This is a genomic window from Thalassoglobus sp. JC818 (assembly GCF_040717535.1).
Taxonomy (GTDB): domain Bacteria; phylum Planctomycetota; class Planctomycetia; order Planctomycetales; family Planctomycetaceae; genus Thalassoglobus.
This window is the reverse complement of sequence record NZ_JBFEFI010000001.1, coordinates 1-57671: the sequence shown is the minus strand read 5'-3', so window position 1 is coordinate 57671 and position 57671 is coordinate 1. Positions and strand designations below refer to the sequence as shown.

General features: G+C 51.3%; 38 protein-coding genes and 1 pseudogene (1 of these 39 running past the window's edge). 14 read left to right on the top strand and 25 right to left on the bottom strand.

Annotation, left to right across the window (positions count from 1 at the left end):
* The 5 genes from AB1L42_RS00195 to AB1L42_RS00175 all read right to left on the bottom strand — a co-directional run.
* Positions 1-1265, bottom strand: the 5' portion of a protein-coding gene (locus tag AB1L42_RS00195; RefSeq protein ID WP_367049899.1) for a sulfatase. The gene continues 202 nt to the left of window position 1, outside the view; only the first 1265 of its 1467 coding nucleotides appear in the window; the start codon lies at positions 1263-1265; its stop codon lies beyond the left edge, outside the window.
* A gap of 322 nt (positions 1266-1587) precedes the next feature.
* On the bottom strand, positions 1588-3729 hold the full coding sequence (locus AB1L42_RS00190) for an arylsulfatase (RefSeq protein WP_367049897.1): 2142 nt from the start codon (positions 3727-3729) through the stop codon (positions 1588-1590).
* 96 nt (positions 3730-3825) lie between these two features.
* Entirely contained in the window at positions 3826-5349 is a 1524-nt protein-coding gene (locus tag AB1L42_RS00185) for a sulfatase (RefSeq protein ID WP_367049895.1), read from the bottom strand.
* Between the two features lie 59 nt (positions 5350-5408).
* Positions 5409-6845: a sulfatase gene (locus AB1L42_RS00180; protein ID WP_367049893.1), complete on the bottom strand. Its 1437-nt coding sequence runs from the start codon at positions 6843-6845 to the stop codon at positions 5409-5411.
* Between the two features lie 163 nt (positions 6846-7008).
* Positions 7009-7806 (bottom strand): SDR family oxidoreductase, encoded by a 798-nt coding sequence (locus tag AB1L42_RS00175; RefSeq protein ID WP_367049891.1) that lies wholly within the window; start codon positions 7804-7806, stop codon positions 7009-7011.
* An 813-nt stretch (positions 7807-8619) separates the two neighbouring features.
* On the opposite strand from AB1L42_RS00175, the gene AB1L42_RS00170 reads away from it, so the two are divergent.
* The 5 genes from AB1L42_RS00170 to AB1L42_RS00150 all read left to right on the top strand — a co-directional run bounded on the left by AB1L42_RS00170 (position 8620) and on the right by AB1L42_RS00150 (position 16715).
* Positions 8620-10470: a DUF1592 domain-containing protein gene (locus AB1L42_RS00170; RefSeq protein WP_367049889.1), complete on the top strand. Its 1851-nt coding sequence runs from the start codon at positions 8620-8622 to the stop codon at positions 10468-10470.
* A 13-nt stretch (positions 10471-10483) separates the two neighbouring features.
* Positions 10484-12070 (top strand): DUF1552 domain-containing protein, encoded by a 1587-nt coding sequence (locus tag AB1L42_RS00165; RefSeq protein WP_367049887.1) that lies wholly within the window; start codon positions 10484-10486, stop codon positions 12068-12070.
* 449 nt (positions 12071-12519) lie between these two features.
* Positions 12520-12843, top strand: a complete 324-nt coding sequence (locus AB1L42_RS00160; RefSeq protein WP_367049885.1) for a M50 family metallopeptidase — start codon at positions 12520-12522, stop codon at positions 12841-12843.
* A gap of 387 nt (positions 12844-13230) precedes the next feature.
* Entirely contained in the window at positions 13231-15249 is a 2019-nt protein-coding gene (locus AB1L42_RS00155; RefSeq protein WP_367049883.1) for an arylsulfatase, read from the top strand.
* A gap of 80 nt (positions 15250-15329) precedes the next feature.
* Complete coding sequence (locus AB1L42_RS00150; protein ID WP_367049881.1) at positions 15330-16715, top strand: sulfatase-like hydrolase/transferase; 1386 nt, start codon at positions 15330-15332, stop codon at positions 16713-16715.
* Positions 16716-16867: 152 nt separating this feature from the next.
* On the opposite strand, the gene AB1L42_RS00145 is transcribed toward AB1L42_RS00150, so the two are convergent.
* Complete coding sequence (locus AB1L42_RS00145; protein ID WP_367049879.1) at positions 16868-17749, bottom strand: LysR family transcriptional regulator; 882 nt, start codon at positions 17747-17749, stop codon at positions 16868-16870.
* A 309-nt stretch (positions 17750-18058) separates the two neighbouring features.
* Here AB1L42_RS00145 and katG point away from each other — a divergent pair, with 309 nt between their 5' ends.
* Entirely contained in the window at positions 18059-20377 is a 2319-nt protein-coding gene (katG, locus tag AB1L42_RS00140) for a catalase/peroxidase HPI (RefSeq protein ID WP_367049877.1), read from the top strand.
* Positions 20378-20549: 172 nt separating this feature from the next.
* On the opposite strand, the gene AB1L42_RS00135 is transcribed toward katG, so the two are convergent.
* Both AB1L42_RS00135 and AB1L42_RS00130 read right to left on the bottom strand, forming a co-directional pair.
* A complete protein-coding gene (locus tag AB1L42_RS00135; protein ID WP_367049875.1) occupies positions 20550-20984 on the bottom strand; it encodes a hypothetical protein in 435 nt (144 codons plus the stop codon).
* Between the two features lie 24 nt (positions 20985-21008).
* Positions 21009-22487 (bottom strand): PAS domain S-box protein, encoded by a 1479-nt coding sequence (locus AB1L42_RS00130; RefSeq protein WP_367049873.1) that lies wholly within the window; start codon positions 22485-22487, stop codon positions 21009-21011.
* Between the two features lie 200 nt (positions 22488-22687).
* Here AB1L42_RS00130 and AB1L42_RS00125 point away from each other — a divergent pair, with 200 nt between their 5' ends.
* Positions 22688-24046: a sigma-54 dependent transcriptional regulator gene (locus AB1L42_RS00125; protein ID WP_367049871.1), complete on the top strand. Its 1359-nt coding sequence runs from the start codon at positions 22688-22690 to the stop codon at positions 24044-24046.
* Positions 24047-24050: 4 nt separating this feature from the next.
* On the opposite strand, the gene AB1L42_RS00120 is transcribed toward AB1L42_RS00125, so the two are convergent.
* From AB1L42_RS00120 to AB1L42_RS00080, 9 genes are all read right to left on the bottom strand, one after another.
* Positions 24051-24491: a hypothetical protein gene (locus tag AB1L42_RS00120; RefSeq protein WP_367049869.1), complete on the bottom strand. Its 441-nt coding sequence runs from the start codon at positions 24489-24491 to the stop codon at positions 24051-24053.
* A 121-nt stretch (positions 24492-24612) separates the two neighbouring features.
* Positions 24613-25329, bottom strand: a complete 717-nt coding sequence (locus tag AB1L42_RS00115) for a sulfite exporter TauE/SafE family protein (RefSeq protein ID WP_367049867.1) — start codon at positions 25327-25329, stop codon at positions 24613-24615.
* Positions 25326-27368 carry a cation-translocating P-type ATPase gene (locus AB1L42_RS00110; RefSeq protein ID WP_367049865.1) on the bottom strand — a complete coding sequence of 681 codons (2043 nt, stop codon included), beginning with the start codon at positions 27366-27368 and terminating at the stop codon, positions 25326-25328. The genes AB1L42_RS00115 and AB1L42_RS00110 overlap by 4 nt, the downstream gene beginning before the upstream one ends.
* Positions 27369-27571: 203 nt before the next feature.
* Positions 27572-27742 (bottom strand): hypothetical protein, encoded by a 171-nt coding sequence (locus tag AB1L42_RS00105; RefSeq protein WP_367049863.1) that lies wholly within the window; start codon positions 27740-27742, stop codon positions 27572-27574.
* A gap of 44 nt (positions 27743-27786) precedes the next feature.
* Entirely contained in the window at positions 27787-28131 is a 345-nt protein-coding gene (locus AB1L42_RS00100; protein ID WP_367049861.1) for a hypothetical protein, read from the bottom strand.
* Positions 28124-28852, bottom strand: a complete 729-nt coding sequence (locus AB1L42_RS00095) for a cbb3-type cytochrome c oxidase subunit II (RefSeq protein WP_367049859.1) — start codon at positions 28850-28852, stop codon at positions 28124-28126. Before AB1L42_RS00095 ends, AB1L42_RS00100 begins: the two co-directional genes overlap by 8 nt.
* Before the next feature lie 75 nt (positions 28853-28927).
* On the bottom strand, positions 28928-30373 hold the full coding sequence (locus AB1L42_RS00090) for a cbb3-type cytochrome c oxidase subunit I (protein ID WP_367049857.1): 1446 nt from the start codon (positions 30371-30373) through the stop codon (positions 28928-28930).
* Between the two features lie 69 nt (positions 30374-30442).
* On the bottom strand, positions 30443-31087 hold the full coding sequence (locus tag AB1L42_RS00085; RefSeq protein ID WP_367049855.1) for a hypothetical protein: 645 nt from the start codon (positions 31085-31087) through the stop codon (positions 30443-30445).
* 46 nt (positions 31088-31133) lie between these two features.
* Positions 31134-32186: a cytochrome c gene (locus AB1L42_RS00080; RefSeq protein WP_367049853.1), complete on the bottom strand. Its 1053-nt coding sequence runs from the start codon at positions 32184-32186 to the stop codon at positions 31134-31136.
* Between the two features lie 688 nt (positions 32187-32874).
* Here AB1L42_RS00080 and AB1L42_RS00075 point away from each other — a divergent pair.
* Positions 32875-36072 carry a DUF5722 domain-containing protein gene (locus tag AB1L42_RS00075; RefSeq protein WP_367049851.1) on the top strand — a complete coding sequence of 1066 codons (3198 nt, stop codon included), beginning with the start codon at positions 32875-32877 and terminating at the stop codon, positions 36070-36072.
* 376 nt (positions 36073-36448) lie between these two features.
* On the opposite strand, the gene AB1L42_RS00070 is transcribed toward AB1L42_RS00075, so the two are convergent.
* The 7 genes from AB1L42_RS00070 to AB1L42_RS00040 all read right to left on the bottom strand — a co-directional run bounded on the left by AB1L42_RS00070 (position 36449) and on the right by AB1L42_RS00040 (position 47737).
* Positions 36449-37000: a hypothetical protein gene (locus AB1L42_RS00070; protein WP_367049848.1), complete on the bottom strand. Its 552-nt coding sequence runs from the start codon at positions 36998-37000 to the stop codon at positions 36449-36451.
* A 55-nt stretch (positions 37001-37055) separates the two neighbouring features.
* Entirely contained in the window at positions 37056-39659 is a 2604-nt protein-coding gene (locus AB1L42_RS00065) for a DUF2309 domain-containing protein (RefSeq protein ID WP_367049845.1), read from the bottom strand.
* Between the two features lie 84 nt (positions 39660-39743).
* Positions 39744-41324: a proton-conducting transporter membrane subunit gene (locus AB1L42_RS00060; RefSeq protein WP_367049843.1), complete on the bottom strand. Its 1581-nt coding sequence runs from the start codon at positions 41322-41324 to the stop codon at positions 39744-39746.
* A gap of 455 nt (positions 41325-41779) precedes the next feature.
* Positions 41780-42151: a DUF2294 domain-containing protein gene (locus tag AB1L42_RS00055; protein ID WP_367049840.1), complete on the bottom strand. Its 372-nt coding sequence runs from the start codon at positions 42149-42151 to the stop codon at positions 41780-41782.
* A 413-nt stretch (positions 42152-42564) separates the two neighbouring features.
* Positions 42565-45999: a WD40 repeat domain-containing serine/threonine-protein kinase gene (locus tag AB1L42_RS00050; RefSeq protein WP_367049837.1), complete on the bottom strand. Its 3435-nt coding sequence runs from the start codon at positions 45997-45999 to the stop codon at positions 42565-42567.
* Between the two features lie 205 nt (positions 46000-46204).
* Complete coding sequence (locus tag AB1L42_RS00045; protein ID WP_367049834.1) at positions 46205-46930, bottom strand: PEP-CTERM sorting domain-containing protein; 726 nt, start codon at positions 46928-46930, stop codon at positions 46205-46207.
* A 249-nt stretch (positions 46931-47179) separates the two neighbouring features.
* Complete coding sequence (locus AB1L42_RS00040) at positions 47180-47737, bottom strand: ECF-type sigma factor (protein ID WP_367049831.1); 558 nt, start codon at positions 47735-47737, stop codon at positions 47180-47182.
* Positions 47738-48237: 500 nt separating this feature from the next.
* Between AB1L42_RS00040 and AB1L42_RS00035 the strand changes: the two genes are divergently transcribed.
* The 6 genes and pseudogenes from AB1L42_RS00035 to AB1L42_RS00010 all read left to right on the top strand — a co-directional run bounded on the left by AB1L42_RS00035 (position 48238) and on the right by AB1L42_RS00010 (position 56175).
* A complete protein-coding gene (locus tag AB1L42_RS00035) occupies positions 48238-48618 on the top strand; it encodes a BlaI/MecI/CopY family transcriptional regulator (RefSeq protein WP_367049828.1) in 381 nt (126 codons plus the stop codon).
* Positions 48615-49514 (top strand): annotated as a pseudogene (locus tag AB1L42_RS00030) (M56 family metallopeptidase); the annotation flags it as partial. The gene AB1L42_RS00035 and the pseudogene AB1L42_RS00030, both read left to right, overlap by 4 nt.
* A 318-nt stretch (positions 49515-49832) precedes the next feature.
* A complete protein-coding gene (locus AB1L42_RS00025; protein ID WP_367051719.1) occupies positions 49833-51230 on the top strand; it encodes a hypothetical protein in 1398 nt (465 codons plus the stop codon).
* Between the two features lie 33 nt (positions 51231-51263).
* Positions 51264-53681, top strand: coding sequence for a DUF1549 domain-containing protein (locus AB1L42_RS00020; protein WP_367049826.1), 2418 nt, complete (start codon positions 51264-51266; stop codon positions 53679-53681).
* Between the two features lie 27 nt (positions 53682-53708).
* The gene (locus AB1L42_RS00015; RefSeq protein WP_367049823.1) at positions 53709-54977 is read left to right on the top strand and encodes a DUF1501 domain-containing protein; all 1269 of its coding nucleotides are present in this window, start codon (positions 53709-53711) and stop codon (positions 54975-54977) included.
* 19 nt (positions 54978-54996) lie between these two features.
* Positions 54997-56175: a hypothetical protein gene (locus tag AB1L42_RS00010; protein ID WP_367049821.1), complete on the top strand. Its 1179-nt coding sequence runs from the start codon at positions 54997-54999 to the stop codon at positions 56173-56175.
* A gap of 139 nt (positions 56176-56314) precedes the next feature.
* Here AB1L42_RS00010 and AB1L42_RS00005 read toward each other — a convergent pair whose 3' ends face one another.
* On the bottom strand, positions 56315-57271 hold the full coding sequence (locus AB1L42_RS00005; RefSeq protein ID WP_367049818.1) for a hypothetical protein: 957 nt from the start codon (positions 57269-57271) through the stop codon (positions 56315-56317).
* Between the last annotated feature and the right edge of the window lie 400 nt (positions 57272-57671).

Below are 57671 nucleotides of genomic sequence, written 5' to 3'. Positions count from 1 at the left end.
ATCAGATTGGTTTGCTCCCACTGATCGTTTGAGACGTTAAAGAACTCCCACTCGGGACGTTGGTAATAGCGGTCGACAATCTCTTTCGCTCGGGGATCTGTCTGGGCTAGATCCGCCCATTCCGCCCAGTATGCTCCCGCCATTGCTTTTCGGTCGAGGTCTGAATGATTTGTGAATGCAAACTCAGGATGGAGGTTGTGAATCAATTTCCAATCGCGTGTACGAATGCTTCGAATTGGAAAAATGTTCTTTATCCCGTCGCCAGTATGAGTCGTGAAGATGACATCGCGATGCTCATTGGTCTGGCCGAGCAGCACACCTGCGAACGATCGACCGTCCAAATCCTCGGGAGCCTTGGCACCTGCGATGTCCAGTAGCGTTGGAAGTAGATCGACCCAGCTGATCAACGCGTCAGACTTCGAACCGGCAGCAATCTTGCCTTTCCATGATGCAATGAATGGAATTCGTATGCCGTAGTCGTACAAATTCCATTTTCCGAATGGCCATTGAGACCCGTGGTCGCTCGTGTGGATGAAAAGCACATCATCTCCGAGATTGTTGGCTGCAATCGTTCTAAGTTCACCGAGAAACGCGTCAAGTTCTTTGATTTCCTGATAGTACGCGGCACGATGCTCGCGAGTTGACGGCGTATCAAGGTGGTGCGGCGGAAACTCGACCTCTTCCGGTTCGAATGTCGTTGGACTCGTCCAAGAAACATGAGGATTCGTCGTCCCGACAAAAAGACAAAGCGGCTTGTTCGAACTTTGATTTCCATTTCTTCTGTTCAGGAACTGATCAAGCTGCGATCTGACCTGATCGATCGGCTTTCCGTTACCGACGAAGTCAAAACCGTACTGCTCAACTTGTTGCGGGTTGCCGTGTGCGACTTTGCCGAAAGAGGCAACTTCATAACCGGCAGCTTGTAAATCCTGAATGAGGCAGTGAGTTCCCGGTTTCGGATAGGTATGGTTAGCTTCTGCGCCATTTCTGGCTGGCATTAATCCGGTCAACATTGTAGCGCGACTCGGCGCACACGATGGAGAGGCGACAAACGCATGCGTGAAGGTCATCCCGTCGGCAGCGAGTTTTTCAAACTGAGGAGTCGGGATGTTGTCGTTGCCATACAGGCTGGAATCAAACTGAGAATGGTCGTCCGACAGGTAGATCACAATGTCTGGTTGATTCGCTTCGACGTTCATGGAAGCTGCAGACATCGCTGAAGCGAGCAAGCTTGCGGTGAAGAATCTTTGAATTAGCAATCGCATGTCCTTATACCCTTCTTTCTGATGTGTCGAAGCGAGTCGTTTCCTGCGATCTCGATGCTTGCAGTCGCCAGTCAGATTTCCGCTGGAGAACTCGCTGTGGCTCCGGTTGGCGAATTCAAAACCGGATCGCAGGACTTAACCACGCGGCGATTCGCACCCTCTTGACACAATACTTGCCTTGCGTTGTTTGTACGTGAACTGGAATTCAGACCTCTTCTGGATCATAGGACCTGTTGTCGTCGGGGGCTGTAAAGAGAGGATCTGAAACGTCATCGAGATTCGATTGCCGCTTCGGAGCTAAGTGCATCGAGTCTTCGTTGTTCTATTGTTTGTTGCTTCGGTTATCTTTGGTGCGAGTGTCATTTCCTTTGATGCGATGACGCAAGACTTTCCCGTTGAACGGATTTGGAGCTTCGTAGTCTCCTGCTGCGGTTCGGTCATCAAAACCAACGCTCAGGCTATCGATCGGTTGCACCGGAATCAGACCTGGTGACTGCGTCGAAGCTTCCTGTTCTCCGGCGCGAAGAGTCATGAGTTCTGCGGTTAATGTTGCTTCCAATCGAATTCGGCCTTCTACTCTCTGGTCTAACGAAACACGTCTCACGTCACCGTTGATTCGGACGTCGAACGCAGGCTTTCCGTCGACGAAGTGGAGCGAGTAGCCGTGTTGGTTTCCTCCCTGAGCGATGACCACTCCGTCAGGTTTCGACGCATCGACAGTGGCTTCGATTCTCAAGGAGCGATTCGCGATCTCGGGCGGTTGCGTTTTGGCTTCGTTCACTGCGGTCTCTCGCTCCCAAATCACACCGACACGTCGAGCCCAACTGTCCCAGTCGGACGACATTTGCTTGAGTCGATCGGGATGTTGATCCGCCAAGTCGATCATTTCGCACCGATCTTCCGCGAGGTTGTAAAGCTCCCATTTCAGTTCATGCGGCATCCGTTTTGAATAAACAGCTTTCCAATCACCTTGCCGAATCGCGTGTGCGGCCTGGTGATCAAAACCAATTGTTCGGTCCGGAAGTGATTCGCCTTTCATGGCTGGCAGTAGGCTTGTCCCTTCAAGCGGAGTGATGACATTTCCATTGAGTTTCTTTGGATAAGTGGCTCCGGCAGCCTCAATCAGTGTCGGCATCAAATCCATGACATGTGCTGGATCACGAATCCATTTGTCAGGTTGACCGATGCCTGCCGGCCAGTGGGCGATAAATGGAGTGCTGATGCCGCCTTCATGCGTGAAGTGTTTGTAAAGTCGGAATGGAGTGTTACCTAAATTTGCCCAGGCACTGCCGTATGATTGATGCGTTCCACGCCCGCCGATCGCTCGCAGGTCGTCGCCTGTCCTCAGGATTGTTTCGCCTTTGCGAGACGTTCCATCAAAACCGAACGGACCCCATTCGTAACATGCACCGTTGTCGCTGAGAAACAGAATCAGCGTATTGTCGAGTTCATTCGTTTCCTTGAGATGTTTGACGATTCGTCCGACACCCTTATCGACTCCTTCCACCATTGCGGCGAAGATCGCCATTCGGCGAGCGAGGTCGAGTTGGCGTTCCTCGTCTAAAGAATCCCAAGATGGGTTTTCTTCCCCGGAGTAGTGATTTGCAATGTCATCGCGGTCCACAGGGACAATACTACGAGGCGACAATTGCCAGCGATCGTGGTCGATTAAACCGAGTTGCTTCATCCGCTCGAAGCGTTCTTCCCGCAGCACGTCCCAGCCTCGCTGATAGACTTCATCGTACTTGTCAGCTCGATCGGCAGGTGCCTGTACCGGAAAGTGTGGCGATGAGTGCCCGAGAAACAGGAACCATGGCTGTGATGACTTCTGGCCTTGTTGAATGAATTCAATGGCGTAGTCGTTGAAGACATCGGTCGCGTAATAATCATCTGCGGGCGGGTCGATTTCTTTTGCTCGACCCTCTGGCAACCGGATGTAATAGTCTGCATCGTATTGATCGTGCGAGTGATCGCGTGTGTACCCGTAAAACTCATCAAAGCCTCGCTTGATCGGTCCGGTCTCATGATGCATGTGCCACTTGCCAACGTAGTAGCAACCGTACCCTGCGGGCTTAAGCACCTCCGCAATCGTCGCGCAGCTTTCATTTAGCCTTCCCAGGTATCCCGGACCACGCGTCGGGTTCGGCTTGTTAGTTGTGAAATCGCCGATCCCGGCTTGTGTCGGATAGAGCCCGGTCATGAGTGACGCTCGGCTCGGACAACACCTCGCGGAGTTATACACCTGCGTCATCCGAACTCCGTTCACAGCGAGGGCGTCGATATTCGGAGTATTGATCTCGCCTCCGTAGCATCCAAGATCAGAATAGCCGAGGTCATCAGCCAGAATGACAATGATGTTCGGCTGGTCTTTCGCCTTCGCTAAATCTGCTGGTGCTGCGAAGAGAGAAATGAAACAGGCCACCGGAACAACAGTTGGCGTTGTCCAATTTTTTCCCGGATTCATTGCAAGCAACTTCGTTAATAAACAACTCATTTTACGCCAGTCTGATCTGCAGTAGTGGGCTCGTCGAGAATGTACGCCAATCCGAATCCCTCAGACTCATCGTGAATCGTCACGCAACTGAAGTTGCGTCTCCGGACGCGGCTGAGCATATAAAGTGCCTGTGGTGAGCCCCTCATCCTTGTGGAACATCTTCACTTCAGCGTTGCCAGCTGTCATTCGAGTGTAGGCTTGCATCTCTGTTTCTAAGCCGTGATCACCTTGTGACTTCATCCAGGCATGTAGCTGTTCGCGAAGGGTTTCGATGTCGTCGGCGTACGCAGGAACTTCAGCAAGGTTGGTCATCTCGAGTGGATCTAGTTGTATGTCGTAGAATTCGACGGGTGGTCGCGTGCCGTGCGCTTCAACACGAGCGGCAGCATGCGAATCGCCAGCAGCAGCTTTCTCTTTCCACTCAAGGAAGAACGGGTGACCGACAACGTAGTTTTGGAACGTCTGATCATGCGAAAGATTCAGTACGAGTTTAAACCGATCATTTCGGATCGATCGAATGGCATAGTGCGGAGGACCGTTAAAGATTCCGCGTGATGTTTGAAGTCCGTAGACCACCGATTTATGCTCATCCGTTAGACCTTGCAAAACCGGCCAGAACGATCTTCCGTCGAGTTCGTCGCGAGGTTGACCACCCGCCACTTCCACAAACGTCGGCAACAGGTCAATGTACTCGACCATCGCGTCCGTTGTTGTGTTGGCAGCGATCTGACCGGGTAGTCGTGCGATGAGTGCTGACTGCAGCCCCTTGTCGTAGCAGGTCCATTTCCCGCCCGGAAATGCACTCCCCTGCTCACTGACGACAACCACCAGCGTGTTGTCAGCGTGATTGTATTTATCAAGAAGTGAAAGAAGCGTGCCTACTTCAGCGTCGAAGAATGTGATTTCCGCCAGATAGTTGCGATACTCAATGCGAGTCGCGGGCGTGTCGACAAAATTGGGACGCAGCTTCAATTTCTGAAGCTTGTAAAGGTCGCGGTATTCTTTGCCCTTATTGTAAGGACCATGCGGTTCGTTCGAGCAGGCGAACAACGCGAATGGCGTATTCGACTCCTGTGACTCAGCAAACAATTTTTCCACAGCATTAAAATCAATAACAGAGTCTTCCTTCGCTCGCTTTTTGTCTTTCTTCTTCGGGGCCTCCGAATATTCGAATGGGAAAATTGATGGCGGGTTGATGTGCGTCTTGCCTGACAAAGCGACTCGATAGCCAAGTGGCTTAAGATCGTGAACAATGCTCTGAACGTCGGGGTAGGCGAAGGTGTGATTTGTCCAAGCCCCGGATTTCACAGGGTAAAGGCCGGTGTAGATCGCGTGTCGGGTCGGAGAGCACATCGCAGTTGTTTGGAAACAGCGAGTGAATCGCATGCCTTCGCCAGCGAGTCGGTCAATGTTCGGCGTATGAGCTTGTCCTCCATAACATCCGATGTCGAGGTGCGTGCAATCGTCCGCAATGACAAACAGAATGTTGGGACGTTGAGGCTCAACTGCCTCGGCAGATGAAAGCAGCCTGCCATTGAAAATCGCGAAACAGAAGATTGCCAGAACGAAGAGATGTCGATTGCGGATCACGTTGGGCGGGCCTTGGTATCTTGAGTTTCTGTTGATTCAAACGCTGCAGGCCTGAGCTACTACTGATTGAGTTGCTTCCGGGTCTGTTTCCGCTTTTGCTTTTTGCTCGAAGGTGGAGGCTCCGCGTTTTCTTTGGGCAAACTTGCCTCCAATTCTTCGATGACGGTTTTGAACTCAGGTTTCTCGGCGAGATTGGTCCACTCGTTCGGGTCTACTGCTTCGTCATACAACTCTTGCGAACCATTATGGTATCGGATGAAGCGGAAGTCTTCGCTTCGGACTGCGTGGTCACCTCGCATGTGAGTCGTGATCGCGGGATAAGGCCACTCAGCCTCTGGCGACTTAAGCAGTGGGAGAAGACTGCGACCGTCAAGTCGATGGCCGGGATCTTTTAATTGACAGAGATCGACGAGTGTTGGATAGAGATCTTGAAGCAATACCGTCCGTTCACATGTTGATCCGCCGGATGTCATTCCGGGAACTCGTACCATGAACAAGACGTTGGTTGTTTGTTCCCAAAGAGCGTACTTGGCGAAGTGGTCTTTTTCGCCCAAGTGAAAACCATGATCGGCCCAAACGACAACGATGGTGTTGTCGGCATACGGGCTCGCGTCCAATGCATTGATCACTTCGCCGAAAACTTCATCCGCAGCAGAAACGGATGCGAGGTAGTGACGAACGACTGGCTTCCAATGCCCTGCCCTTTCCAGTGCTTCGCGGTCAACTGGATTCGCGGCGTAATCACGGGCAACAGCAGGGACGTCGTCAAGATCATCTGCCTTGTAGCCAGGCGGCGGAAACGTCAGTTCAGAATCGGGATAGAGATCGAGAAATCGCTGCGGCACCACCCATGGATTGTGGGGATAACGAATCCCGTGTGCCATGAAGAAAGGTTTGTCATAAGATGCTGCAAGGCGCTTGCGGGCGAAATCCAGAAGCTGAAAATCACTGACTTCGGACTGATCAACAGCGCCGTAATTGAAGAGCGGAGGTTTCTCGACTGAATCTGGAATCGGATTCGGTTTGACATTCGGAGCGAACTTCCCGCTGCCTCCTTCGTCGTCGTCCCACTGCGCTACCCATTGTTTGTCCGTCGGCTTGCTGTGATAGAGCTTTCCCGAACCCATTGTGTGGTAACCCGAGTCACGGAAGACTTGCGGCATTGTCTTTACCGAATTCAGGAGCGCTGAGTCCTGCCACAGTTGACCGTTCTGGTAGATGCCCGATCGGTATGGGGCGACGCCACTCAAAATTGCTGAACGGGATGGATTGCACATTGTCCCGGGGCAATAAGCTCGGGTGAAGTGCAATGCGGTTTTGGCGAAGGCGTCGAAGTTAGGCGTTTTCACACCCGGGTAATTCTGCATCAAAGATGGATAGTCATTGAGATCGTCAATGGCGATCATCAACACGTTCATGGAACGCGGCTCTTCAGCATTGCTCCAGCTACCGATTGCAGATGCGATTAGAAGCAGGAGCAGTTGTGGTATCCGCATTCCGTTTTGCCGCATCATTGAACTCCAAACTGAAGCACGGTTGAAGACTGGTCGATCTCAATTGAACGCAGAATCTTGATTTCGAAATGCCGCCGGTCGAGACAGGTCTCATCTTCCAAACAAGCAGCACCAATTCAAAGAGAGTCCGGTCTTGCTTAGAGGATCAGCTGACGTTCTCTGGCATTTCAAGTCGATGCATTTCTTCGACCGGCAACTCGATTCCACCGTCAATCAGCATTGAACTCCCAGTCATGTAGTCGCTGGCCGGATCACACATGAAGACAACGCCTCGCGCGATCTCTTCTGGTTTTCCGAGTCGTCCCCAAGGAAGTTCTGCCCCTTTCTCGGCGAGCTTTTCTTCACTGAAGAATTTGCGTTCGCCAGGAGTATCAATCCATCCGGGATGCATCGTGTTGACTCGAATTCGCTTGCTGCAGAGTTCGGTCGCGGCGGTCCTGGCCATCTGATCGATCGCTGCCTTAGACATGTTGTAAGCCATCGCACCGGGGATGGGCCGCCAACTGTGAGGCGAACTGACAATCACAATTGCCCCTTGTGTCTGCGTTGCAATCATGTGACGCGCAGCGGCTCTCAGCAGATAGAATGCACCCCACATCGTGACTTGAATCGTCTTTTCGAATCCGTCCATGTCGGCTTCGTAGAACAACTCGCGATCACTGTAAGCTGCGTTTGAGACTGCGATGTCCAGCCCGCCGAACTCGTCGACTGTTTCCGCAACGATCCGTTCGACTTCCGACTGAACACCAATGTCCGCTTGAGCCAATCGAGCTTTCACTCCGTAGCTGCGGCATTGCTCCGCCACGTTCTCCGCTTCAACGGTCGAGCCTACAAAGTTGATGGCCACATTGGCACCAGCTTCAGCCAGAGCAACGGCAATCGCCGCGCCGATACCTCGACTGGCTCCTGTGACAATCGCATTTTTGTTTTTGAGTGGTGTCACTGCCGTTACCTCGTCATTCCAATATGTCTTACAACGCGACCTGAATGCCGTCTTGCCGACGAGCAATTAGTTGGAGTCTGAATGGAGAGACGCCTTCCTCGCGGTCATCATGTGTCAGCACTTACACGAAGGCAACACGACGACCCTCAATCGTACTAAAGAACACTCAAGGAACCATGAAGTACAGCGTCAGTGGCCTACAATATTTTGTCACGCTCGAAACTCGGTTCAGCATCGTTTCGGATCCACTCGAGACTCGCTTATGAGAGTTCATTCTGAGCCAATATCTCGCAGCACCTTTGAAGAATGGCATCATCGAAGCGTCGATCCAAACATGGCCACGAAGAGTGGAACGTCTTTCCATCTGCCGACCACAGACTCTATATCCTGTGCTGACAACCAATCCGTTCACTGCTGTCCAGGAGCGGCGATTTCGTTGAGTGATCTATATGGACGAGATACGCTGGGACTGTTCTGCGATCTGGGTATAGCGGATGCCGAGTCGATCTTCTCCCAATCCCTTCATGAAGATGCCAACAAGGTCTCCTCAGCTGTCGCGAGAAGATTGATCCGAGCTTCGGGTCCGAACGTTTTCCAAACGTCAGTTTACGTCTGTCAGAGGATTCAGTTATCTTCACTGATCGGTAAATGCTTGCGTATCGAGAAGTCGTTCGAATCCGACCACCGTAGAATATCGAGACTGCTTTGAATTTCAGTCTGACACGATCATTGCCCACCCTGCTCTGTATCTGGGTTAGTTCGCTCCCTCAAGCCGTTCGTGCAAATGACTTCAGCACCTTCGTTGAACCATTCTTGAAGCAATACTGCATCCGCTGTCACGGAGCTGAAGACGATGTTTACGGGGAGGTGAACTTTCTCGAAATCCAATCTCCTGCAAAATTGGATGAGGCATTTGAAATCTGGGAGAGAGCGGCTGAACTGGTGGTTGATGGTTCAATGCCGCCAGAAGATGAACTGCAACCGACACCCATGCAGAGAGAGCAGTTCAAGCATTGGTATCAGAAACGATTTGTTGAGTCCGTTCAGCCGCATCCGGGATACCTCCGCCCGCGCAGGCTTTCCGTGGTTGAATATCGAAATACTTTGCAGTCATTGTTGGGTTTTGAGCTCGACGTCGTCATTCGGGAAGCGGAGCAGACCGTTTCCGAAACTTCACTTGTCTTGAAGTTATTGCCCATCGATCCCCCCGGACCGAGTCGGTTCAAGAATGACACGTCAGCTAATCCGCTTACAACGCTTGCCTGGAATCAATATTCGTACATCATCGACAATGCTTTGGAGCGACTGTTCTCGCCTCAATATCAATCGGAACTGGAAGCTTTCACCGGGCCGATCGATGGTGATTTTCTCACCGAACAGCAAGCCAAGCGAATGCTGAGAACGCTCATTCCTCGAGCGTATCGACGGACAGTGGATGATTCCGTGGTGAGCAGATCGGTCTCGGAAGTGACTGGCTACCAAGGTTCCGATTTGGAGATCCGGCTTCGACGAGAGATCAAGACAATCCTGATGTCGCCTCAGTTTCTCTTTAGAGGATTGTTGCTGGACGTTCCACGTGACCAACGAGTTCCGGTGGATGATTTCGAGTTGGCCGAGCGTCTAAGTTATTTCCTCTGGGCTGATATGCCGGATCAAGAATTATTAAACCTCGCGGCAGAAGGACAACTGGGGCAGGCGGACGTTTATCACGCTCAAATCGATCGTATGTTAGCTTCTCCCAAAGCGAGATCCTTGGCCGAGGACTTCGGAGTTCAGTGGTTTTCGCTGAGCGAGATCGAACACGTTTCCAACAATCCACCTGTAGCGGATGCACTCTTCACTCAAGCTGTCGATTTTCTGGACTATCTGTTCCGACATGATCGACCGCTCACGGAACTGATTGATTCCGACGTCAGCTTCATTAACCCGCACACTGCGAAGTACTACCCGAACGATCGCGTTCAAATGGCGAAATACTCCAAGCAGAAAGGGATCGAAGTCGAAAGGGTTCCCAATCAGCAAATCACATTGAACAACACCATGGAGAGAGGTGGCCTGCTGACAATGCCGGGAGTCTTGGCCATGAACAAAGGTCCCATTCAGCGTGGAACCTGGATTCTGGAACGTGTTCTTGGTGAACATTTACCTGACCCACCAGCAGATGTGGGCCAGGTCGCAGCGAGCCCACCGGGAGAAGAACTTACATTTCGTCAACGCTTTGAGCAGCACCGCAGCAACGCAACGTGCGCCGTCTGTCATGACAAAATCGACCCACTCGGCTTCTCGCTTCAGGAGTATGACGACAACGGTGAGTTTATTGCCCAAGCCAGGGAGTCAACTCGCAAGAAAAAGAAACAGAGCGAATGGGTTGAACTCGATTTGCCAATCGACTCCAGCGGTCAACTCTCCTCTGGAGAACGCTTTGATGACTTCAACGGGCTCAAGAGGCTGCTCGTAACGACTCAACGGGAACGTGTCACCCATAACATCGTCGAAACCATGATGGCTTATGGTCTCTGTCGGAAACTGGAAGCATATGATCGTGCCGCAATTGAACGAATCGTTGAAGAACTTGATGAAAACCATGGCACGTTCCGTGATCTGATTCATAAAATCGCTGACAGCTTGCCGTTTAAAGAAACAGTCGTTCTCGGCAACGAATAACCTGGGAGTCATCATGAACTGGCAGATCGATCGACGAACTTTCCTGAGAAGCTCTGCCGGCGCGGCACTTCCACTGCCGTTCTTAAATCTGATGGAACGTCAAGCTTCCGGTGCTGTCGCTGAGCAACCTCCTGTTCGGTTCATGACATTGTTTAAGCCAAACGGTGTTCATCCTCCGAGTTGGAACATCAACGGTGGGCAGGAATTTGACTTCCGCATGTCGCCGCTCATGCAACCCTTCGCGAAGCATAAAGACGACCTGCTGATCCTGGACAACATGGGCGATTTCGGCTTCTCATCACACGCCAGTTCGACTCGGCGTTTTCTGAGCGGGCACCATGAAAACAAAACTTCTGCCTCGATCGATCAACTTATTGCAGATCAAATCAGTGATGGGACGTCGCATCGATCACTGGAGTTGACCACCGAAGGGCTCTTCCCGAATCAAATCGGTTGCAGCTATATCTCCTATGATCAAAACGGAGACGCCATTCCTCGCGAAAGCGATCCGCAACTCGTTTTCGATCGCCTGTTTCGCAATCCGATGAGCCACCCCGACAAGCGGAAGGAAATGACAAGCTTGTTGGATCGAGTTTCGGATGATGCAAGATCACTAGCTCGGCGGGCCGGCAAAGAAGATCGTCAGACCTTGGAACAATATCTGACTGTAGTTCGCGAAACGGAGAAGCGACTGCAAACGATGAAATCCAACGCTCAGCCGAAGACGGAGTTGAACGGACTCCAGCGCCCTTCAATTCCGGGGAATCTGGACGAACAGGTCGAATCGATGCTCGACTTGATTTCCCTGGCACTGTGGACAGATTCCACGCGTTGCATCACATACATGCTGGGCAACAGCAATAGCCGCATGATCTTTGATTTCCTGGGTGTTAAAGAACAGCACCACTATCTCTCGCACTTCTTCAGAAACTTCTCGCGAGAGAATATCGACGGGCTGATGAAGATTAGTTTATGGCATATGGCGAAGTTCGACTCGCTGCTGAATCGACTGAAGTCCTACAAGGACCATCACGGGACACTCCTCGATCACAGCGTGGTCCTGTTCGGATCGGGCATGGGCCACAGCGACAATCACACGGTTACTCGCATTCCGCTCATTCTAGCGGGACGAGGTGGAGGCATGATCAAGACGGGACGCTATGTCCGCTATTCCGAGAATCAACAGCTGGGACGGCTTCATCTCGCTTTGCTGCAAAAGTTCGGTGTCGAAGTTGACTCCTTCGCCGGTTCCACACATCCACTGCCTGGGCTCGATGCGTCAGATTATACACCGTTCCGGGAACGACCTTTCGACAGTTGGGTTCGCCACGAAGAAGGAACCATCACTGTCCAGGGCCGTTTGCGTCTTTCGGAAGACCTCAACGAGGCCCGTATTTTCTTTGTCGATGTGGAAGGTGCGTCGCCTGTTAAAGTAGACGTCGAATTTCGGGATTTTCACCAGTTCAATCTCCCCTACCACTGTGGAACTCCAATCAACCTGACAGGTACCGGAACCGAGATACAGGGCCAACTCTCAATTACCAAGGTGACTCAACTCAAATCACTCTTTGGAAAAGACCCAGGCACTCTTAACGGCTAAGCGATTCGTTTTCTGGGAACTCTTTGGATGTTAGAGGTTCCCGCTTCGTTGACGACTCAGGAGTTAAACTTAGAGGTGATCTGGAGCTGCGTGACAACGAAGAAGTGATCCCCGACAACCAAGAGTTTGCAATCGCTGTCTATTCGACGAAACGCATTGGCAGTTAACATTGTCGACCGGTGGGAACACATCGCGCGACATATCGACTTACGTGACAGATGTGGCGACGATTTTTCCGGTTGCAGATGAAAGGCATACCGGTTTTGGTTCGGAGTGTTATATCTAGGACGCCAAGTTGGCTTCACACTGAATGAGTAGATTGTTGAGCTATGTCACGATACCAGCTGCCAATGTCAGACAATTGTCACTAGGTGAAGAGTGTTGAGGTAATGGGAAATCAGATATCGGAGCTTAAAGAATCTGCGCATTGTCACGCTTGAGGATGCGGAATGAAACGGCTCAACCAGTTCATACTGATCACCTCGTTCATTCCATTCTGCTGGCTTGCTTTCATGGCAATTCATGAACTGGGGCATGTCATCGCTGGTCTCACGACGGGAGGGGCAATTACGAAGGTGGTTCTCCATCCATTGGCCATTTCGCGAACAGACGTTTCACTGAATCCTAGTCCTTTGGTGACTGTTTGGGCTGGACCGGTCATTGGTGTTGTGGTGCCACTTATAGTTTGGGGCCTCTTTCGGAAATTCAGAATTCCCGGTGACAATCTTGCTCGATTCCTGGCAGGCTTTTGCATGATCGCGAATGGTGCCTAAATTGGAATCGGATCGTTCGAAAAGATCGGCGATGCAGGTGTCATGCTCCAAAATGGATCACCAATTTGGTTGCTATGGTTGTTCGGAATCATCACTGTGCCGACCGGTTTTGCCATCTGGCATGGACTCGGGGCAAAATTCGGTTTGGGCGAATCGAATGGCAGTGTTGACGAACGAGTTGCATACGTTTCGCTCGCATTACTTGTTGCCATGCTGTTGGCGACGACCACACTCAGTGCACGATTCTGAGAACTGCGACTCGGAGGCTCATTCCACCTTCACTCTGTCACTCAGCAGCATCTGGCTGGGAACTGCGAGAGGGATCGACCCGGTGGTCAAATCAATGATGGCTGATTAGAATCGCACCACCTTCAAAGGAGCAATTGCATGAAACTGGCTGTTTGCACGGCTGTGGTATTTTTCACGCTGTTCGGGACTGAGTGTCTCCACGCAGCTGACTCGCGTCCGAATATCTTGGTGATGATGGTCGACGATTTGGGATATTCGGACCTCGGTTGCTACGGGAGCGAGATCGACACTCCGAATCTTGATGCACTGGCTGCGAATGGGCTGCGTTTCTCTCAGTTTTACAACACAGCGAAGTGTCACTCTTCGCGGGTGTCATTGCTGACAGGTCAGTATTGCATCGCTGCCGGGGATACCGCCTTGACTCATGCTGTCACGTCTGCGGAAGTGCTCGCTGATTCCGGCTATTTTACGGCAATGACAGGCAAGTGGCACCTCGATGGGCAGCCAACAGATTTTGGATTCCAGAAGTACTTCGGCCACCTCAGCGGTGCGTGCAACTATTTCACTGGCGATAATACCTTTCGACTCAATGGCGAAAAGTGGCAGGTTCCGAAAGAGGGATTTTACACAACGACTGCGAACGTCGACTACGCGCTTGAGTTTCTCGGCGAAGCTCGCCAGACGAAGAGTCCCTGGTTTCTGTACGTTGCTTTCAACGCCCCACACGCTCCTTTACATGCGCTGCCCGAGGACTACGCCAAGTACAAAGGTCGCTATGACGAGGGTTGGGACAAAGTACGCGCAGCCCGAGTCGCGAAACAGAAGCAAATCGGAATACTACCTGCCACTCTTAAGGAGAGTCCGCGTCCTGACCATATCCTTGCGTGGGAAGACATGGAGCCCTGGCGCCAAAAGTATGAAGCGAACCGCATGACGACTCTCGCTGCCATGATCGACCGGGTCGATCAGGAGATCGGTCGACTTGTCACTGACCTCCGGAGTCGTGGAGAGCTGGAGAACACGTTAATCCTTTTCGTCTCAGACAACGGAGCCTGTCCTTACGATCGCAAGAAACCATTGCTGGATGTCGAACCGACGACTGGCGACATATCTCTAGCGGATTCAACGGGGTGGTCGTGGATGAGAAACAGCCCGTTTCGCTACTACAAGCAGAATCAATTCGAAGGTGGAATTTCGACTCCGGGGATTGTACATTGGCCAGCCGGTCTAAAGACCTCACCGGGCTCGGTCGTTGATACTCCAGTTCACTTGATCGATGTCATGCCGACACTCGCCGATGTTGCGGGAGCCGAAGTTCCTGAGACGTGGCCCGCTCGCGAATTAAGGCCGGTTTCGGGCATCTCTCTCTTGCCGCTCTTCGAGGGGAATGAAATCGAACGTCCTTCCCCGATACACTTGCTGTTCTCGAAGGATCGTGGATTGCGAGATGGTGACTGGAAGATCGTCAGTTTTCAGAGCAGTCCCTGGGAGCTGTATCATGTCGCCGACGATCGTGCCGAATTGCATAATCTGGCACACTCAGAACCTGAACGAGTGCAGCAGATGGTGGAGACCTGGACCAACATGGCCCGAGGTGTATTGCATGCCAAACCAAATGTGTATGCCCCTGTCGATAAAAAAACTGAGCCTCATCGTCACCGCGAATGGACAAACTTTGACAGCGATGCCCCTTCCAAAGGCCAACAGGTCATGCGGCGACGCTCACAGAACCGTGGGAAGCCGAACAAGCCAATTCGAGCCAGAAAGAATACGCGACTCACTCTTGAAGATGGAACGCTTCAGTTGCAATTCACAGGCGAAGATCCCGGCATTGCGATGGACCTGAGGGGACATGATTTGCCCAATGGTCCCTACCGGTTGACTTTCAAACTGCGTGATGGCTCGCGAGATGGCGGCGAACTGTTTTTTACGACTGACTCGGAAAGGACATTGCCGAAGGGAGAACGACTGACTTTCCCGGTCGTCGCGGACGGAGAGTGGCAATCAATCTCGCTGGACTTGGCGACGAAAAGTCGCATCTACCAGTTGCGGATCGACGTCAGTTCTGGTCCCGGAAAAGCAACGATCTCCGAACTTCAGCTCGGCGACGAACAGGGGCAGCTTCTCATGTCGTGGCCGGAAAAGGAATCTAATTAATGAAATTCGCATTCAGCGTGTCTTGTCTCTGCCTATTTTTTACAGGGACAGTCGCAGCGGCAGAACGGCCGAACATTGTCATGATTTTCACTGACGATCAACGGCACGATGCGGTCGGCTATGCTGGCAACGACGCTGTCGCAACACCTCATCTGGACAGTTTGGCGATGCAGGGTTTGGTGTTTCGAAATTGTTTCGTGAACACTTCCATCTGTGCCATCAGTCGAGCGAATCTGTTGACCGGACAGTATCCCGGACGTCATGGCATCAGTGATTTCCATAAAACTCTAACCGTTGAACAACTCGAACAGACGGTCCCTGCCAGACTGCGAAACGCCGGATATCAAACGGCATTCTTCGGCAAATGGGGCATTGGCGACTCACCGGAACGGACTCATGAAGGTGCGGCGATCTTCGACTACTGGGCAGGTCAACCGATGCAGACTTGTTTCTTTCATGGCGACGAGTGTCGGTATCTCAATTTCAATGGCTTCGACCGCCCGCTTGATGACCTCTGCGACTGTCCGGCCGATTCGAAAGGACGTGTCGGATACCGGAACCGAATCGGGCTGGCGAATCTTGAGAATCCAAGTCATGTTGACTCCGAAATCACTCCGATGCACGTTGAGCGATTCCTGGATGGGCGCGATTCCGACAAGCCATTCTGCCTGATGGTCTTCTTCAAGGGACCACATTCGCCCCATACAGACTGGGATCCGGTGACTGAGCATGCGACGGATGGGAAAGAGATTTCCCGACCAGCTTCCGCTACTTTGGAGAACGCCGAGCTTGAACCGGAGATTATCAAACAATCACTCGGTCGTCCTTCGGGGATGAAACTGGTGCAGGATCAAGACGTGTTCGATCGGCATATGCGTGATTACTATCGGCAAATCGTCAGCTTGGACATCGGTGTCGGTCGAATTGTTGAATTGTTGAAGGATCGAGGACTCGATGAGAATACGGTTGTCCTATTCACTTCCGACAATGGGCACTACAAGGGAGAACACGGACTTTCCGGGAAGTGGCTCATGCACGAACCATCACTGCGTGTTCCGGGATTCTTTTTTGACCCCCGAAATCCGCGCGGAGATTCCACGGACCGCATGGTGATTACTACGGACTTTTCAGCAACGATGTTGTCGCTGGCAGGACTGGAAATTCCGGAGGACATGTCGGGAAGCGACCTGACAACTCTGAATGACGACCCAGAAGTGAAGTGGCGAGAAGATTTTCTATACGACCACCCCTATGCCCATCGAGGAGCGATTCCCAGAACGATTGGCGTCCGTACAAAAACTCACACTTACACCAGATACACCGATCCTGATCCACCTTTCGAACAACTGTTCGATTTGCGCGTTGATCCCGATCAGCTTCAGAACCTGGCTGAGCTCGACGAACACAGAGCAACTCTCGAGAACCTAAGAAATCGCTGCGACGCTCTGCTCAGTGAGAACAACTGAGTACCACCTGACATACGTGAACGCGGACAAACTGTTGTAAATACAAAATCGCGTTCCCTCTGACGCAACTCAGAAGTCTTTCAAAATCGCCTTGAGTTTGAGCTGATAGTTTCTCCTCACACGAGACGTTGAGGTGCGTTCAAATTCGCAGTTCAGCGTTTTGATTTTCTTTCCCGCAATCGTTCGCGAAAAGCTTCCAGCAGTCGGCTTTGGAACCGGTATGGATTCCATGCGACTGCCACGGTGCGTGTTGGTTTTCGACCCGAGAATGAGCGGTAGACTCGGCGATCGCTTTGATCGATGCGTTTTGCCATTTCGGGAATCATCGACACACCATGTGACAGTGAAACCAATTCCTGGACGGTTGCCAGTTGGCTTGTCTTCTCAACTGAGACCGGTTGAAAAGAGCGCTGGCGGCAGAATGAGACGATGTTGTCAGACAGGCAGTGAGCTTCGTCGAGTAGAACAAACGGTAGCGGTTCGACATCACTCAGCCGAATGGCTTTCTTTGCAGCGAGAGGATGATCCGGAGGAAGGACAAGAAAGAGCTCTTCGTCGAATAGCTCTTCCACTTCCAAGTACTTCGCTGGGATCGGCAACGCGAGAATGGCCAGGTCGACTTCACCTTGTGTACAGCTTTTGATCAAGTTGTCGGTTGTGTTCTCCTGAACAATCACGTTCGCTTTCGGGAACTCTGCGGAAAACTGTCGCAAGATGTCGGGCAGAAAGAACGGGGCAATCGTGGGGATGGCACCAATTCGAATGCGACCACTTTCCCGATCGTCCGTGATCTCCGCCTTGGTGTCTTCCAGGATGGAAAGCACCTGCTGTGCTCGGGCTTGTAGAAGCGTTCCTGCATCTGTCAGTGAAACCGAGCGAGTCTTGCGTTCAAAGACTGGTTGCCCGAGTTCCTCTTCCAGCTTCTGTATCGAACGGCTCAGCGCAGGTTGAGAGATCATCAGATCTTCAGCAGCACGAGTGAAGTTGCCTCTCTCAGCAACTTTCAGGAAATATCGCAGTTGATCAAGTTCCATGAAATCTTCTCAAGGGAATGCATGTGGTGCATTGATGATAGTACCCGAATGCATTGGACGCATCCGTATATGGGAGACAATCATTTCGCGACGATGGCCTGCCGTCGCACGAACTTTGGGCGATCTGGGAATCGTTCAGAAAAGCACGATGAGACAGGCGATGATGCGGTTCCATGCACGGCATGTATCGCAGGTAGACATTCAATGCATTGGAATATTCGCATGGGTGGGTCAATAATGCCAATAGATTGACCGGCAATGATTGATTGAGAACTGAGAACAATACCCCAAACTTCTGAGGAAAAAGCTATGGCAAAAGCAAATTATCTTGCTCGTGTAGTGACGAGCTGTGCAGTACTGTGCATCGCCGCACCGACGCATGCTCAAGAGGCAGAAACCGCGAACGCGAATGCAGAAGCCAAATGCCCTGTCGTAGGAGTCGTCCAACCGTCGATGGCCCGACACACGGCTGCTGGTGCGATGTCGAATCACGACTGGTGGCCGAACCAGTTGAACCTCAGAATTCTTCACCAGAACTCGCTCAAAGGAAATCCGATGGGCGAGGATTTCAACTACGCGGAGGAGTTCAACAAGCTCGATCTTGATGCCGTCAAGAAGGACATTGAGGAGCTGATGACCACCTCGCAGGACTGGTGGCCAGCCGACTATGGGCACTACGGTCCGCTGTTTATTCGCATGGCTTGGCACAGTGCTGGAACGTACCGAGTGACCGATGGCCGTGGAGGCGCAGGTTACGGAACGCAACGGTTTGCACCTCTCAATAGTTGGCCCGACAACGCGAATCTGGACAAAGCTCGTCGTCTGCTTTGGCCCATCAAACAGAAATATGGCAATAAGATCTCCTGGGCAGACCTGATGGTTTTGACCGGCAACGTTGCCTTGGAATCGATGGGCTTTGAAACACTCGGCTTTGCTGGCGGGCGAGAAGATGTTTGGGAACCGCAGGAAGACATTTACTGGGGACCGGAGAGTGAGTGGCTTGGCGATAAGCGATACAGCGGAGACCGCGAACTGGAGAATCCACTCGCAGCTGTGCAAATGGGGCTGATTTACGTGAACCCTGAGGGTCCAAATGGTGAGCCGATTGCTCTCAAGGCTGCCAAGGACATTCGTGAAACATTTGCACGCATGGCAATGAACGACGAAGAAACTGTGGCATTGATCGCGGGTGGTCACACCTTCGGGAAAGCTCACGGTGCTGCCAGTGCTGAGAATGTTGGTGCTGAACCGGAAGGAGCAGGAATCGAAGAACAAGGTCTCGGCTGGAAGAACAAATTCGGTACCGGCAATGCTGGCGACACAATCACCAGTGGTCTGGAAGGTGCTTGGACCTCGACACCAACGCAGTGGTCGAACGGCTACTTCGAGAATCTCTTCTCCTATGACTGGGACCTCGTTAAGAGTCCTGCTGGTGCTTGGCAGTGGAAGCCGACCGACCCCAACGCAGAAGGAACGGTTCCGGATGCTCATGATGCCAGCAAGTCACATGCACCGATGATGTTTACGACGGATCTCGCTTTGCGAATGGATCCGGAATACAACAAGATTTCAAAGCGCTTTCACGAAAATCCGGAGGAGTTTGAACTCGCTTTCGCAAAAGCCTGGTACAAGCTGACTCACCGCGACATGGGACCTGTCTCACGCCTGCTCGGGTCACAAGTACCTGAGCCACAGCTATGGCAAGATCCCGTACCGGAAGTTGATCACAAATTGATCGACGAGGACGACATTGCGGTTCTGAAAGGCAAACTTGAAGCGACTGGATTGTCCACTTCAGATTTTGTCTCAACAGCTTGGGCATCGGCGTCCACATTCCGTGGGTCAGATAAAAGAGGTGGAGCGAATGGAGCTCGAATCCGACTCGAGCCTCAAAAAGACTGGCAAGTTAACAACCCCGCCAAGCTTGGGAAGGTTCTCGACGCTCTGGAGCAGGTTCAGAAAGAGTTCAATCAATCACAATCCGACGGAACGAAAGTTTCCCTCGCCGATTTGATCGTTTTGAGTGGAAGTCTCGCAGTTGAAGACGCTGCTCGACGGGCTGGTTTCGACGTAAAAGTTCCGTTCTCACCTGGACGGACCGATGCCACCCTGGAAATGACTGACGTCGAGTCATTCTCATACCTCGAACCGAAATCGGATGGATTCCGGAACTTCCAGGCACGTGAAGTCGACCGACCTGCCGAAGAATTGTTGATCGATCGAGCCCAGCAACTCACGCTCACTGCTCCAGAAATGACCGTGCTTGTTGGTGGCCTACGAGTCCTGAATGCCAACTCCGGTTCAGGGCCGATCGCTCAACTCGGCGTTTTCACAGAGACTCCAGAAACCCTCAGCAACGACTTCTTCGTGAACTTGCTCGACATGGACACCGAGTGGCAGAAGTCTGAGATGTGTGATCATTTCTTCGAAGGTCGCGACCGCGATACTGGCAAAGTTAAATGGACTGCCAGCCGAGTCGATCTCGTCTTCGGATCAAACTCCCAGCTGCGAGCCATCGCGGAAGTTTATGCCTCCGATGATGCGAAAGAGAAGTTCGTCAACGACTTTGTCGCTGCGTGGACCAAGGTGATGAATCTGGACCGCTTTGACCTGCAACGAGATCAATAAGATCTCTTCAGAACAATCGTTTACTCTCCCCGATGAGTGGGACAAGGTCGAATCGATCTTGTCCCACTTTTTTATTGCGAGGCTATTGGAACTCTTTCGAAAAATGTTGCCCACGCCCTCCCCTGCGGCCGGGCATATGGCCTTACGACGCAAGACTGCGTTGTAATCTAACTCACTCAGATTGATTATTTAAATAGCTGTGGCAGGCGAGGCAGTTGGCTGTCAGGTTTTCGTAAGCGTACGCAGCGCCTTCAAGATTCTCGTCCTTTGCCATTTGTTCAAGCTGCGTCGACAATCGCAGAAATTCGAGACGGAAATGTCTGAAAATTTCGTTCTCGGTCTGGTCACCTTCGATATCTTCCGGCGATTGCAAGCTTGTTTGTTTCAGCTTTGCCGCTGTCGCTTCGATGGCAGCGAAGTCATTCATGACGAGCGCCGGCAATATCGACTGGGCTGCTTTCGACTTAGATTGCATCGAGTTGCGAATCGCGTCTCGTTTTGTCTCGGTCGGGATTGGCGCAACGTTTTGAGCGCACGCGTCTAACATCGTCATCACGATCACGCAGGTTGCGGAAAGCAACACGAGTGATTTTACGAAACGTTTCATAGTCAACTCCGTTTGAATGTATTATTAAGAGCGTTGCTGATTGTCGATTATCGCAAGGCGGACCCTTGTTCCCGTTGTTGAATCGGAATTTCGGGCTGTGATCTCACCATCATGAGCTTCGATGATTCGTTTGCAGATCGGCATCCCGAGTCCGGTCCCTTTGGTTTTCGTCGTAAAGAACGGTTCAAAGATTTTCTTCGACTGTTCATCAGTCAGACCTGGACCAAAGTCGTCGATTAGGATTTCGATAACACGCTTGCCGTTGACGTTAAAATCAGTGAGGTTCACACACACTTCGGAGTTTGCCGGAGATACCGCGAGGGCGTTCTCGAAAACATTCCTGAAGACCTGTGCCATTCGGCTCGCGTCACAACGAATCGTCTTGGCGACAAGTTGGTTGTCCATCTTCAGTTGCACCGGAACAGCTGAATTGGCTCCGGTCAGGTGATTCCACGTTTGCTGACAGAGCCGAACGATATCAATGTCGGCCAAGTCAAGAATGATGGGGGCTGCATAGTTGCGTACTTCCTCGTAAAGACGTTGCAATTCACCAAGTGCTTCTTGACTCTGAGTCACCAACTTCAACGAGTTGTCATGTGCGTCGAGTTCCAGGACGTCGAGTGCCGCTCTGGCTCGCTGCAAAGCATTTCGGCTTTCGTGGGCAAGTCCTGTGACCATCTGGCCAATGGCTGCGAGACGCTCACGCTCGATCAGTCGAGTTTCAGCGTGTTTGAGCTCAGTGATGTCGTTGCCAATGGCCAACACACCTTCTCGAACGTCATCCGCGTCGTGCAGCGCCTGAGCAGACCAGGTCAGAGTTCGGATCTCCTCTGAGCGTGTTTGAATGTCGTGGATGTTGCTTTGCAGAGATGCTCCGCAGAGCACATTTTCGAACAATCGTCGCTGCTGATCGCGAATTTCTGAAGGCAAAAACGTTTCGAACCAATCAAGTCCTTGAACTTCAGCAGTCGCGAATCCGCTGAGGTCTTCAAGAAATCGATTGATTTTGGCAATCCGTCCATGAACATTCAGGACGACTACAGCTGAACTTGCTGTGGCCAGAAGGTTGTCGGCAAACTCACGCTCCCGCTGAGCCATTTCTTCGGCAAGTTTTCGACTGGTCATGTCTCGAATGATGCCGGTGAATAACATCTCGTCGCCGACTCGAACTTCGCTGACTGCAAGATCGATATGGATGGGGCTTCCATCTTTCCTTCGTGCAATCAACTCGCGGCCAATTCCGATAATTTTGGCTTCGCCAGTCCTCAGGTAGCTCTCGATATAGCCATCATGCTCTTCGCGATACGGGGAAGGCATAAGCATCGACACATTGTTCCCGATCAACTCCTCCTGCGAAAACTGAAACAGATTTGAGACAGCCGCGTTTGCATGTCGAATCGTCCCCCGCGAGTCGATCGTGATGATCGCATCAACTGCCGTTTGCAAGATCGCACGAAGAATCGCCAGTTGCTCTTTCAGAGAATGTGCGCTCGAGTTCGCCATAAGTCTTGATGTTCAGGAAAGTGATGCCATGAAAGGAATTGAATTCGCGAGACTTGTCTGATCGTCACATTGCTCGATGATATTGGAAAGTGTGCGACGGCATTGAGTTTGCTCCACTATGATAGCAGTTTCGCCGAGAACAAAAGTGTGCGAATTCGCACAGTCGTCAGCCGGACCGAGAACGTCAGTCGAGCCATTCGATGAGTCAATCAAAAGCGATCAATTTGCTTATCGTGGAAGACGATGATGGATTCCGTGAGACCGCTACGCACTGGCTGCAGCGACAGGGCCATCACGTCGAACAATCACCTAATGGCGCTGATGCCCTGCATATCGCTGGCACCCGGCATTTTGATGTTGCGATTGTCGACATGAATATGCCTGGGATTTCTGGAATGGAAGTTTTGCAGCGAATGCACGAACAGTGTCCGGATACGGAAATCATCATTTTGACAGGACAAGCGACCGTTGATAATGCGGTCGAAGCGATGAAGCTGGGAGCTACCGACTATTTGACCAAACCCTTTCCCCTCGGAGATCTCGAACGTCGCTGCCTGCAGGCTGCTGAGCGAGGTCGGCTCAACAAGGAAAACCGTCAACTTCGCACATTGCTAGACCGGTCCAAGCCGAAAACGAAGATCATCGGAGAATCTCCTTCGATGAAAGAAGTGTTTCGAGTGGTGAATCGCGTCGCGCCGACGGAGAAAGCTGTGCTCATTCAGGGAGAAAGTGGGACAGGCAAAGAGCTCATCGCCCAAGCAATCCAGGAGCGAAGCACTCGCGTAGATCGGCCGTTTGTCACAATCAACTGTGCGGCCTTGCCCGAAACGCTTGTCGAAAGCGAACTGTTCGGACATGAGAAAGGATCATTCACTGGGGCAAACGATCGTAAGTACGGACTTTTTGAGGTCGCAGATGGAGGGACGTTATTCGTCGATGAGATTGGTGAGTTGCCGCTGTCACTCCAGCCTAAGCTGCTACGAGTGTTGGAAAATGGCTCGCTGCGACGAGTTGGATCTCATCAGGAGCGAGTCGTGAATGTCCGCGTGATTGCCGCGACGAATCGTGACTTAAAGAAGGAAGTTGAGAATGGTCGATTCCGCGAAGATCTGTATTACCGCATCAATGTGATCACTCTTGATCTCCCACCGCTGCGGCACCGTCATGGTGATGTCGCGCTGCTGGTCGACGACGTTCTGGGAAGCGAATGGGAGATTGAACAAGACGCGTTCAACGCTCTGCTTCGATACGACTGGCCCGGAAACGTTCGGCAGTTGCTGAATGCACTTGATCGTGCAATGGTGATGGCCGAAGACCACCTGATAACGATTGACGATCTGCCGAAAGAAGTCGTCGAAGCGACCGGACGCGAGGTTCTTCCTCACAGCGAAAGTACAAATCCTAGCATAAGTGACTTGGCGACCATCGAGAAGCGTCACATCGTCGAAGTTCTGGAGCACGTCGGACATAACAAAGCTCAAGCAGCCCGCGTGCTTGGCATACATCGTCGAAAGCTTTATCGATTGCTGGAACGATACGAAATCGAATCGAATAAGTAACGACTCAGTTTGGACGTTCAATCGACCATCGTGCGATTAACATCCCAATCGCGATGACGTGAACGATCACCGCGATGAGGCCAACTCCAACGAGCGTATCAGTACCGTCCGGTTTGAGTACGCTTCGTCTAAAAATCTGGCGATTAATCACTCCGCAGATCCAAGTCCAGTGAAGCATGACGTGAATTGTGATTCCCAAAGTCAGGACTGACAATGTCGTAAACTGAACGTTCTGCCAATCGACGACATCGCCTCCCCACAACTCCCAACCTTCAGCATCTAAACCGACGGGGAAGACGAACTGTAGAATCGCTGCCACCAACATCAGAACGACGAAGTTCATCAGCAGAAGAAGGTCGAGATAGAAATTGACGAGCGACCATGAGACTCGGCTGTTCTTTTTCTCAACTGTTGACGATGAAAGCTGTTCAGACTCTGATGCCATTTTTGTAGGTAAACCTGACTAGAGCAAGTTGCTCTTTCCTGTGCACTCGCTTGCATTGTTTCACAAGTTAAAAGTCTGTGGTTGCTCGTGCGAGATCGTGCGCACAAGATCAGAAAATGCTCTATTGAGCAGATGTATCGCAAAAGGGGCAATCAGGAACTGCCTCTGAGTGGTTGAATGAGTAGAAGGCTGCCCCACGATACACAGTGATGGCACCAGTCACGACAACACACCAGGCTGCCACACGCAACAAACGAATCCTCGCCACAGCGGAGAGGAGTTGGCCACCGACTCCAGTCAGGACCATCATCGGAATGGTCCCTGCCCCAAACGCCAACATAATCGCGCTTCCTAACAATAAGTCTTGCGAGGCAGTGGCGATAGCGAGGAAACCATACAGCAAACCGCATGGCAGAAACCCGGTCATCACTCCTGCGAGGAACTTGGACGAGTACCGATGAGATTGAAAGAACGTTCGAAATAAGGGACTCATAAGACAACTATGCGATGTGTCAGTGTTGCGAGTTTTCCAAATTTGGACTCCGGCAGCTTTCAAGCCTTGAGTAACGAGAAACGTTCCGGCAACGATGCTCAGCACAGCGGATACGTTGATCCAACTGGTCATCGCTCGGCTCATTCCCAAACCGACGAATCCAGCGATCGCGCCCAGTGAAGCATAAGTAAACAGTCGTCCCAGTGAGTAAACTCCCTGGCTCATCCATAATTGTGTACGGGACTCTGCACCGGAGCCCAACATGATTGCGAATCCGCCGCACATACCCAAACAGTGCGACGAGCCGAGGAGCCCACCTATGAAGATCAAAGGTAACTCGCTCACGATGTGACCTCATGAATCGACTGAGGTGCATGAAACGTCGTTTGAGTCACTTGTTCAGTTTGTCTTAGGGATGTCTTCGATGCTTCTTCGTGATTCTCCGGGACGGAATAAGTACTTTGGAGTCGAAGCGAATTCGTAATGACGAATACACTACTGACAACCATCAACGCAGCAGCAACAGCAGGATGTAAATAACCCGTGGCGGCAACGGCCATTCCGATTCCGTTGTAGCCAAATGCCCATGTGAGGTTTGTGCGGATCGTCTTCAATGTTTGACGTGAAAGGTCGATCAACCAGGGGATCTGTGAAAGGTCATTGCCAACGAGGCAAATGTCCGCCGTGTCTCGACTGACGTCAGCACCGCATCCTAAACAAATTCCAACATCTGCGGCGGACAATGCAACGACATCGTTAATCCCATCCCCAATCAGAGCGACGGGACCGATTAGTTTTTGGACTTTTTCAAGCTCCGATTTTTTCTCCTCAGGTGTCAGCCCTGCTGCGACTGACAAGTCTTCCGTCGCTGCCAAACGTTGGGATGCATTGGACGAATCGCCCGTCAAGATGCCCAGGTTCATTCCTCTTTGGCGACATTCGGCGAGCATCGACAATGCTGATTCACGAAGCTGTTCTTCAAACACAAAGACGCCACGCACCGTTCCACCCCAACCGATCAGAGCGATCGGAAATCCCTGCTTCTCAGCTTGTTTTACTTCGGTCTGCAAGCTCGGATCACATTGAATGTTGAGGTCGCTGATCAGCGACAGGCTTCCGAGTGCGGTTGGTTGAAACTCGCCAGCCACGGTCCCGAATACACCCTTTCCCGCCTGGCTAGTTGGATGGACGTCCAGCGGAGGAAAATGATTTGGGATGTAAGACTGAATGGCTCGGCTGAACACATGCGTTGAAGATTGTGCAAGCTGTCTTGAGCGACAGTGAACGTCGCCGATGGAAGTTTGTCCATCCAAGAGCAAAGACTTCACGACTGGGGTGCCAGTTGTCAGTGTCCCTGTTTTATCAAATCGAATCGCCTTGATCGTGGCCAGTGCCTCAAGAACCTGCGGTGAGTTAAATGCGATTCCTCGACGTGCTGCGACCCCAATTGCTGCCCAAAGAGCCATGGGAGTCGCCAGTCCCAGCCCGCACGGGCACGCGATCAGAACGACCGAAAGTGCGGCCAGCAGACCTGTCATGGGTGAATCCGACAAGGAATGGAACAACAGCGTTCCCAATGCCAGGCAAAAGGTCGCAGGAATAAAAGCTTGGCTAATTCGATCCGCCAAGCGTTGTGTGTCGCTTTGCGCAAATCGTGTTTCCTGCACAGCCTTGATGAGACGTTGCAGAACCGTTCCGTCTTCTGCAACATCGACTTGCACGATGATCTGGCCATCAAGTGAGATCGTTCCCCCGACGGCTCGATCCTGAACGCCTCTCGAAACTGGCCAACTTTCCCCAGTTACCAGTTGTTCGTCAACGGATGTCTGACCATCGACAATCACCCCATCTACCGGAATGCGTTCCCCGGCGCGGATGAGTACTTCATCTCCAATCTCCAATTCAGCTCGTGGGATCAAGCGTTCTGAGAGATCGCGTTGACGAATGATAACATCATCGGGGAGCAGGCTTTGCAACTCGTCAAGAGCCTGCGTTGAATGTAGTTTGCCTGCTGCTTCAAGCCATCGCCCAAGAGTGACAAACACCAGAATCATGCAGCCGACTTCGAAGTAGATGTCTCCCGTTCCTCGCCAGACGGAAATCGTCGAATAGGCGAAAGAGGAAAGGACGCCACTAAGAATTAGTATTTCGGTCGACAATCGCCTCTGCTTAAGATCAACGATCGATTGCTCTAGCATTGGCCTTCCAAGCAGGAGCAAGACTGGAAATGAAAGCAAGAGGCAAGCAAACCGAAACACGTCGGAGAGAGCCTCTGCCATTGGTGGGGTTTCTGAGATGTGGTCTCCGTGATACGCCCACAATGCGAGCGTCATCACCATCACGTTCATGCTCAGGAAGATAGCGATGCCAAGCTTTGTGAGCATCCAACGTTGACTGCCTTCTTCGCCGGTGCCACTGGTAATGGCGTGAGCGAATCGACATCCAGAGCAACAATATGCTGCATCATCTGCACCTGCTTTTGTGTTCCCGACAAGAGATCGAGGAACAGGCAGGCCGCAGTAATCGCAAAACCGACTCGTGGATGATGTGCAAGACATTCAGCGTACCCTGATGGGAAGTACATCAATTACGGCGGAGAGAGCAGTTCCGAATCGATCGCCGGGAGAAAGTAGACGATTCCGTAATAGATGACGAAGATCCAGAACAACATCCAGATGAGCCTTACATACCACGGGATGTCGTTACCAGAATATGTGTGATGCTGATGCTCTTCCTCAGCGGTTCCATTCTCAACCATTTCCTACAGTCCTCTAGTTCTTGACTCCGAAACTGGGATCGATGTCACGCCTTGTGGTGTGACTTCCCACCAGCCCATTCAGGTACGTAGTTTGGTTCTTCGACATCGAGTTCATCTTCGCGGTCGAGCATCGTATATTTGGGGCCTTCAATGTTGTGAAACATGCCGTGTGCCGCAGCCCAAATAAGCAAACAGAAAAACCCGAGACTCGCGAAGGTGTAATTCGCGAGCGGCGTTAGCGCGAAGACACCTTCCACGTCACCTTTCACTACGTTCCGGAACTCCAGCAGTTTGTTGACGAAACCAACCATGCTGGGAGTCAGGATGAAAACGCCCATAATCACCGTGGCAATCATCACTCCGCGTGATGTCTTCCGCTCATTATTCATTAGCTGAACCCTCTTCGGTTTGATCGGCAGCCTGCTCTTCCAGGCGTTCTAGCTTGGCAATCGGTGACTCGTCGTAGTCTTCGTAATACGGGTAGCTATCAAGCCAGGAACCGAGCCACTGCACGTATGTGATCAATGCCAATCCACGCTTGGTCGGTTTATCGGGTGAGCCGTCAAAGAACCACGGATATTCCGGCATCGGTGAGCCTTCGCTGAGGTCCGTCGGCCTGTAGAAGTGAACGGCATGCCAGTCGCTTGACCTTCTTCCACCTTCGCGTGTGAGGTCTGGTCCGACGCGACGTGTCCCAAACATAACCGGTCTTTGAAGTTCGTTTTGGTATTCGATCGATTCAGAAACTGGCCCCCAACGCTGACTCTCATTCGAAACAGGTCGCACGAATTGACTGTGACAATGCCAGCAGGCTTCACCCACATAGAGGTCGCGCCCCAGTTCCAGTGCTTCGGCACATCTCTCGTTGTACCAGGCATCGGCTTTCTCAGCGTCTTTGGGTGGAGTTCCGAACGCTTCTTTAAATTGTTCGGGCCATCTCTGCGCGAGGTCTTCAAACTGATAGCGGATATTGGGGTTCACCAACTCTTCGACAGTTTGCTCCGGCAGGTCGCTATACATCATGATTGGTACGACTGCATTCGACAGAAATGCGAATCCGAAGAAGAACAAACCAGCGATAAAAAAGATCCCGGATTTGGATTCAAACATTGGAGTAACAGTTCGTTAAAAAACGCAATTGGGTTGATGAATTAACTCGACGCAAGCACTGAAAGACGATGGTTCCTAAGCCGGCGCAGCTGCAATTTGAGTTTCGGATGTCGATTCGTGCTTCGGGGAAATCTGCCAGGTCTTGTACAAATTCCACAAGAAGCAGAGCTGCCCAGAAAGGATCGCCAGGGCTGCGATCAGGCGAACGATCCAGAATGGTTGGGAGACCTCGTAGGAGTGATCCCATTCATTCAGTCCCATCCAGGACCAGCCTTGGAAGAGTCCTGCTAACGTCAGGTCGCCGAACATCACCAAAATGCCCACAGCAGACAACCAGTAGTGCCATTCGCAGAGAGAGCGGCTATACCAGTCAGTTTTCAACAGACGCGGGAACAGGTAAGTCATTACCCCCATCAACCACATGCTGAAAACGCCGAACATCACCAGGTGTGCGTGACCGACGACCCAATCAGTGAAGTGAATCAGCTGTTGGAATGTCATGGTCACCTGAAGAGCACATTGGAAACAGGTCAGGAAGTAATAGACCATCCCAGTGTAAAACCACCGAATCGGGAGGTTGTCCCAGAACTGTCTTCCATCACCCCAAATCGTTCCGAAGAAGTTGATGACAACCGTCGTCACCACAAGCTCAACAGCAATCGTCGAAATGACTGCTCCGTATTGCAAAAACATCGGTATTGGGGTGTAGAGGAAGTGGTGGATGCCTTGGAGCGGGTAGAAGAACGCAAGCCCCCAAAAACCGACAAGCGAGAGGCCGTGCGACCAAATCGGTTTCTTAAGTAGGATCGGAACGAAGTAGTACATCATTCCCCATCCCAGCGGTGTTACAAAGAGCCCGACCAGATCGTGGATGAACAAACCACCCACTGCCCCTGCACTCGATCCGCTCACAAAGTACTCAGGAACAAAGTTCCCCATCGCATATGTGAGAAATGTCCAGACGAACGCTGCTACGAAGTACCATAAGGAAACATACATAGGCCCCTGTTGTTTCATGATGGGAGCCATAAAGTTAATTGCAACAAGCAACAGGCCAGCTAGTGCAAGCGGATCGATCCAGACTGGCGTTTCGCCCCATTCAACTCCCTGAGCGTGCCCCATGATCAAACCGACTGCCGTCCCCACGACGACGACTTGCCACGCAACGAAAATGAACATCGAGATGCGTTTGTCGAGAACCGGATGCAGAGTCAAGCGCGGGACGACCCAGTACAGCATGCCCAAAAATGCGTTCGCGAGGAATCCATAGGCAATCGCATTCGTATGCACCATTCGCCAGCGACCCGGTGAAAGCAGCTCAATTCCTTCCAAAGGGTTGTGGCGAATCAACTGAAACGCCATCAAAAACCCACCGGCCAACGAAATAAAGAAGTACACGAGAGCGGCCAGGAAATGCCAAAGGACCAGTCTTTCATCGACCAGTTCAGCATGGTGGGGGATGACTGTCGGATCGATGGAATCGACGTCAGAAGTTTCTGCGACCAAGGCTGCATCGCTCATGATTTGAAGATCTTTCACATTTTTGAGATGACTCAGTACATCTCGATCGACAACAAGTGATTCAAAATGTCAGGACGCAGCCGAACGCGTCGGTGGGTGGTATGGAGTGAATTGTCCCCATGGATAAAGCAGCGCGAGCGTCCAACCAAACACAAGGTGCGTACCAGCAGCGACCCAGGCAGGCATCACGGATGGATCGGTGATCCAGTTGCCTCCAAACAAGAGTGGCTGTAACCAGGAAAGGACGCCATAAAAATTCACAGCCCAGATCGCGAGAGAGATGAAACTACTCACGGCAAGTCGTTTTACGAGAGGAGCATTGTTCCCGCAAATTCGCGCCAGTAAGAAATAGACTGGAATCCCGATCAGCATACCGGTTGCGATATACAGGCAGCATCCCATTGCTAACACAAGTCCATTGCTTTCCGGAGATAATTCCAACGCTCTCGCACCAACCGGAAACGTTAGGTACACCTTGATCATTTCAAGTGGCGATTTTCCAGCAATTGGTGCTGCGATCACATTTACCACCAAGCTGACTAATGCTCCGATGATGCCCAATATGCCACCGGTCATGGCGTAGTAGGCACCATAAAAGTTTTGTGGAGGCCATGTTGATTCGGTGACCTCTTTCGAAGGAGAGACCTCAGCCTCAAGTTGTCGAACTCGTTCTTTCAGTTCGACAAGTTCTCGCTGTTTATCCTCGTTACTCACGACACAGTCCTGTTGCTATGAATCCAGTGATGAAAGACGGTGATGATTATTCTGCGGCACCGCTGTCATCATCGGTGGGAGGGATATATGGCGAGATTGGGCCAGGGAGATGACTTTCCCCCATTCGACGCGAATTGGTGACATGCAAAACGTAAGCGACGAGATCCCAAATCGTGTCAGGCTCTTGCTGAAATGCATTCGCGAAACTTGGCATGGGAGTCCCGTTAATTCCCGAGTAGATCCGACGATACACATCGATCGGTCGTTGGCCTCCGTGAAGCATCCCACCGGTCAGGTCAGCTGCACGAGTGACGTTCCCCCACGTATCCTTGAGATTGCCTGCCAGGTTGTCTGTGGTCTGTCCGCGACCATCATCGCCGTGGCACTTTGAGCAGCCCTTTGACAAGAACGCCTCACGACCTCGATTGACGTGATCTTGGGTAAAGACCGGTTGAGGACTCATAGGAATGACCTGACTCCCGGCGGCCTGCTCCCATTGACGTTTGATAATCGGAACCGACTCCTCCTCTATAATTTCCTGATCGACTTCTTCGTCGAAGTCAGCCAGCACCGCAATTTGCTCTTCCAATTCCCCGCGATGAGTGAGCATCAAAACATAGTCAACGACCGCCTCAATCTCGTTGGGCGGGAGAAGTTTGAAGGAGGGCATCGATGTGCCTCTCACCCCAATCTTCACTGTGCGAATCAGATCGTCGCGGACGGGTTTTGAACCGTATGGGGTCGATGTGAACTTGAAGACGCCTTTTCGGTAGTCACGCGGTTTTGGGTACATGCTCCCAGCCGAAGGTCCATTTCCATCCCCGCTCACACCATGACACTGCACACAGCGTTTCTGATAGACCTGCTGCCCGAGTTTCAAGTGGGCGTCAGAAACGGAACCGTCATTCGTCAGCAGAATTGGTGATTCAAAGCTGCCCACATGACCACGAAGAGCTTTGCGAACTTCGGGTGCCAACTCGACCGGAAGAGCTTCGACCTGATCGCTGGAGACATAGTCAGGCGTTTCTGCGCGACCGCGACATCCGCTCCAACTCGTTGTGACAAACAGTAAGAGGATGAGTGTTTGGAAACGTGGCACGTCCAATAGTCTTTCTGAGATGCACGAAGTGATCGAGTGAACTGTGACGCCAGTCTTTGAGAAGATGATGAACCCAACTGGCAAAGTCGGTGCCATAAGCAAGTTTGAAGTGAGGATGAGGCGGCGAAAACTGCTCAATGTCGTGGCGTTTTCCACTCATCCTGGTTTCGAGAAGATGTCTTCATGTGCCAGAAGCTTTGAGAATTCGCTGAGAGTGTGCGAGTGTGCACACTTGAGTGCTCATTCGCACAATGGGTGCCGATCGAGCACACAAAAGCGATCGAGTCTTTGCGAATACTCCCAATTTCGCAGAGGAATATCTTGCGAATAACAGTAAGAATCACTTTCGAGCAACGTCGGAGCGTATGTGGAGGAAAGACAGATCTGCGAAAGAGCTGATTCTCCGAGCGACATTCAGAGTGTCGTTGTCGCCAATTCAACGATCTTCTAAGTGTTCGTCAGATCAGACGTGGGAGTTGAGCGTTGGCGAAGTTGAACTTCGCACGCTAATGTGAGCCAACGACCTTCCATAAATTTCCGTTTTGGCGGTCGCCGTTCATCAGGTTGCAGCCATTGGTCCTCAACTCCCTCCAGGCGACTCAAAGCCGAATTTTTATTCAGCCACAGTCGCAGACGAATTGGTGAATCGCAGCCCGCAGTACACCGCAACAGCAACGCAACTCCATTTATGAATATGACCTTCCGATCAGTTCTGTTCACACTCACTGTCTCTCAGATGCTTTTAAGCTTGATGACGAGCGGTGAAGTCTTGGCTCAAACCGCCGAACGACAGCCAAACGTGGTCTTCATCCTGGCCGATGATCTCGGATGGAGTGATACGACTTTGTATGGCACCACAAAGCTCTACAAGACACCGAACATCCAGCGACTCGCCGCTCGCGGAATGACTTTTACGCGGGCATATTCGTCCAGTCCGCTCTGCTCGCCGACACGCGCGAGCGTACTCACGGGGCTTAGTCCAGCGCGTCACGGAATTACTTCGCCAAACTGTCACCTTCCGAAGGTGGTGCTGAAGGCGACGGAAGAACAGGACGGCCCGCCGAACAAGTTTTCGACGGTTCCCAATTCAGTGTCGAGACTCGATATCAGCTATTACACGCTGGCGGAGATGTTCAAAGACAATGGATACACAACAGCCCACTTTGGAAAGTGGCATCTAGGGCCGGAGCCCTACTCTCCTCTGGAACATGGCTTCGATCTCGACGTTCCTCACCATCCCGGTCCTGGGCCAGCGGGCAGCTATGTCGCTCCGTGGAAGTTTAAAGATTTTGATCATGACCCCAATATTCCCGACGAACACATTGAAGACCGCATGGTCAAAGAAGCTGTCGCCTTCATGGAACTACATAAAGACAAACCCTTCTTCTTGAACTACTGGATGTTCAGTGTGCATGCTCCGTTCGACGCGAAGCAATCACTGATCGACGAATATCGAGAGGTTGTCAATCCGAACGATCCGCAACGCAGTCCCACCTATGCCGCGATGATTGAAAGCATGGACGACGCCATTGGAACTTTGCTCGACACGCTCGACCGTCTGGAAATCGCAGACAACACCATCATCATTTTCGCCTCCGACAACGGCGGGAATATGTACAACCTGGTCGACGGAGGGACTGCGACAAGCAACTCACCGTTGCGAGGTGGGAAAGCGACAATGTATGAGGGAGGGGTGCGCGGTCCCGCGATCGTCGTTAGACCTGGAGCCATCGAAGCTGGCTCTCAATGCGATGAAATCATCCAGAGCAGTGACTTCTATCCGACGCTGTTGGAGATGCTTTCTATCGATCCGCAGCCGGAACAAACTTTCGATGGAATCAGCATCGTTCCAGCACTTCGAGGCGAAGAGCTGAACCGTGAAGCGATCTTCACTTACTTTCCTCACGCACCAGGCGTCCCCGATTGGTTGCCACCATCCGTCAGCATTCACTCCGGCGATTGGAAACTCATCCGCATCTTTCTTGGCGGCGAAAATGGAAAGCATCGCTATAAGCTTTTCAACCTGAATGATGACATCGGCGAACAGAACAATCTCGCCGACTCGTTCCCTGAGAGGGTCGAACAACTCGATCGACTGATCGAGCAACACCTCGTGGACACACAGGCCATTCGCCCCCTATCCAATCCGAAGTTTGATCCATCGAAGTACGACATCGAACAAGAAGGCAAAGCATCGCTCAAAGGAGGGGCCAACACTCCGGCAAAGTCCAAACCAAAGCCAAAAGGTGAACCGGTCGCCCAGTGGCAGCCCGGCGGAACTTGTCACCTATCAGCTTCGCAAAACGCATTGATTGTTCAGAGTTCGGGCAATGACCCCTACATCAGTCACCGGCTGAACAAGGTGATCGACGAGCGATCGTTCACCTTACAGATTACGATGGCATCGGACTCTTCCGGAAATGGACAAGTCTTCTGGCAAGAAGAGAACGGAGGACCGTTCAAAGCGGACCGAAGTCAACGATTTGAAGTCCGACACGATGGTCAGTCGCATCAGTACGCCATTCCGTTCAGTACAACCAGTCCCCTGCAAGCGGTGCGAATCGACCCTTTTCGTGGTCAAGGCAAAATCGAAATCTCTGACATCCGACTCGTCGGCGAGAGTCAAACAACTCACTACCAGTTGAGCCTGCCGACAACGCCTGCAACATCATCTCGGAGCGACGAAACTGAATCGGTATTTCCCGTTGCTGCCTCCAAGAAAGGTTTACAGGTCGAGATTGTTGAAGACGCTATTGAATTGGGAGTGAAGCACGCAGTTTTTAACTTCAACCTCACATCTCTGTTTGCGACGGATGATTCACCGTCTAACCCAACGTGGGTGCGAAATGGCCACGAGTACACTTTCAGCCATCGATACCTAGAAAGACAGGATGCCAACATCAAGAAGCTCAGTGATTCCGGAGCGCTCGTGTATCTCGTGGTGCTTGTCTACCGGTCGCACAATTCTCGTGAGAACGACTTTCTATTGCATCCGAACTATCATCTCGAAGCTCCCAATAATTTGAGCGCCTTCAACACTGTGACGCCAGAGGGACGCGAAGCTTTGTCCGCAGCGATGGAGTTTATGGCCGATCGTTGGAGTGGTGCGAAAACTGAGCACGGGCGTGTCGCTGGCTACATTATGGGCAATGAAGTCAATTCCCATTGGTGGTGGTCCAACTGTGGTGAAGTCTCGATGGAAGAGTTCATTGATGACTACGCTGACGCTATCCAGTTGGCTCACGATGCCGTCAGGGCAGCGTCGAGTTGGGCTCGCGTCTACATTTCCCTGGAACATCACTGGACGGTTCCGTTTAGCAAAAAGCATCCGCAAAGATCATTTCCAGGACGAGATTTTCTCGAACGATTTTCCGCTGAGATCAAGAATCGTGGCAATCCGGAATGGCATTTAGCATTTCATCCGTATCCCGAAAACTTGTTCGATCCAAGATTCTGGGACGACGAGACCGCAATTGACAGTCAAGACAGCCCGCGCGTGACGTTTAAGAACCTCGAAGTGCTGACGAAGTTTATGAGGCAACCGGAAATGCAGTTCGCTGGAAAGCCGCGCAGCATCATTCTCAGCGAGCAAGGATTTCACACTCCGCCCGGCCTCGAAGGACAACAGCTTCAGGCAGCAGCATATTGCTACGCCTACAGAAAGGTTGCTGCTCTGGAAGACATTGACGCGTTCATCTTGCATCGTCACGTCGATCACCCACGCGAAGGCGGCCTAAATCTCGGTCTTCGAACATTTGATCCCAACAACCGTCAGTCACCACCGAAGAAACTCATCTACAATGTTTTTCGCGATGCAGATCGCGACGATTGGCGGACCTCATTCGAGTTTGCCCTACCGATCGTCGGACTCAACGACTGGCCATAACAATCAATTACATCTCCCCACTTCTAAGTTGAATGCGAAGATCTATCGTGAGATTTATCATCCAGAATTTGCTTGATGCTTAGTTTGAGAATGGGCGTGACGGCAATACGCTGCGAACTGATGTCCTGTCGATCCTTCCGGAATCGGTTCCAACACTCAAATGATCCGATTCTATACTCTCGGAATCAAATACTCACAACGGATGAGACACTCGTTCGAGCTTCGATGAAACTAAATCGAACGGGCAGCAACGAAGATTCTCCTAGTCCGATGACTCGAATCAGGAGAACTTCTCGTTTTCAGAATATCGCGACTATCAGTCGTGAATGTGAGTGTGATGCTGCGCCGTGTTGAGAGATGACACTGTGGTTGTCGTTCAGTCGTGAGGAGATTCGTTGGTTACTGGGAGAAATTCCCCGCACTTTTCATCGAAAGTCAAGAAGGCACCGTCGATCGCGCGGAAGAACAGGAAGTGTAAGCTGGCATTGCTGTTGTCGACACAGTCTTGGATTTCCGAACTCTGTCGAAGCATCTTGACGACTTTCGAGAATTGAATTTGTGCCTCCCGATTCTGATCAATTGCTCGGCTCGTACCAGCAAGTATTCCCAGGCGTGTCCCAGTATCATAGCTGGATTTCACGCCTGAGCTGCCGGAGTGTTCGAGCAAGACAATGTTCGGAATTCTCTTCTCTTGAATTGCCCATTGAATGGCTTTGACAAGATCTGAACTCTGAGTGAGCTCGTTTTCCTCTGGCCAATCGACAATGATCATCGTCTCGCGGCCAATACCTTTTCTCAGGGCACGCATTATCAGCGGATCTCTGTGTGCAATCACCAGCCACCTCACTTCGTCAACGGCCTGGTGGACCAGTGATTGCAGAGTACTGACGTACGGGATGGGGGCGTTAGAAGTAAGAGTCAAAGACATTTCTCATTCTCCTGTGATAGGTACCGAGTCCATGCAAGATTTAACTGTTCGAGTGTCAGTTCGTGGTCGCTGTATACATCTGTTCCTCGATCTTTGCCCAATCACCTGTCTCCGTGAATCGAAACTGCTCTCCATCTTCAACGGAGACGAGTTGCATCCATCCGTTCGATAGAAGATTCGTGAGAGCTTCGTGGCGATTGATGATGGACTCGATCGCATTTCGTGGAGCGGCGATTACAGCGAGAAGTCGTAGGGGATGGTGACGAAATGATGCCCCATCATGCACCGATTGCCAGGGAAGACCCGTCCTCAGGTCTCCGCCGTTTCCTGATAGAATGCCAATCTGACCGACGACATTATGGATCGTTTTCGTTCCGCTACCCATATGAACGGGGTCGACCGTTGAAGCGTAGTACTGCATGTTAATCCAGTGGGCGACGATCAGCGGAGCTGTCATGATCTGTTCGAGAACAGCAAACTCGGCATCTTTCGTGAAGTCATAGCTGTGGAGGAACACGCGGCCATCCAGGGAAACTGCTTCGGTGTAAGACCTCGGAGCTGCGACGAAAGCGGCATTGCCTGCGAGTCCCCACTCCGGCCGAACTTCCGCCCAGTCTCGACTGCGTCGGTACAGATCGTCAGTCGACGTGCCTGGGAGAAGAGGAAGCCGCTCAATTCGTGTCTTCTGCGAAGCGACCGTCGCAACTTTTTCGAGTTCTAGAAAGTCATTTCGATGAGACTCGGGGAACTCTTCCGATTCAAAGAACTCCAGTTTGTCTGTCGTCGTGTTATGGAGAGCACCCACGAACCAAGTGTCGTCCGGTATTCTGATGCCACGATCTTGAAGGGATTGTCGGACCGACTGCTGGTTCAGCAGTTGTGCTGCCAAGCGAGCGTTTGGTTCACCCGAATGTCCGCCACACGCACCGCAGTCCAGTCCGGCTTTCAGTGGATTGTTGCGCGTCTCGCTCGAGTGACCGCAGAATACCACCAATCGACCAAAGTTTTCGACGATGCCGATTCCCCGCAGAATCGACTCAGCCAGATCGACCTGTTTGGATGTCGTAATTCCCTGTCGATGTAAGCCCCTCAATGTTGGAGCTAAGCTTTGACGCCTTCCATCAGCGGTTTCGTCTATCAAGTCTGTGATGGTTTTTCCCCATCCGATTGATTGTGCGACCAACTGAATTCCGTAAAACAGTCCGGTCGATTCGACGAATGAGAAACAGCTGGCGGGAGATGTTTGGAACTCTTTCCATGTTTTTCGAAGGAATTGGCCGAATGTCTTTCTCTTTATCGCTGATCTGGTTGTTGTTCCATCATCGCCTTTGACTTCCTGTTGCACTTTGAATTGTGGTGATATTAAAACTGGAACATGCGGGGTTCCTTCTGACTCACCAAGAGAGACAAACTCGATTGGTAACCCGAAGAAACCCGCGAAGCCTAATGTCTCGATATCACAGGAAGAAGAAGCTTCGAGATGTCTCCGAATGCGTTCTGAGCGCACATCGATACAAAACACCATTTGTGCGAGTGATCGATGGGCACAGTGGTTCTCATTTGTTCGACTGCTTTCCTTTGAGAGTCCACCAAGCAGCTGTCGACGATATGCAAGCTCACTCGCTCGAAGCAGGACTAAACGGTGGAGAGTATCATCGTCTAAGTCGATTTCTCCAGATTCACGTTTTTCGCTTGCGAGATCAACGTAATCTCTCCCCCACTTTACATTGAAATTAAAACACTCTGAGAGGGCAGAGTTATAGGCTAGTTGAATGGCGAGATGCCCAGCCAATTCATGCTTCTCATGGCCGCATTTGTTTGCTTCTCGATCCTTAAATGAGGCCCAGGCGCTCCAGCCTGGCAACTGAAAGGCGGTGCACAACAAGTAGTCGTCCACTAATTGATTGGGGATGTCGAGTCGATCTAATAGTAAGTTGAGAGCTGCTAGTGGATCGTGTGGAAGTCTTGAAACAAAGCGACGAAACCCCGTGATCCCGATTACTTCGGGAGTATAGTCAACTTCGGCAGCCAACCTCCAGGATTGGTATAGGGGTAAGGCTTTCCAAGGATTCGACCAAGCGGACTGCCCTTCATCGAAGTGATCTGCACAATGCTTGGAAGTTTCCTCACGGATAAACTCCGTCCATTCAGTACCGCTTGTCTGATCAAGAGATTCAGAGAGCATTTGGTACTGTCGTGTTGTGCTTTGAGAATTTGACCTGTCTGAGTTTGCGTCCGTCATCAACGCGGATTGTTTGTGAAGCCATTCCACAGTCTGATTGGTATCGATCGTCTCGGCGTCCAACACGCCATCTGCGACGAGTTCTTCAATCGCAGCACGAATGACATCCTCATTGATGTTCCCTTCAATAAACTCTTGTCTAAAGTACTCAGGGGGCATCAATGTTTCGAGATCCGAAACTCGTCGCAACATTTGACGAGCTTCCAGAAACTTGTGTTCTGCAAATCCCGCATACGGATTTACAGCGACATAGTCCTTCAAGGGCCACACGGGGGCAATTCTTTTTTGAATGCGTTCCACAACTCTGTGTATGTGGAACTCGGAGTCCTGGAACTCGTGTTGACTTCCAGCGACTGGCAGTCTTTCATTTTCTTCATGCTGAAGTGCGTTCTCTTGAATGGGGGTTCCGACAGACATGGTTCTCTCCTTCGAGTCGTGATTGTGAAAACTCGGATCGTCTCGATTTCTCGCAAGATTTTCGGTTTTAGACAGTCCTGACTGCTACGTGTTTTTCAGTGGAGCAAAGACTCTCCTGTAGACTGATTCGATGTAGAAACCGTTCGATGCATGTACACGAAGAGAGTTAATCCACGTCGGAGTTGAAAACTGGTAGACAACGACGTGGAGCCCGAAGAGCAGACCAAATCCCAATGCAGAGAGCGTTAAGACAAGCAGGGATGAATTTGTATAGCTGGCGCTCACAGCGAGAGGCTGAAGCCATGCATCAACTGCCAAGTAGAATCCAAAATAGGCAATGCACATTCCCACAACTCCTGTGATTGCAATCCCCGATGCTGGGCGACCGCCATTCGAAGACATTCGCCAACCCCATGTCGTCAAAGCCAGACACAGAATCATCGCCAGAATCACTCCTCCCGGTTTAGCCTCGATGTGAAGTCCACCAACCGTAGCGATGGCCAATAAAGAGAGAACAGAAATCACCGCAGCGAAGATGAATGAGACAGTCGTTCGCTGCATGGAGTGGGTGGTCGGAACAGATCTCAAACGTTTGTTGGCCTGATCGATCACACTTCCGCTGCTCAAAAACGCGTGGGCCTTGTAAAGCGAATGGGCAAGAATGTGAAGCATCGCGGCGGAGAATGCACCAAGTCCACATTGCAACATCATGAATCCCATTTGAGCAATCGTTGAGTATGCCAAAACACGTTTAATGCTCGGCTGGGTCATCATGACGACTGCGGCAAAGCAGGCGGTGAATGCGCCGAATAAAGCCAGTATCGTCAAAGCAACTGGAGCAAGAGAAACGATCGGACTCAACCGAATGATCAAGTATCCACCGGCATTGACGATTCCAGCGTGCATCAATGCTGAGACTGGGGTGGGAGTTTCCAGGGTCTCGGGAAGCCATGTGTGAAACGGAAATTGTGCGGACTTGGTCACAGCGCCTAAGACGAGAAGCAAGGCAATCGCAGTGTGCATCGGTCCACTACTTGACGTCAAAACAATCGTCTCTGCAGAAGAGAACAAACTGGCTAGGTCAAATGTTTTAAATGACCGGAAGACAAGTACGAGAGCAGCGATGAGAAACACATCACCAATTCGACTAATTGCGAACTTCGTCCACGCAGCTCGTTGAGCGGCGCGACGATGCGGGTAATGAAGCAGCAACTGGTGCAACCCGAAACTTGTCATGACCCATGCCGCGAACAGTAGCAATAGATTTCCTGCGACCACCAGCAGTGACACCGAACCAATTGTGAATCCAAGGAACCGGAAGTAGCGAGCTTCTGACTCCTCACCATCCAAATAACGAATTGAAAACCGACACACCACAAAGCCAATAAAACTTACGAGTAAGAGCATGAGTGAGGTGGCACCGTCATAGAAGAAGCTGATGCCTCCACCGTGGGACCATTCAATGAATGTCCAGGTTGTCGCTGATTGCCCATTGATTGCGTACCAAGATAGCAGCCAGCATGCCAATAGAAATTCCAGCAAGGCAATCGAACTAACGATGTTCCGCAGACGTTTGGTCGCGGCATTTTTAAATCGAAAATGCAGCAAAGCGATTCCGATTTGTGTGCAGATGACTGCAAAAAGCAGTGTGAACAACATCTCCATTGAACATCTCCGATCTCGCTCGTAGGCATAAAAAAAGCCGGGTGAGAACACAGTGTGCTCCACACCCGGCATGTCTGGACGGCTCTCAGTCCGTCTCAGCGTTTGCACTGGGAAAACATTTCTCGCCGGTCAAACCAACAGATGTAATGTTGATCTGCTCCGTAACATTCAGAACTCAATCAGCCCCGATGCGGCTGGGAATTCAAGCCTGTTGGCTCGATCTGAACCGCACTGGCCTGCACAGGGAATAAAAAAAGACCGGGAGGCTGTTCAAACAGCTTCCCGGTCTTCTTTGTACCGACAATTCATTCGGTGCAACAAAAACCTTTGATCTCAAACTGGTCGGCTTTCCCCTTCGGGACTCCTACTCAGCTTTCAACTAAAGTCGTCATGAATCTACCTACAGCTTCAATAAACGTCAAGCTTTGATCTGGTTTTTTCTCCAAACTGCAATCTCAGTTTTCGGACAAGTCCGGACACTGAGTCAATGTGAACACGATCACTCGCTCACCGGTTCTGGCACTGATATCCGTATGCAGGCTGATGACATCCAAACCGAGTATATCGCGGATGACGGCATCAAGTAGCGGCCGCCCTTGCTCGATCAGTTCCTGCCTGACTTGTTTGATCAAGTACCTTCCCCGATTTCGTTCTTCGGACTCACTGAGTTTCAGCTCGGCTGGAGTCAGGACGTTTTTCAATCTGATGAGGACCATGTCCTCGATGATGTATGTCTTCGCATCCAGTGGCCCTCGCCCCATGAACTCCTTCTCAAATCTAATGATTGCCTGACTGATCTCTCGTTCCACTTCCCGCTTCTTTGGCATTGATACTCTCGTTTACCTGGATTGGAATTGTCCGCCAATCTCGAACGCTGCTCTTCAGATTGACCAGAATGAATTTCGGCAGTGTCTTTGCAGAATATTCACCTGATTTGCTTCAGCAATTTGTAGACGTAACTCCACTGTGCTGCCACCAAAAGATGTGAGTCATCGGTCAGCACTTGGAGTTTTGAACCATGTGTTGGGATGTTTCAGCTTCCCTTTTGATAGCTCAAAGAAACCTTTGAGATAAGCACGAAGTGGCTGATACGTCTGAAGGAGTTCAAAGTTTCGGAACGTCGTAAGTGCGAGAAATTGGTACAACTTCCTAGCATGCAGGTTGTCGACCTCACCCGAGGAAGAGAGATGATGATACATCTTCGGTGTCGCAGTATTCTTTTTCTGACACGACCAGAATATCACTGTCTCGCAGCTTGCGGAATTGCGATGCTCTCGATGAATGTCAGTGTCCCAGTTCCGTGCTGAACCATCAGTTTTTGCCCGTTTGGAGAGAACTCCATTCGTGTTGCCCGGCCAGACTGCAACGGAAACTCACCAACAAGCCGAAAATCTTCCGGGATATCTGTCTGTTCGAAGACACTCCAAAAGCGAACGATTGCATCTGCCCCGACCGTGCTGATTGTCGGCAAGAACGGGTGAAACGCCACGGCATTCGCCCGATTCGCATGAGCTTCGACTTCCCAACTCTTCGTGCCATCATTTGGATCCCAACAAATGAGACGGCTATCCTTCGATACGGAGACGAGCATGTTTCCGTCAGGGCTATAGTCCAAATCATGAACGGAGTCTGTATGACCTACCAACGTGTGCAACTCGGTCCCTGATTCCGAGTCGCAGACAACGACATTGTCGTCTTGAACCATTGCGAATTGAGTTGAGTCTGGGGAAAAGACGATATCGTTGGTTGCTCGGCTGACTCGTTGTGCAACCAGTTTCAACGGATCTAAGTGGTAAACTTGGAGGTAGTTTGAGAGTGGCGAGATAATCTTGGCAACGATCACGAGAAACTCACCGCTCGGACTGATTGCAATGTGGTTTGCCGTTTCGTTTGGTCGGGCTTCCCAAAATGGTTCTTCTCGTTCCAAGATCAATTCCGGAAGACCTTCTTGAGTCGTGAAGAATAGCTCTCTCTCATTCTTCCCTAACAAGACCTCTCCGGATTCTCGACAGAGATGAAGGTCAGCCCATTCGCCACGCTGTCCCCATCGATTTAGTAGTTCGAACTCCTCATTCGCTGAACGAAGTTCAATGTGATTGCCTGCTGTCAAGATCGTGCCTGAGTCGAGAAAGTGGCATTGATAGATGAATTGGTTATTAACTTCTCGATAAAATGAATTCTGGAAAGGTTTTGAGACAATAACGCGACCGTCTCGACCGGCGCTGATGACTTGCAGTTCCCCGTTGGCGTCAAACTCAACTGCGACACCTTCAACTTTTGAGTTGTGCGCCTTCCAACTGCGCGTTCGCCGTTCCCGCGCGAAGTCGGAGTCAAGGAACCCGTGGCTCTGGTGAATTTCCACCGGAATCAGATGTAGCTGTCCCTTGGCGTCACCTGCGACGATCCATTTTCCGTCCTCACTGGCGCCCATGCTGTGTAAATCGGCTGGTAATAGGAGTCGGAAGTCAACTTTCGATTCTGCCGACCGTTCGGCAACTGTAATCTGGCCACCGAGTCTTCCCCAGGCAATTTTACCTTGCGATGATAATTCAGCAAAATCTTTGACATACCCACTCGCAATTCCTCTTTGCTCAAGAGTCTCAACAGAAGAATCTAGGCTTGTTCCGAGTTTGATAGTTCCATCAAAGGATTCAGCGAGAATTTCACTGGTTTCAAGTGCAACCAAACTCCGGATTTTAACGTCTTCTGCAAACTCCATCGGATTTATGACCTTGCTGGCCTTCCAATCGACTGCAGCAATGCGACCGCGATTATCAGCCGTGTATATCAATTCTCGTTGGTGATCATATGCCACTGTTGGCAGTGCAAGTTCTGAGACTTTAAGTCGCGAAACGAGATTGACGTGAATTCCGTCCGGTACTTCCTGGACTCTCCATACGCAAACAGAACCGTCTTTTCCACAGGACACAAAGACTGTCGCATCAATATTGCACAATTCAAGAGCTTCGTTGTGACCAGAATTAAATTGGACTTCCAGAGATCCTGTTTGGGGATCAATCAGAGAAATCATTCCCTCGGAATCTCCAATCATGATTGATCCAGATTCTCGATTGAGCAGAAAACATCGGATTCGATTCGGGCACTTGAAGATTTCCTGGCTCACAACCTCAGTGAAGTTTTGTGCCAGGAACCACTCGTACCCATAGTCAATGGGAGTACGAAGAGCGCGTTCGGAGTAACGATCAAGCGTCTGTGTCACTTGCCGAGTGTTGCCTCTAAAATACTCTTTCGTCGCGTTGGTCATTTCCATTGAGTACAGCATCTGTACGGATCGGTCGGATTCCTCCTTTGCAAGATCTTCTGCCCTTTGCGCTCGATTAAGTTGAGTAATCGCCAGAGTGAGCCCCATCAGAAGCGAGCACACGATTAACGTTGTGGCAATAAGAAGTCCACGGTGGCGTTTGCCGTACTTGGTCATACGATAAACTAAAGTCGGTGGACATGCTTCGACTGGCTCATCCTTGAGATAACGCTCAACATCTTTGACAAATTCGCTGGTAGATTCGTAACGTCGGGATCGGTCTTTTTCGAGGGCTTTCATGACGATCCAGTCGAGTTCGCGTCTCATAGACAACGACAATTCGCGTGGATCGGATTGCCGGTTTGTCGACACGGTCACAGCAGTTTCGTAATCGAGAGTAATCACTTTGCAACTCGGGCGTGGTGGGTCATCTTCACGGATGATTCTTCGCATCTCGTCGAGACCAACGCTCCTCAGAGTCGAAGCATCAAAGGGTGTTGTCCCTGTCAGAATTTCGTAAAGCAGCACTCCCAGTGAATAGATGTCGCTTCTGGTATCGATATCGAGACTGGAGAATTCTGCCTGTTCGGGCGACATGTAGAGCGGCGTCCCAATCAATTGCGACATTTGCGTGTAGATCGATTGCTCCACCAACCGCTGATTGGTTGCTTTTGCGATGCCGAAGTCAATCACCTTCGGGACGCACTCGCCGTCGCGCATCTCGACCATCACATTTGATGGTTTCAAGTCGCGATGAATGATCCCTCTCAGGTGAGCGTGCTGCACGGCTTGGCAGACTTTGACGAATAGTTCGAGTCGCTGACGCGTTGTGAATCGCTGTTGATCGCAGAATTCGGTGATTGGAATCCCGCGAACGAGTTCCATGACGAAGTAAGGTCGACCATCTGATGTCGTTCCGCCATCCAGAACTTTGGCGATGTTGGGATGCGACATCATTGCCAGCGCCTGCCGCTCACTCTCAAAACGAGCGATGACGTCTTTGGTTGCCATTCCAGGCTTGATAATCTTCAAAGCGACTTTGCGACGAACTGGTTGGAACTGCTCCGCAACATAGACCTCTCCCATACCTCCTTCGCCCAGTTTTTCGCGAATCCTGTAGTGATCGATGGTCTCTAGTGCAGAGTCGTCTGAGCGATGGGTGCTGACCGTCGCGATCTGTGCTAAATCATTTCCATCGCGGAGAATTGGGGCTTCGGTTGAGGCAGCGTCATTCTGACTTGTTCGGAGAAAAGCTAACCCAGCGTCTGATCTTGCGATCAGCTTCTCGACTTGTTCTCGCAGCTCAGATTGACCATTGCAAATTTCGTCGAGATAGCAATCCTTTTCCGGCCCGGGCAACTCGTAGACCGCAGCGAAGAGTTTGTAGAGCTGTTCGGAATCAACATCTGGCATGGCAACCACTCAGAGTGACTTCATTTCTCTCACAATTCTGTCAAGCAGGCAGACCAGATTCAAACGGACATTAAGAATGTGAGCATTAAAAGAACAGCCGCAGCCTCGCGTGAGACTGCGGCTGTTCAAAACATGACCCGCCCCCAAGTGCGAAATCAGAACTCCCCAAACTTCGTTGGTGATACGTTGTTGGTCAAAGAGCAGCCTATTCGCTATTGCTATTTCTTCGGCAGCTTCGCATAGTTCCCGCACCGAGAATCCCCAGGCTGAAGAGTGCCATCGAAGTTGGCTCTGGAATCGGATTGGTTGCGGAGGGCTGTAATCCAGATTCAAATGAGATCTGGTCCAAGACGCTGGTGCCATCCGCTAACGTAACATCGAAGAAGCCGAAAGTGTTTTGAGTATTGACTTCAAACCATCCTTCATTCGCGATTGCGCTGGCTTGAAAGAGCACGCTGAAAGTATACGTGTCTGAAAGACCATCTCTCGAAACTCCAATGGCGTCGGAAACTGAAAACCTCCCGAGACCTTGGGAAGAGCTGTAAGAGAGAACACCGAAGTCGGCCAACGATACTGCGTCCTGTATTCTGACGAGCGCGGAACCGGAGATTGAACGACCTTCAGGACTGGAGTTCAATTGGCCCATCATGTCTCCGTCAAGTGTGACGCCTAAGAACAGACTACTGGGTGCAGGACCAGGCCCTGTCCATACAATCGTGTCCGTCCAGGTTGCTTGAATACTTGCGATGGATGCGAAATTGCCAAATTCACGTTCGTCATCGGCAAAGACGTGGCCGCCAATGAGCGACCCGAAATCAAGTCTTCCAAAAATCGACGCTTCTGCGAATTGAGAAGGGCCGCTGGAAATCGCTCCCGCCGCGGCTGATGAGCCAGCATCTGTGTTGGATGATGTTAGTGCAGTAGCTGTCAATGAAAACTCAGCGTTCGCGGACTTCCCAAGAGTCACGGCTAATGAACAAATTGAGAGACAGTACAGTATCCGAAAGTTCACAAGTCTCATTTCTCTTCCCACAGCGGTCATGACGGAGCAGATCCATCAGTTTTGCTTGTGCATCTTGCATGAGGAAATGCGGGAAAGCAGTCGGATTGCGCAAAGCAATTCTGAGAAATCCACCGAACTTCGAGAAATCGACTCGCATCGAGTCACGAGTGAATTCGTTCACTCGCCGATTTTCTCGCTCAGCCATGCGCGAGCGAAGGCCCAATCAATTTCAGAAGTTCGCTTGGAGACATTGAGAGCTTGGGCGACTTGAGAGGAACTCAATCCGCCGTAGCAGCGAAGCTTGAAGACTTCTGCCTGCCTAGGATGCCGTCGCGCGAATTCGTCGAGATACTCTTCAATCGCGAGCATCTCTTCATGATGGTCCGACCAGGGAACGTCGACTTCGATCAATGGATATTTGGCGGCGTTGCCACCTCGTTTCTCCGCCCGCTTGCGACGATAGCTGTCGATGAGGATTCGCCGCATGGCTTCGGACGCAGCGAGAAAGAAATGGGTTTTTGAGTCCCATCCGATCGATTTGTCGTCTTCACCAATTAGTCGTAGATACGCTTCGTTAACGAGCGCCGTTGCGCTGAGAGTGTGGTCGAGACGCTCCGATGCAAGTTTTCGCGAGGCGAGTGATCGGAGTTCACTGTAGACCTCCGCAAACAATTGATCCGTGTCCAGACGTTGGCCTCTGCGAAGTCGATCAATGGTCGTTCTGGCGTTACTCATCGAAGAACATTCTATTCGACACTTAGGCGAAGGGCCACTTGAATCCAGATAACTCTCCTTATATGGCCAGCGACGCCGGGATGTTTGCATTCATTGGGAAGCTCCCATTCTGTGGCAAAGGCTGAACCATGAAGCAAGTCGAAACGGTTTTAACCGACTTGAGTTTTGCATGAAAATGCCCTGCACCGACCTGCACTGAGACTTTGAAAGTCGACTTCAAGATCGAAGATGCAATTGCTAGCGAGGCAATGGCTTCGAGAAACTTGCGACCATCCGACCTTTGATACGACACCGCTGCTGATCAGCGAATTCTGAAAAACGCTACAACTTGTCCATCCGCCTTCAAGAGTGAAGTCCGAACTGATCGACTCCCGATCGTTGCTCAGAACTTTCTCAATGCGATTTGAGAAACTACTCCAACGGTTTCCTAAGAGGATTGACTTCCAGTTCTACAATCTGTAGTTTTACAAATGTAGAAGATCTCTTGGGAGGTGAGTCACGTGAAACTTGGTGGTCGACAGCTGGCAGTCATGCGTGTTCTCTGGGAACGTGGGGAAGCAACCGTTTCCGAGGTGCAAGAGCTACTGGGACTTGATCCCCCTCTCGCATACTCGACGGTAGCGACAGTATTGTCACGCATGGAACGAAAGGGACTCATCACACATCGTAGTAGTGATCGGCAATACTACTATCGACCGCTCGTGACGCAGGACGGTGCTGGACAATCGATTGTTGGCGACCTTGTAGATCGCGTCTTCGGTGGAAGTCCTGCTGAGCTGGTGAACCACCTGCTATCCAGCGACCAAGTTGACAAGCAGGAACTGGAGCGGATCAAAAAGCTCGTCAATGAGCATGCTTCCAAAGCAGCGAGGAAATCATGAGCATCTTCCTCGAATTCGTGTTGATCGTCTCCAGTTTTTTGATCACATATCTGATTCACTCGACCGTGGTCATCACAGCCATTGCACTGGTCGTAAAAAGAGTTGAGAAATTCCCGCAGCCGAAGCTACGAACGCTAACCTGGAAGCTGGCTCTTCTCCTGCCAGTGTGCTCCGCGAGCTTGATGAATGTGTTTCCAAATTCGCATTTCGGGGTTCAAATCCCGCTGATGAATCACGAGTCGGCGGCTGTTTCTGATGAAGACAGTAAACTCGCGAATCTGGCGGCCGATTTCCCGACTGAGAACAGGTTCCCACTCAGCGAATACAGCTTCTTAGAATCCATGGTGACTCACCCTGGGAATCAGTTCGCAAAGGACGGTTCAAGTTTCCCCTTAGCTGCGGCGACTTCTGAAACATCGCAGTCCAGCAGTTTCAGTCGGCAGAACTTTCTCGTGTTAATCACCGGCCTGTGGGGCACGGTAGTTTGTATTGGTATGACCCAACTCTTCTTGCACGTGCAGCAATTGCGGTCTTTAAGGATTAAGTCCTCTTCATGCCGTGATGGCAACGCTCATGAAGCGTTGGCGGCACTGTGCGTCAAAATGCGTCTGAAGCAGAATGTAGAATTGGTCGAGTCGCCGAAGATCGGTGGAGCATTCACGGCAGGCATTCGGAGGCCTTTTATCGCAGTTCCAATCCAGAATAGCCCCACGCTTTGCAAAGCCGAGTGGGAAGCACTTTTGGCACACGAATTATCTCACATCGTGAATCGAGATGCTGAGTGGAACCTGCTCACTCAAATTTTGAAACGATTCTTCTTGTTTCAGCCTCTCAACAGATTCGCATGCAGACAACTGCAAATCGCGATGGACTTTGCCGCCGATGAAGCTGCCGTCACGGTTATCGGAGATGAACGCGGTCTCGTGCAATGTTTGATTCGGTTGGGAGATCGCATTTCCGAACGCGACTCTACTTTCACAGGGTGGGGTTTGGTTGCAGGGATGGTCGCATTCCGTTCACCACTCGGACAACGAGTTGAACGTTTGCTCGACAGCACTGCTTGCAACCGAACCATCAGAACGCGTGACAAATTTACGGTGCTGCTTTGTCTCATAATGATCGCGTTCACTGTTAGCGTTTTCTTACCTCAAGCTGTAGCAAGAAATCGCATTCCGAAGTCTCAACAGTTACCTCTTCCAAATCAGGTAGGAACAATGAAATCACAGCTTTCAACGTTGGCCGTTTTGTTTGGATTGACCTTACCGGTTGCTGCTGAGGAGGTGAGTGAGACCACTGCGACTCAGGCTGTCGAGCTGAATTCCACACCCGAAGAATTGCCTGCTGGAATTCGACGTTTCAACGGCATGCTCGTAGGTCGTCTGGCTGCCAAGGACGTAGAGAAAGGCTCCTTCGTAGCTGTCATTGACGCAGTGCCAAGAGTTTGGAGAAACAGCAAGGCGGAGGATCCCAAATCGATTGTTGGTAAGTCGATTCAAATTGAGGGAGTCTTCGGTAGATTTCTTGACGTGCTCGTGACCACACGTATCGGTGAAACGATCGAATTCGAGTGTAAGCACGCCGAAGACGCACTGGTGTTTCCGGGAGAACTCCTTCGAAAAGTGGCTCCTTACAACGCAGAAGACTATCCAGTTCTTCCCGAGGAGTTTCGCGGGTTTCACGGTTCAGTGGTGGCAGACGTTAAAAAGAAGGACCCTGAAACGTTCGAGCTGATTGTAGAAGTTCGAAAGATCCAGGATGTCTGGAAGGAAAGTAGTGCGAAGAAGCCCGAAAGCATTGTCGGCAAAACCATGATGCTGGCTGGGTTCTGGAATCGAAAAGAGACCTATCACGATCTTAAGGTCGGTAGTCGTCTCGAAGTCGGCATGCAGCACATTGGACGCCAAAGTGATCACCTCACAGTCGCTGAATTCGTACGCTCCGGTGACGAAGTTGCCATGGATCGCATGCGACTGGACGACGGTGCTGTCGAAGGTATGAAACGAGAGGGAGGCGTTCAAGGTTTCCGAGGAATGCTCGTCGGACGGCTTGTGAAAAAAGATGTCGAGCGCGGAACCTTTACGATCACCGTCGATGCGGTCCCGCGCGTCTGGAATAACAACACGGCGCCTGCCCCAAAGTCTCTGATTGGAAAGAACGTCGATCTGAATGAGGTTCCGTCGTCATTGTTGGATGCTTTGGTCGTCACACGAATCGGCGAAACCCTGCAGCTCGGCGCGTTATACGATGGAGAAGACGGTCTGAGAGTCGGTGAGGTCCTACGGAAAGTCGCTCCTGTTAAGAAAGGTGATTACCCCGAGTTGCCTGATACTTTTCGAGGATTCCGGGGTGTACTCAAAGGTAGAGTCATCAAGAAGGATGAACATCTCTGGGACCTGACAATCGAAGTCACTGATGTCGTGAAATCGTTTGAGAACGACCGATCGGAGAATGCAGACAGCGTCATCGGCAAGCAAGTTATGCTAAGCGGCTTCTGGAACAAGAAAGAGACTTACCATGGTATTTCTGTTGGTGACGAGATTCAGGTGGGAGTCGAACACCCGCAAAAACTCGGCGACCAGCTAAGTGTAATTGAGAGTGTACGGAAGTTGTAATGTTGGAATGTCTCGTGCCCCGGGATCCAGTTAATGTTTCGAACATGTGTTGAGTTTCGAACCTGCTGCTTTCTCCTTGTTGTTTTGGTGTGTACTTGGGGAATTGCATCAGAGACGCTACCGCCCGCCAATCAACGCTACCGAGTCGCAGAGCCGGATGGAATTCCTGATTTTCAGCGGCATGTCGCGCCACTCCTGGGACGGCTAGGATGCAACGGCCGGAATTGCCACGGCTCATTTCAGGGGCGTGGCAATTTTCGGCTCTCCTTGTTCGGTTATGACTTTGACATGGACCATCGTGGACTGACGGGAGAGGCGACTTCCGAAGTCGGGCAACGTATTGATCCATTAAATCCCGCCGAAAGCCTCATTCTCACCAAGCCGACCATGAAAGTCGAACATGAGGGAGGTGAGCGATTCCGTACAGGTTCGTGGGAGTACCATTTGATTCATCGCTGGATCGAAGCGGGGGCCAGCAAACAGAGTCAGCCGCAAGAGCTACAACGACTGGAGTTATTTCCCACAGAGATCTTATTTGGAGACGGAGTCGAGAGCGCACAACTTCGAGTCATCGCAATTTGGAGGAACGGCGACGAAGAGGATGTCACCCCGCTCTGTCGATACCGCATCAATGATGACTCAGTCGCGACAGTCAACGCAGACGGAGAGGTTACTTCAAAAGGGGACGGTGACACACACGTCATTGCGTTCTACGACAATGGAATTGGGTCCGTCCCCGTCATGCGTGCTGCGTCATCGCAGGGATTTAAGCCATCGTCAATCGATTCAGTGGACTCACCAATTGATCAGTTCGTGGAGACCAAACTCAACAAGCTAAAGCTCACACCTTCGGAGCTATGCTCAGACTCAGAATTTCTGAGACGCGTGAGCATCGATTTGACGGGCACTCTTCCGACACCCGATGAGGTTCGAAGCTTTCTGAAAGATTCTCGTGAAGACAAGCGTAATCGAAAAATCGACGAGTTACTCGATCGACCAGCATATGCAGCCTGGTGGGCGAACAAACTTTGCGACTACACCGGCTGCAATCCGCAACAACAGGCGGAATTGAGTCAGGAACTTTCGGTTCAATGGTATATGTGGCTTCTCAAGCGAATCGAAAACAATGCACCATATGATGAGATCGTCGAGCGAATTGTCTTGGCGAAGAGTCGGCTCCCTGGACAGACTTACGAGGAGTACGCTGCCGAAACTTCTGCGTATTTTTCTGACGGTTCGGAATTCTCATCTCGGGAGACAATGCCGCACTACTGGACACGCCGTAGCATGCAGGAACCGGCCCAGGCTGCGGAAGCATTTGCTCACAACTTTCTCGGCTTACGTTTGCAATGCGCTCAGTGCCACAAGCATCCGTTCGCACAATGGACCCAGGCTGATTACCAGGAATTCAGTCGCTTTTTCGAAACGCTGAAATTCGGTGTACGTTCCGACGACTTAGAACAATACCGCCAAATGGCTCAGCGAGTCGGCATGAATGCAGGCGACGATGATGGCTCTCCCGTTCGCAACGATGCTCTAAGACAGCTGGAAAAAGGGAGTGTTTTTCCTTGGCGAGAGTTGTACATCAAAGAGCGGGAGACCTCCGTGGAGATTTCGTTACTCCGCAGTAAGAAAGTCACGTTGGAAGGTGAGCTCGATCCGCGCGAAGAGATCATGGATTGGATGAGTCAGCCGGACAATCCATGGTTTGCACAGGCGTTCGTCAATCGTGTGTGGAGTGCTTACTTTCACAGAGGGATTGTCGATCCACCGGATGATTTGAATCCTGCGAATCCGCCCACACACCCAAAGTTGTTGGCCTGGCTCACTGAGAGTTTCATTGAGCACAACTATGATATGAAATGGCTGCACCGGGAAATTGTTTCTAGTCGAACTTATCAGCGTAGCTGGAAGCCGAGCCACAATAATCAAGATGATCGCAAGAACTATAGCCGTACGATTCCCAAACGCATGCCTGCGGAAGTCGTCTACGATAGCGTGAAGCAAGTCGTTACAGCGAGCGATGCTACGGAAGAGGTTCGCACCGACCTCACTCGACGCGCGTCTGGTCACCTCTCTATGCGACTCGCGGGTACGTATGCAATGCAAATATTCGGAAAACCGGAGCGAGTCGCGAATTGTGACTGCGAACGAAACAATGCCCCTACACTTCTGCAAACCGTCTTCCTCCAGAACGACCCAATCATTGAACAAAGACTGGAAAACAGCGGCTGGCTGCAGGAGATCGCGAACCTCGAAGCTCAAAGTGAAATTTCGTCACGGACCGCGTTGATTGAAGAGGCATGGATGAGGGCCTTGTGCCGTTTACCAAACGAAGCAGAGCTCGAACGGAGCCTGACTCATTTGGCGAGTGCTGAGTCCATCACAGACGGGATGCAAGACATTCTCTGGGCACTTTTGAACACCAAAGAGTTCTTACTTATCAAATAGTTGACGCCTTGGAGTTGGGAATTCGCTATGCCTGTATCACGCCGACACTTTCTGCAAGTTGGCTCCTTAGGAGCGAGCCTGACGCTCAGCGACTATTTGCGGTTCGCACATGCCGAAAACCAGAGTGACAACGGCCGCTCTGCGGTGCTGGTATTCCTCGGAGGAGGACCTTCCCACCAAGACACTTTCGACATGAAACCGCAAGCGCCCGCCGAATATCGAGGTCTGTTTTCACCCATCCCAACTTCAGTGCCTGGAGTTGGGATTTGCGAACACCTTCCAAAACTAGCTCGACGCGCAAATCAATACGCGATAGTTCGTGGAATTACGCACAGTTTGGCTGATCATGGACTGGGAACGCGGTACTTGATGACCGGAAACCTGCCAACTCCGGTCGTTGATTATCCGATGTACGGATCAGTTGTCAGTAAGGAATTCCCAGCGACTCCCGATCTTCCATCATTCGTTTCGATCGAGCGCCCGGTTGAAGGACCGGGCTATCTTGGTGCCGAATACGGCCCCCTCTCTACTGGCGAAAAACCGCGGTATGGCCAACCTTTTCGTGTTCGCGGAATCACTCTCGATGGGACGATGACACTGGGGAGATACCGCAAGCGCCGCCAACTTGTCGAAGATATCGATACCGCGTTTGCTGAATACGAAGAACTCGACGAATCCGTCCGTAGCCTCGACCGCTTTTCCGATCAGGCCTATCAGATTATCAGTTCTACGAAGGCTCGATCAGCTTTTGACTTGACGCTCGAAAAGGAACAAGAAGTGGATCGGTTCGGCCGACATGAATTCGGTCAGAGCATGCTCCTAACAACTCGGCTCATTGAAGCTGGAGTCAGATTCGTGACTGTCCTGCTTGAAGGCTGGGATACGCATCAAGACAATTTCAATCAGCTGGGACGTGAATTGTTACCAAACTTTGATCAGTCGCTAACGGCGATGTTGGATCGTTTGAAAGAACAAGGTCGTCTGGCTTCAACGTCCGTCTTGGTGACCGGCGAATTCGGTCGGACTCCAAAAGTGAATAGGAATGCGGGGCGAGACCATTGGGCTCGCGCGATGTGCTCGCTGATGGCTGGTGGAAGTGTTCAAGCAGGCCAGGTCATCGGTGCTACGGACGATAAGGCAGAGGGGCCCATCGGAGATGGTTTTACTCCGGACGACTTGGCAGCCTCCTTCTTTCAGAACATCGGCATTGATCCCAGAACCGAATACAACGCCAACGTCGGGCGCCCCATCACTTTGGTTCGAGACGGTTCAACGATTCCCGGATTGCTGTCCTAAGAGTATGACTGTCGGCTCTATGAAAAAACTGTTGGCATTTGTCGTCACTCTATTCCTGGTCCACCCACATTCTGGAAGTGGCGGTGAGCTGCCACAGTCACCCCGGATCGAAAGCGTAGTTCTGGTGGACAATCAACTCCATGAACACGACTCGCATGTGATCTGGTACGACGACTTCGATGACGAAACACTTCAGGATCAATATCCGGAGAAAGAAGGAGACCTAACCGACTCAGTCCGTTTTGGCGGAACCGGGAAGTCTCTAAAGATGCAGTATGATCGTGGAAGCAAAGGGATTGGCGGGCGAAGAATTTTCTTTGGAGACTCTCCGACCTATACAAAGCATGTCTTGCGAAATAAGGAATCGTTTGACGACGTCTACTGGCGAATCTATGTCAAACATCCGATCGATTGGGCGGGAGGAGGTCCCGCAAAACTCTCACGGGCGACGAGTCTCGTGCCTCCTGGCTGGCGACAAGCAATGATCGCTCACGTCTGGAGTAGTGGTGACGCACTGACGTTGGATCCCGCAAGCGGTGTTAAGGACGGGGCTCTGGTTTCAACGCGGTACAACGACTTCGAGAACCTGCGATGGTTAGGCAATCGGCCTGCTTCCGAGTTCAAACTTCATGGCCGCGACGGTCTCGGATGGTGGGTCTGCGTGGAGGCAAGAGCCAAGCTCAACACTCCCGGTAAGAAAGATGGCATCAACCAACTTTGGATCGATGGGAAGTTAGAGTCTGAACGCACGAATCTCGATTGGCGAGGGACCTTCAATGAACGTGGCATAAATGCCGTATTTCTCGAAGCCTATTGGAATCAGGGCTCTCCAGTGGATCAGGCACGTTGGGTCGACAACTTTGTCGTTTCCACGGCGCCAATCGGTCCCGTTTATTGCAACTCTAATCCAACCCTTATCAAATCGAAGTATGTTGGTCCTGGCCAGCAACAGGCATGGGAAGTCGAACTTGCACTCGTTGAATCCGACTTGATGACTGTCTGGAGATCAAATCTTATCGACTCATCTGAACGAGTCACTGTTGACGTTGAACATGGTCAGTTCATCAATGAGTTAGCCGGAAAGAATTCATTACCTGGTGGCAAGACCTTCGTTTCTCGAGTCAGGCAGCAGAGCAAAGACGGTGATTGGTCTCCATGGAGTCCGTGGCACCAAACCTTCCGAACGATGAATCGATAAGTGCGGCCGAGACACTTTCCGATCCTGCGATTCTGTGGGCTACCAGAGGTGTCTTCTTGCGCTCCAAGCATCTTGCTTTGATCAAACGCTGATCTCAACTCGCAGGTGTTCTACTAAAGTAGATGGCTTCGGTGGCCCTCTATCGATTCGTCATGAAGTTTGGTCTCACCACGATGCAACGAAGCCACTGCGCAAGTCCGTGTCGACGGATCATGAAGTAAGGACTGCGCTTGTTTGGGAAACCGTCCTTAAAGTACGCGGGACCATGCTTGAGGCCACCACCACGCGATTCACAGATATACAAAGCGCCTCTCGACTCTCCCATATATTCGCCACCTTTCCCGCTATTGACGTTGAGTGGTTTGAATTCCATCGTCGGGCTGGAATCGGCACGTCCAGGACCGGCAGCCAGCATGATATGGCCGATCCCCGGCATGAGTTTTCCGTTCCTTTGAACTTTGACCAGGCAGTCCCCCATGCGGATGTCCTGAACGCGCGTGATTTTCTTGTTCCCTCGACGTTCTCCCCAACTGGATGCACCTTTTCGAGTGACCTTGTCAATTGTTGACTCTGGGATACCACCGCGGGCGGCATAGTAAGCACTCACGTAGCCGCTGCAATCGATTCCCATCATGCTGTCATCTAGAAACTTTTGAATGCTCTGACGCGTCGGAGGACCATTGCCGACATCGCACATCCCGGCAGCTGCGGCCAGCCCCAAGAAGAGTTCGTAGTCTTCTGGCAGTCCTTTCCCGTACCGAACCTCCTGCAATGTGAAACGGACATCCTTCGTTCGCCCCTTTTTGAGCTTGCTGACCAGCTCCTGCATTTTGTTGGATTGCTTTTTGTGAGCGATCTTTCCTTCGAGCCTTCGGTTTTCTCGCCGCTCGTCCTTTGTCAATCCGTCGACCTTATTCGCCGCGATTCTGTCTTCGAGATCTTTGATCACAACTTTCCGGGACGAATTAATGTAGTAGCGTCGCAGTTTGATTCCTGTGAACTGTTGAAATGCCCCTCCATCACTTGGGAAATAGTTAACCTTCAAGTTCTGGTAACGTTGCAGAAACTGGAGAGGGGTGAGATTGGGGTCGGCCATTGTTCTAGAGTCCGTCAGTGTTGGACGAGGCTAGTCTTCTCTCAACGAAGAGAGGTTTCTGAAACATCGTGACACTCGCCGCGAGTTGCAAACGAAGGGCACGTCATTCATTTCTCAAAGCGATGAATCTCAAGATTTGCATCATGTTCTTTGACGGATTCTGTCTCGATTTTCCAATCTAACTTGGGAGAGCGAGACATACATGGCTTTCAACCGTGTTGATCATCAAACGCTGAGTCGCTGATTACATCGACGATCTGCCCTTCAATAATCGCTTGAATTCGGCATCCGCAACTTTCTGGGCAGTACGTGATTGTCGGCGTAACCGCACTGATTGCTGAAAAATCTCTTCCGCAGCCAAAACTCGTTCTGATGATTGGAGAAGTCGGCAAAAAATCAC

Coding starts and splice junctions, on each gene's coding strand:
- AB1L42_RS00190 (WP_367049897.1), bottom strand. CDS start 3,729: ATGAATCCGGGAAAAAATTGGACAACGCCAACTGTTGTTCCGGTGGCC.
- AB1L42_RS00090 (WP_367049857.1), bottom strand. CDS start 30,373: ATGAGCGATGCAGCCTTGGTCGCAGAAACTTCTGACGTCGATTCCATC.
- AB1L42_RS00180 (WP_367049893.1), bottom strand. CDS start 6,845: ATGCGGATACCACAACTGCTCCTGCTTCTAATCGCATCTGCAATCGGT.
- AB1L42_RS00105 (WP_367049863.1), bottom strand. CDS start 27,742: ATGGTTGAGAATGGAACCGCTGAGGAAGAGCATCAGCATCACACATAT.
- AB1L42_RS00100 (WP_367049861.1), bottom strand. CDS start 28,131: ATGAATAATGAGCGGAAGACATCACGCGGAGTGATGATTGCCACGGTG.
- AB1L42_RS00050 (WP_367049837.1), bottom strand. CDS start 45,999: ATGCCAGATGTTGATTCCGAACAGCTCTACAAACTCTTCGCTGCGGTC.
- katG (WP_367049877.1), top strand. CDS start 18,059: ATGGCAAAAGCAAATTATCTTGCTCGTGTAGTGACGAGCTGTGCAGTA.
- AB1L42_RS00130 (WP_367049873.1), bottom strand. CDS start 22,487: ATGGCGAACTCGAGCGCACATTCTCTGAAAGAGCAACTGGCGATTCTT.
- AB1L42_RS00055 (WP_367049840.1), bottom strand. CDS start 42,151: ATGCCAAAGAAGCGGGAAGTGGAACGAGAGATCAGTCAGGCAATCATT.
- AB1L42_RS00135 (WP_367049875.1), bottom strand. CDS start 20,984: ATGAAACGTTTCGTAAAATCACTCGTGTTGCTTTCCGCAACCTGCGTG.
- AB1L42_RS00120 (WP_367049869.1), bottom strand. CDS start 24,491: ATGGCATCAGAGTCTGAACAGCTTTCATCGTCAACAGTTGAGAAAAAG.
- AB1L42_RS00125 (WP_367049871.1), top strand. CDS start 22,688: ATGAGTCAATCAAAAGCGATCAATTTGCTTATCGTGGAAGACGATGAT.
- AB1L42_RS00060 (WP_367049843.1), bottom strand. CDS start 41,324: ATGGAGATGTTGTTCACACTGCTTTTTGCAGTCATCTGCACACAAATC.
- AB1L42_RS00095 (WP_367049859.1), bottom strand. CDS start 28,852: ATGTTTGAATCCAAATCCGGGATCTTTTTTATCGCTGGTTTGTTCTTC.
- AB1L42_RS00075 (WP_367049851.1), top strand. CDS start 32,875: ATGAATATGACCTTCCGATCAGTTCTGTTCACACTCACTGTCTCTCAG.
- AB1L42_RS00165 (WP_367049887.1), top strand. CDS start 10,484: ATGAACTGGCAGATCGATCGACGAACTTTCCTGAGAAGCTCTGCCGGC.
- AB1L42_RS00010 (WP_367049821.1), top strand. CDS start 54,997: ATGAAAAAACTGTTGGCATTTGTCGTCACTCTATTCCTGGTCCACCCA.
- AB1L42_RS00005 (WP_367049818.1), bottom strand. CDS start 57,271: ATGGCCGACCCCAATCTCACCCCTCTCCAGTTTCTGCAACGTTACCAG.
- AB1L42_RS00145 (WP_367049879.1), bottom strand. CDS start 17,749: ATGGAACTTGATCAACTGCGATATTTCCTGAAAGTTGCTGAGAGAGGC.
- AB1L42_RS00065 (WP_367049845.1), bottom strand. CDS start 39,659: ATGTCTGTCGGAACCCCCATTCAAGAGAACGCACTTCAGCATGAAGAA.
- AB1L42_RS00040 (WP_367049831.1), bottom strand. CDS start 47,737: ATGAGTAACGCCAGAACGACCATTGATCGACTTCGCAGAGGCCAACGT.
- AB1L42_RS00070 (WP_367049848.1), bottom strand. CDS start 37,000: ATGTCTTTGACTCTTACTTCTAACGCCCCCATCCCGTACGTCAGTACT.
- AB1L42_RS00160 (WP_367049885.1), top strand. CDS start 12,520: ATGAAACGGCTCAACCAGTTCATACTGATCACCTCGTTCATTCCATTC.
- AB1L42_RS00150 (WP_367049881.1), top strand. CDS start 15,330: ATGATTTTCACTGACGATCAACGGCACGATGCGGTCGGCTATGCTGGC.
- AB1L42_RS00110 (WP_367049865.1), bottom strand. CDS start 27,368: ATGCTCACAAAGCTTGGCATCGCTATCTTCCTGAGCATGAACGTGATG.
- AB1L42_RS00025 (WP_367051719.1), top strand. CDS start 49,833: ATGAAATCACAGCTTTCAACGTTGGCCGTTTTGTTTGGATTGACCTTA.
- AB1L42_RS00015 (WP_367049823.1), top strand. CDS start 53,709: ATGCCTGTATCACGCCGACACTTTCTGCAAGTTGGCTCCTTAGGAGCG.
- AB1L42_RS00155 (WP_367049883.1), top strand. CDS start 13,231: ATGAAACTGGCTGTTTGCACGGCTGTGGTATTTTTCACGCTGTTCGGG.
- AB1L42_RS00020 (WP_367049826.1), top strand. CDS start 51,264: ATGTTTCGAACATGTGTTGAGTTTCGAACCTGCTGCTTTCTCCTTGTT.